The following is a 57671-nucleotide window of genomic DNA, read 5'->3' as shown; positions in this document are numbered from 1 at the left end:
AGGGGTCAGACGCAAGAAATGTTGAGCCAGGTCCCACGGCTTTTTGGTAACATGCGGCAAACGTTTGACACCCCCGAGGAAGCCGTAATGACGACCCCCCCAATGATCGGCCTGGTAATGGGCTCTGACTCCGATTGGCCCGTGATGCAAGCGGCAGCCCGCATCCTCAAGGAGCACGGCGTGCCCTATGAAGCGCGCGTCGTCTCCGCCCATCGCACCCCGGATCTGCTGTTCGAATATGCCGCCAGTGCCCGCGAACGCGGCCTGCGCGCCATCATCGCCGGGGCCGGCGGGGCCGCCCACCTGCCGGGCATGCTGGCCGCCAAGACCACGGTGCCTGTGCTGGGTGTGCCCATCCCGACCCGTCAGCTCAAGGGGATGGACTCCCTGCTCTCCATAGTGCAGATGCCCAAGGGGGTGCCGGTCGCCACCTTCGCCATCGGCGAGGCGGGGGCCGCCAACGCCGGTCTGTTTGCCGTCTCCCTGCTGTCGGTTGCCCAAGATGGCGACGCCCCTCGCTATCACCAGCAGCTCGACAGCTTCCGCGCCAACGAGCGCGATCGGGTGCTGGCCCTGCAACTGGAGGACCCGGCATGATACTGCCCCCCGCTACCCTCGGCATGCTGGGGGGCGGCCAGCTCGGCCGCTATTTCGTGATGTCGGCCCATCGCCTCGGTTATCAGGTGATAGTGCTGGATCCGGATCCCGCCAGCATCGCCGGCGCCGCGGCCGACGCCCAGATAGTGGCGGCCTATGACGACGCCGAGGCGCTGCGCGATCTGGCCCGTCGCTGCGATGCCGTCACCTGCGAGTTCGAGAACGTGCCGGCCGCCTCCCTGGCCCTGCTGGAGCAATACCTGCCGGTGCGCCCTGCGGCCAGCGCCGTGCGCGTCTGCCAGGATCGCCGGGAAGAGAAAGCCTTCCTGACCCGCGCCGGCGTGCCAGTCGCCCCGAACCTGACCCTGCTGCCGGGCGAGCCGCTGCCGGCCCTGCCCAGCGACCTCTTCCCCGCCATTCTCAAGACGGCCCGCGAAGGCTATGACGGCAAGGGACAGTGGACCATACACCAGGCCGACGAGCTGACAGCGGCCCTGGCCACCAGCGGCGTGCCCTGCGTGCTGGAGAAGCGCCTGCCGCTGGAGGGGGAGTTTGCCCTCACCCTGGCCCGCAGCCCGAGCGGTGCCATCAGCGCCCTGCCCCTGGTGCAGAACTGGCACAGCGGCGGCATCCTGGATCAGACCCGCTCCCCGGCCAATGTGCCCACCCTGGAGGCGGAAGCCCAGCGTATCGCCGAGCACATCATCGCCGCCCTCGACTATGTGGGGGTGCTGACGGTGGAGTTCTTCCTGGTCGGCGGCGCGCTGCTGGTCAACGAGATGGCGCCCCGCCCCCACAACTCGGGACACCCCAGCATCGACAACGCCAGCTGCAGCCAGTTCGAGCTGCAGGTGCGCGCCCTGTGCGATCTACCCCTGCCGGCGCAGGCTGAGGTTCAGCCCGCCATCCTGCTGAACCTGCTCGGGGATCTGTGGCAGGACGGCACGCCGGACTGGGCCGGCGCCCTGGCCCTGCCCGGGGTGCACCTGCACCTCTATGGCAAGGGCGACGCCCGCCCCGGCCGCAAGATGGGCCATGTGACCGTCACCGGCCGCGACTGGCCGACGGTCGAGGCCACCGCCAGCCAACTGCGCACCCTGCTGGGACTGCCGCCGCGTTAAGCGTCGCTGGTACCAACGAAAAGACCCGGGCCAAGGCCCGGGTCTTCTTTTTTACCGCAGTGGGGACCAGGTCAGCCCCGATCCGCCGCCACCGCAACGGGGGCCGGCAGCCGTATGGTGAGGGAGAGCACCAGGGCCACCACCAGCAACACCAGAATCAGGTTGAAGGTAGCCATGAAGCCGCCAAACAGGGAGGCCACGATGGAGCCTATGATGCTGCCCAGACCAAAGCCCAGATAGATGACGCCGTAGTTCTTGGTCAGGTTGTTGAGCCCGAAGAAGTCGCTCACCAGCGAAGGGTAGACGGTGATGGTGCCGCCGAAGCTGAAGGCCACACAGGCCACCGCCACGAAGAAGAGGTTGGCATTGAGCGGCACAAAGAGCAGCAATCCCATACCACCGAGCGTGATCAACTGGGCTATGGTGATGACCCGGATGCGGGACATCTTGTCAGACAGTATGCCCAGCACCAGACGGCCACCCAGGTTCGCCATGGCGATGATGGCGACGGCATTGGCGGCGACCACGGCTGGCAGACCCACCATCTTCTCGCCGATGTCCTTGGCCACGCCGATGACATAGAGGCCGCTCATGCAGGCGGTGAGGAACATCAGTGCCAGCATCCAGTACTGGGGCTTGCGCATCGCCTCGGCCAGGGTGAAATCGCGGCTCTCGGTCTGCTGCACGGAAGCGGCCTGCTGGGGCGCATCCTTCATCAGCATGCCGCCCACCAGCACCATGGACATGGCGATCAGCCCCCACAGCTGGAAGGTCGCCTCCAGCCCGTTGTTCGACAGCAGTAGCAGGTTGATGTACTTGAAGCCGAGACTGCCGAGGCCATAGGCACCGATGGAGCAGGCGGAGATCAGCCCCTTGCGCTCCGGGAACCACTTCACGCAGTTGGAGAGGGTCATCAGGTAGCCGGTTCCGTCGGCGAAGCCCACCAGAATACCGGCGCAGAGGTAGAGCATGGCCAGATTGCTGGCGTGGGCGGTGAGGAAGAAGCCGATGCCGAGCAGCACGCCGGCCCCCAGGGTGACGTTGCGCACCCCGAACCGCTCCTGCAGCTTGCCCGCCAGGGAGGAGGCCACCGCCAAGGAGAGGCTGAGCAGGCCGAAGGCGAAGGCCACCTGGCTCACCGGCTCGTCCAGCTTGTCGGAGAGCTGGGCGTTGAACAGGCTCCAGGTGTAGACGGAACCCAGTGCGAACTGGGTGATGATGGTACCGATCAGTGTGAGGTAGCGGGTGCGATTCATCTCTTTGGTCATGATGCGTCTCGGTCGATGGCCTTAAGGAAATTGAGGCCACTATAGGCAAGACGCAGCTCGCGCCGATCGATTAAGGCATGAAATGCAGATCGGCGGGAATGAATGACAATCAGAGCCGCATCAGCTGACGGAACGCCTTGATGTTGCTGCGACTGACCGGCACCTCGAACGGCAGATCATGGAGCCGGATGAGATAAGTGCTGTTGAACCAGGGGACGATTTCGCGGATCTTGTTGATGTTGACGCAGTAGGATCTGTGGCAGCGAAAGAAGCCCTCCGCCGGCAAGCGGCTGACAAACTCGCTGAGGGCCATGGTCATCACGTAGCGATCGGTGCGGGTGTAGACATGGGTGAGCTTCTCGTCCGCTTCCGCGTAGTAAATCTGTTCGCAGGGAGTGACTATGATGCGCTCCCCCTTCACCAGATTGACGGTGCGATTGTGCGGGATGCTCACCTCCCCCTGCCCCGGCTGCGACTTGCCCGCATGCTCGAGCTTTTGCAGCAGATTGATGATGCGCGGCTCGTTGTAGGGCTTGAGGATGTAGTCGAACGCCTCCAACTCGAACGCCTCCACCGCAAACTCCTTGTAGGCGGTGACGAAGACGATATGGGGCGGATGGCTGGACTTGTGCAGGTTCTTGGCCAGCAGCAGGCCGTCGATGGAGGGGATCTGGATATCCAGAAACACCACGTCCACCTCGTGATCCTGCAGGTACTTGAACGCCTCCAGCCCATCCTCGAAGCTCGCCACTATCTCTATGGTGCTGTGCTGGTTCACCAGATAGATCAGCTCCTCGCGAGCCAGATATTCGTCTTCCACTATGATGGCTTTCAGCATGGCATTGCCCCCTGAAGATGCGCAGGAGAGGCCAGCGCCTCCCGCATCAAACATTCATCTTCGACAATAATGGCTTTCAGCATGACAACCCCTCTCGCAGCACACACTTATCTTCAACCATGATGGCCCTCAGCATGGCATCGCCTCCTGATCCGGCAGATAGAAACAGACTTCGGTTCCCGGCTCCAGCCGCTTGAGGTGCAGGCCGTCCCCGTACAGCAGCTTGACCCGCTGATGCACGTTCATCAGGCCTATGCTGCGACTCTCCACCCGGCCGGCGGCCACCCCGTCGATCACCGCCTGGCTGATGCCGTAGCCGGTGTCGCGCACCGCCACCCGAATCCCCCCCGCCAGCTGCTTCACCTCGATAGTGACCCGACCCGGCGCGCTGCGGGGCTGGATGCCGTGCAGGATGGCGTTTTCCACCAGGGGCTGCAACAGCAGGCAGGGCACCTGGATGTGGACGTCGTCCACCTCGAACACCACCTCCAGCTTGTCCCCGAAGCGGGCCTGCTCGATGGCCACGTAGTCGCGCACCTGCTGCAGCTCCTCCTGGATGTCGATGAGCTCGTCCCCCTTGTTGAGGTTGTAGCGCAGATAGTCCGCCAGATTGGCGATGAGCTGGCGCGCCTGCTGGGGGCGAATGCGGATCAGCGACGAGATGGCGTTGAGGGCATTGAACAGGAAGTGCGGGTTGATCTTGCTCTGCAGGGCGGTGAACTCCGCCTTGCGGGTCATCTCCTTGAGCTGTTCAATGCGCGACACTTCCATCTGGGTGGAGATGAGCTGGGAGAGGCCCACCGCCATCTCCCGCAGGGAGCTGGTGATACTGTGGGTGCGGCGGTAGTAGATCTTGAGGGTGCCGCTGACGGCGCCGTTTTCCCGCAGCGGAATGATGATGACCGAGTGGAAGTCCGACAGATGATACTGGCGCAGATCGTTGTTGATGATGATCTGGTCGAGCAGCACCGCCCGCTGGGTCATGTCGCTGATGGCGTGGTGCTCGTCCAGCTCGTAGTAATCCTTGCCCACCCCCACGTAGGCCAGCACATCCCGGGTATCGGTGATGGCCACCGCATCGGCGTCGATCTCGCGCCGGATCACGGCGCACACCTGGCCGAGGGAGTGGCGGTCGATGTTCTGGAAGAAGGGCAGAGTCTGGTTCGCTATGTCCAGCGCCAGCTTGGCCTGCTTGGCGGCAATCAGCTCCTTCTCGTCATCCAGATCCTGCACCAGCTTGATGATGAGGCCGATGCAGAGAGTCCCGGCGATCATGGGATAGGCGATGTGGCTGACGATCTCCACCCCCACTGCATGGGGCTCGGTCAGCAGCCAGATCAGCAGCATGGTCAGCCCCTCGCAGGCCATGCCCGCCAGTATGCCGTAGAGCCAGAGCCGCGACTTGCGGCATCTCAGGTGCAGCCAGGTGGCGAGCAGGCCGGCGATGATGCTGGCGATGAGGCAAGGGATGGAGGTGTGACCATCCATGTCGATGAGGTAGCGGTGCAGCCCCGAGATGACCCCTGCCGGAATGCCGACCCAGGGGCCGAACAGTATGCCGCCCGAGATGATGGCGATGATCCGCACGTTGATGAGGGCCCCCTCCACCGGAATGCCGGTGTAGGTGCTGAACACCGCGAACAGGCCGAAGATGGCCGCCACCAGCAGCAGCTCCGCCGGGGTGTGATCCCGCTTCTGGAACAGTCGCTGGAACGGCCGGGTGCGGGTCAGGAGAAAGAGCGTCATCAGCATCAGCGCCGCCCGTTCAAACACCGCCAACAACATCATCTGATTTTCGAGCATGGGGCCCTCCGGCCTATGGCCACAAGGGGCGCACTATAGAAGGAATCTGGCCATGGACGGCTGACCCCGATCAAATCAGGGGCATGAGACCACGGCGGCAGGATTGAAAAGAGAGGGGCCCTCTCATCGGGCCCCAGTGTACCGCAGGCAGGCACCGGGGAGGCATAGCACTGCCATATTCAGCCCGATGGAGAAGGGAGGGACGGCATCAGGACGACAGGGTCGCCAATCTGGCGGCGAAGCCCATGAAGAACAGACCTATCAGGCCATTGCCCAGCCGGGCAAGCCCCTGTTTACGACGAAAGAAGCTAGCCACCAGAGTGCCACCGAAGATCAGCAGGGTGAGATAGACGAAGCTCATGGCCTCCAGCATGCCGGCCAGCACCAGGTAGGAGATCCAGGTGTGGGCATAGCTGAAGTCGATGAACTGCACGAAGAAGGAGACGTAGAACAGGATCGCCTTGGGGTTGGTGAGGCTCAGGGTGAGGGCCTTGGAGAAATAGCGCTCCCCCAGTTCCACCGCAGACTCCTGCCCTTCGCGCCTGGCAATGAAGTTGGCATGGAGGATCTTCACCCCCAGATAGAGCAGGTAGATGGCGCCCAGATAACGCACCAGGGTAAACAGCAGGGGGGTGGTGCGAATGAGGGAGGCGATCCCCAGATAGGCGCAGAAGATGAGGATGGCATCACCGACGAAGACCCCGAGGGCGGCGCGATAGCCAGGCCCAATGCCCCGCACCGCGGCGGTGCGCAACACATAAATGGAGTTGGGACCCGGCGCTATGATGATGAAGAAGAGCCCCACCAGATAGGTCCAGACGTTGATGACTCCCAGGCTTTCGAACATGTTCCCTCCATGGCGGGCGATGGGCCGGATAGCGGCGGCAGGCTTTCTATACTAATCCGCCACGCGCCAAGCACAAGATCTGACCTGCCATCCCCACACTTTCAGCATGAACGGCTTGCACGCCGATCGGGAGCAGCCCCGGCGTTCGCCCACTTTGGTTATGTCCAGATGCACCGGGATAGGGCATGGTAGAGGGAGTGTGAAACCGCAGATACCTCATCCATGGACAAGACCCTGAGTACCGACACGCCGATCGCCGCCCCGCCCTCGGCCGACCCCCTGAACACCACCACTTACCCGGTGATTGCCGCCATCAGCTTCTCGCACCTGTTGAACGACATGATGCAGTCGGTGCTGCTGGCCATCTATCCGCTGCTGAAGCTGGGGCTCGATCTGTCGTTCACCCAGATAGGGCTCATCACCCTCACCTACCAGTTCACGGGCTCGTTGTTGCAGCCGCTGATCGGCCTCTACACGGACCGCAGGCCCATGCCGTATTCGCTTCCCCTCGGCATGGGCTTCACCCTTATAGGCTTGCTCTCCCTGTCACAGGCGGGCAGCTTTGGCGCCGTGCTGCTGTCGGCCATGCTGATCGGCATGGGCTCCTCCGTCTTCCACCCGGAATCCTCCCGGGTCGCCCGCATGGCGGCCGGCAACCAGCCGGGCCTGGCCCAGTCCCTGTTCCAGATCGGCGGCAACCTCGGCTCGGCCATAGGTCCGCTGCTCGCCGCGCTCATCATAGTGCCGCAGGGACAGGGCAGCGCCGCCTGGTTCTCGCTGTTCGCCCTGGTGGGCGTCATGGTGCTCTGCCTGGTCGGGCGCTGGTCCAGCCATCACGGGGCCAACTTCCACAAGCGGATGAAGGCCCATGCCGGCAGCGGCCTGAGCCGCCGCCAGATCGGCTGGTCGCTGGCCATCCTGGGCCTGCTGATGTTCTCCAAGTTCTTCTACATGACCAGCCTGAGCAGCTATTACACCTTCTATCTGATGGACAAGTTCAGCCTGTCCCTGGATAGCGCCCAGTTCCATCTGTTTGCCTTCCTGTTCGCCGTCGCGGCGGGCACAGTGCTCGGCGGGCCGGTCGGTGACCGCATCGGCCGCAAGAGGGTGATCTGGATCTCCATCCTGGGGGTCGCACCCTTCACCCTGCTGCTGCCCCACGTCGACCTGTTCTGGACCTCGGTGCTCTCGGTGATCATCGGCCTCGTCCTGGCGTCGGCCTTCTCCGCCATCCTGGTCTACGCCCAGGAGCTGGTGCCCGGCAAGGTCGGCACCATCTCCGGCCTCTTCTTCGGCTTCGCCTTCGGCATGGGGGGCATAGGCGCCGCCCTGCTGGGTCAGCTGGCCGATGCCACCAGCATAGAGACCGTGTACCAGCTCTGCGCCTACCTGCCGCTCATCGGCTTGCTGACCGCCTTCTTGCCGACGATCCGCAAGGGCTAGCGGGTCGCCCCGCGAGGGATAGCACCCATAAAAAACGCGGCCTGAGAGGCCGCGTCTGAAGTTGATGAGAACGAAAGTTGGTCAGCAGTACTGACCGGCGACCCAGCCCGATGACCAGGCCCACTGGAAGTTGTAGCCACCGAGCCAGCCGGTCACGTCCACCACCTCGCCGACGAAGTAGAGACCGGCCACCTTGCGCGCCTCCATGGTCTTGGAGGAGAGCTCGTTGGTATCCACGCCCCCCAGGGTCACCTCGGCGGTGCGATAGCCTTCGGTGCCGTTCGGCAGTATCTGCCAGTCCCCCAGCAAAGTGGCCACCGCCTCCAGCTCCCGCTCGTTGTACTGACGCATGGGCTTGCTGTGGAGCTGCCCCAGCTCCACCAGCTTGTCGACGAAGCGCTTGGGCAGCTCGCGCCCCAGCACGGTTTTCAGCTCCTGGGCCGGATGGGCCTGGGCCCAGGCCTTGAGGGCCGCAGGGATATCCAGCTCGGGCAGCAGGTTGATGTGGATCTTCTCCCCCGCCAGCCAGAAGGAGGAGATCTGCAGGATGGCGGGGCCCGAGAGGCCGCGGTGGGTGAACAGCATGGCCTCCTTGAAGCGGGTGCCGTCCTCGGCGGTCACCGCCACCGGCAGGCTGACCCCGGCGAGATCGGCGAACGCCTCTTTCTCGGCCTGATGCAGGGTGAAGGGCACCAGACCGGCGCGGGTGGGCAACACAGTGAGGCCGAACTGCTCCGCCAGCTTGAAGCCGTAGGGAGTGGCGCCGAGTTTCGGCATGGAGAGGCCGCCGGTGGCGACCACCAGGGAGTGGCAGCTGATCTCCCCCTGACTGGTGTCGAGCAGGAAGCCGTCATCCGTCTTGTTGACGGAGAGGATCTCGGTCTGGCACTGCAGGGTCACCCCGGCCCAGTCACACTCGGTGAGCAGCACCTCGACTATCTCCTTGGCGCTCTCGTCACAGAACAGCTGGCCCAGGGTCTTCTCGTGATAATTCACCCCGTGCCTGTCCACCAGATCGATGAAGTCCTGCTGGGTGTAGCGCGCCAGCGCCGACTTGCAGAAGTGCGGATTGCCCGAGAGGAAGGCGTGGGGACCGGCCTGATGGTTGGTGAAGTTGCAGCGACCGCCGCCGCTGATGAGGATCTTGCGCCCCGGTTTCTTGGCGTTGTCCAGCAGCAGCACGGATCGCCCCCGATAACCGGCCTGGGCCGCACACATCAAGCCGGCCGCCCCGGCTCCGATCACCACCACATCCACCTGCTTCATCATCACTCACCCATCAAAAGAAAAACGGCCCCTGCCAAGGGACCGTCATCGCATCCGGCAGAAACCACAGCGGCGGTTTCATGGCTGCATCAATCGAAAACGGCCCACGAGGGGGCCGTATTGTACTGGCTGAACACTAAGTGTCCACGACTATCAGGCGTTGCCGTCCATGATGCTGGCAGGGGCACCCTTGGCCAGCTCGGCCAGCTCCTTGTCGATGAAGTAGAGACCCTTGCCATCTTCGCCCACCAGCGACAGGCGATCGACGATGCTCTTGAACAGCTTCTCCTCTTCGTGCTGCTCAGCCACGTACCACTGCAGGAAGTTGAAGGTGGAGTAGTCCTGGGTGGTGAATGCCACATGGGCCAGGCCGTTGATGCACTTGGTGATGTGGTACTCGTGCTCCAGGGTGGTGCGGAAGATGTCCCCCAGAGAGTTGAACTCGTGGGGAGGCGCATCTATGGCCCCCAGCAGCGGCATGCCACCGGTTTCGCTCACGTAGGTGAACAGGCGCTCCATGTGCTGGCGCTCCTCGGCGGCGTGCTTGCGCAGGAAGGTGGCAGCCCCTTCGAAGCCCTTGTCCTCGCACCAGGCGCTCATCTGCAGGTAGAGATTGGAGGAATAGAATTCAAGATTAATCTGCTCGTTCAACTTCTCGATCATGGCTTTGGCCAACATGATGATTCTCCACTGTGATTTGGTCACGATTGTCGCCACTGTTGCAGCCTGACGCAACCAGATACGACGGTCAGCGCTCGCAGTTGTGACCCGGCTTCACCTCATCCTGTCACCCATACGGTTATAGAGAAGCAAAGAAACATGGTGTAGGTAGCGTCAGCCATTATGATGGCGCCAGTGGTCGGGGAAAGGATTCAATGAGATTCATTATGGCACTGGCGCTGCTCTGGATAACCCAGTTGCAGGCCACTCCCTCCTTGCTGGAAGAGGCTGAATTACAGGCGGCGCGGGATCCCGTCGGCTATCTGCAGCGCCTCGACGCCAGCCCGCAGCAGGACATGGAGCTGTTCCATGCCAGAGCCCTTGCCCAGGCCGCCCTGGGACGCTACCAGCAGGCCCTGCTGGACAACGCCCGCGCCCGCGGGCTGGCCAGTGCCCAGCAGGAGAGCCGGCGCCTGCTCGACTTCAGATTGCAGCAGATTGCCCTGACCCTGGATACCGAGGCCCCCGAGCAAGCCCTCCAGCTGCTGACCCAGCTCAGGCCGGCCATCCTGGGCCATCTCCAGCAGGAGTCCGAGTGGCATGCCCTCAATGGCCTCGCCCTCTACCGTACCCAGCAGATGAAGGAGGCGATCGCCGAGCTCAAGACCGCCTTCCAGCTCAAGCAGAAAGGGCCAAGAAGCGCCCTCTCCACCCTGCAGTGTGCCCGCCTGATGATGACCCTTGGCAACCTCTATGCCGATCTCAGCCTCCACCGGGAGGCCGAGAGCTACTATCAGGATGCCCTCGGGCAGATGGTGCGACTGAACGAACCCAACAGTCAGGCCATCATCCAGGCCAACATGGCACGACTCTACATCGACATGGGGCGCCCCGATCGGGCGAGCGAGCTGCTCGAGGCCCTGCTGGCCACCCCCGGGCTCTCGCCCCACTATCGCGCCATCGTCCTCGGCTACAGGGCCATGGTGTTCAATGCGCAGCGAGACTGGCACTCCGCCTGGCAGAGCCTGGAGGAAGCGCAGGCCATCTATGAGGAGCTGGGTTATCCCCAGGCCGCCTCCCGGCTGACCGAGATCCGGGCCAGAACCCTGCAGGGACGGGGGGAAACCCAGCTGGCCTTGCAACTGCTGACGGCCCAACCAGGCCCGGTCAGCATAGAGGGCAAGGCGATGCAGGCCAGGCTGCTGGCAGACCTGGGACGCTACCCCGAGGCCTATGGTGTAATGACCCGCTACATGCAGCACTACAGGCAGCACTTCAACCAGACCCTGAGCCAGCATGCCGCCGCCTTCCAGGTCGAGATGGACCTGGCCCGCAGCGAGGCCAGCAACCTGGCGTTGCAGCAGGAGAACGAGAACAAGCGCCAGCAACTGCTGTATCAGCAGAGTGCCCGCTACTACCAGCTGATGCTGGTCGTCCTGCTGATCGGCGCCCTGATCCTGCTCGGACTCACCACCCACAGGCTGCACCGCAGCTCGCGCCACCTCTACAAGCTCGCCACCTTCGATCAGCTGACCGGGCTGCCGAACCGGCGCGCCCTGCTGGAGCAGCTGGAGCAGCAGTGGCAGCTGGATGCGCCACTGACCCTGCTCATCATCGACATCGACCATTTCAAGCAGATCAACGACAGGCACGGCCACCAGACAGGTGACCAGGCCATACGGCAACTGGCCCGGGAGCTGAAGAGCTGGGCGCCGGACCTGCAACAGGTCGGGCGCTGGGGAGGGGAGGAGTTTCTGGTGGCCATGACGCAGGACGGCACCACCTGCTGGCGGCTGGCCGAACAGCTGAGAAACCGGATCGCCTACCTGGCCGCTCCCCACATGACCATCAGCATAGGGGTGGCGGAGCGCTCACCGGACGATGACAGCCTCAGCCAGCTGATCCACAGGGCCGACATGGCCATGTACCAGGCCAAGCGTCAGGGGCGCAACCAGACCATACTGGCTCCCGCCCCCAACCAGCCTGCCTGCAACGTCGCCTGAGGCTGAAGGCCTGAAGCCATAACGCCTCGAACATCAGACACCAGGGACGCAACCAGACCATACTGGCTCCGGCCCCCAATCAACCAAGCTGCAACGTCGCCTGAGGCTGAAAGCCTGAAGTCATAACGCCTCGAACATCAGACACCAGGGGCGCAACCAGACTATATTGGCTGGCTCCGGCCCCCAACCAGCCTGCCTGCAACGTCGCCTGACACAGGCACCTGACTCAGGGCAGCAGCTCGGTCAGGGAGGCGACATCCACCGGCGCCCCATAGTCCACGCCGGGCAGCTCGAAGCCGTTGAGCTGCATGAAGTCCTGGCGCAGCCCGGCGAAGTCCCCCAGGGCGTGGAAGTTGTCCGGTGTCACCTTGGACCAGAGCGCCGAGACGGCGGCCTGCACCGCCGGATCCAGCTCGTGGTCATCCATCCGGATCAGGCGGTTGCCGTCGGCCACCACCCCATGGGGCCCGTACATCTTGGCGGCAAACAGCCGCTGCATCTGCTCGATGCAGCCCTCGTGCACGCCCCGCTCCTTCATCACCCCCATCAGCAGGCCGAGGTAGACAGGCAACACGGGAATATAGGCGCTCGCCTTGGTCACCAGCGCCTTGCACACCGACACCCAGGCGTGACCGCCGAGCTCGGCCAGCTGCAGGTTGATGGTCTCTGCGGTGGCGTGCAGGTGCTCCTTGGCGTAGCCGATGGTGCCGTCCCGATAAAGGGGATAGGTGGATTCAGGGCCAATGTAGGAGTAGGCAACTGTCTGCACCCCTGGGGCCAGACAATCGGCCTGCTGCAACGCCTGCAGCCAGAGCTGCCAGTCTTCGCCCCCCATCACGGTGACGGTATCGCGGATCTCCTCCGGGGTCGCGGGTGCCAGGGATTGTTGCACCAGGGCGTCCTGTTCCAGATCCAGCCCCCAGCCGCTGAAGGGCTGGCCCGTGGTCTTGAGCACCGAGCGCACCTGGCGACCATCCGGCAGCACCCGAAGGCCGCTCGCCAGGGAGTAGACCACCAGATCCACCTGCCCCAGCTGCTGACGGATGGCGTCGATGGCCTGCTGGCGCAGGGCGTCCGAGAAGGCATCGCCGATCAGGTTGATGGCGATGCGACCCTCCTGCTCCGCCGCCTGGCGAAACCAGATGTTGTTGTACCAGCCCGCGCTGCCGAGCCCCTTGTCGGAAGGCCCGCGCTCGAACGATATGCCCAGGGTATCGGCGCCGGCACCGAAGGTCAGCGCGATGCGCGATGCCAGCCCGAAGCCGGAGGAAGCCCCCAGCACCAGCACCCGTTTCGGCCCGTTGAAGGGGCCCGCCCCCTTGACGCTGGCGATCTGCTGCTGCACGGCGGCGCGGCAGCCGATGGGATGGCAGTTGCGGGCAACACAGCCCTGGATCTGGGGATGAATGATCATGAATGAATCTCCAAGGGATCGATGGAATACGGGGAGCGGCCGCAGCGAGCGTCGGCGGCATCGCCACGGGAATTGGCTAGAGCATAACCAAGAAGCCGGGGATTACCTTGATGTCGGGTGGCATAGGGGCAAGAAAAGGGGGCAGAAAAACAAGAGGGAGCACAAGGCTCCCCAAAGCGTTATTCAGATGCTTTTTGTTGTGTTGTGTTCATTGCGAAGCACGGGCACATCCTATTCCCCTCACTCAGTCAGGGCAATAGAACGGCTGTGATCGGCTTCAAACTCCTGTTCAAAATATGTGCGATCCTTTATCCACAATGGCAACCAGGGAGTAGGGGCTTGCCATGCAAATCCTGAAACTGTGGTGACATCGCCGTTTTAGTTTCAGCGGACATTGGTATAGTGAACCCAGGATCAGTGAGGAGAATTCCCATGAGTGGAACCTATTACAAGCACATACTGGCGGCGATCGACCTGTCGGAAGACAACCGCAAGGTGATCGACAAGGCGGTCGACCGGGCCCGTTCCAATGGCGCCAAACTGTCGGTGATCCATGTGGACGTGGACCTCAAGGATCTCTACACCGAGATGATCGATATCGACATCGACAACGTGCAGGATCAGGTGATCGCCGAAGCGAAAGAGAAGCTGGAGGCCTTCCTCGCCTCGGTGGACTACCCCATAGAGAAGAAGCTGGTGATCTGCGGCGATCTGAGCGAGCGGGTCAATCAGGCGGTCAAGGATTACCAGATAGATCTGCTGGTATGCGGCCACCGCCAGAGCTTCTGGAGCCTGCTCACCTCCAGCGCCCGCCAGCTGATGAATACGGTACCCTGCGATCTGCTGGTCGTGCCCTTGCAGAAGTGATCAAACAGGCGTAGCTTGATTTGCCATGAACATGACCATCGTCAATCACAACTACTGGTGGTGCTGCTTATAAACAGGCGGCACTGCTTTTCTATGTAATTTTTCCCAAAGAAAACACCGTGACCGCCGAGAGGCGGTCATTGTTTTCATCCCTTTGTCGCCTCCCGGCCCACCCCACTGGAGAGAGTGACATGCACAACCCCGTTATCCTGACCGGCGACCGTCCCACCGGCAAACTGCACATAGGCCACTACGTCGGATCCCTGCGCCAGCGCGTCGAGGCCCAGCACCATTACCGCCAGTTCGTGATGATCGCCGATCTGCAGGCGCTGACCGACAACGGCCACAACCCGGCCAAGGTGACAGATCACGTGCTGGAGGTGATGGCCGACTACCTGGCCGCCGGTCTGGATCCGGCCAAGACCACCTTCTGCCTGCAGAGCGCCCTGCCCGCCCTCGCCGAGCTCACCACCTATTACCTCAATCTGGTCAGCGTCGCCCGGCTGGAGCGCAACCCTACGGTGAAGGCCGAGATCCAGCAGAAAGGGTTCGAGCGCAGCCTGCCGGCCGGTTTTCTGGTCTATCCCGTCAGCCAGGCCGCCGACATCACCGCCTTTCGCGCCACCCATGTGCCGGTGGGCGAGGATCAGCTGCCCATGCTGGAGCAGACCAACGAGATAGTGCGCCGCTTCAACGCCCTGGTAGGAAAGGAGGTGCTGACCGAATGTCAGCCCATCCTGAGCGACACCGGCCGCCTGCCCGGCATCGACGGCAAGGCCAAGATGTCCAAGTCCCTCGGCAACACCATAGAGCTCGGCATGTCGGCGGAAGAGATCAAGCAGGCGGTGTTTGCCATGTATACCGACCCCAACCACCTCAGGGTGAGCGATCCGGGCCAGGTGGAGGGCAATACGGTGTTCGCCTATCTGGATGCCTTCCACCCGGACAAGGCGCTGGTGGCCGAGATGAAGGCCCACTACCAGCGCGGCGGGCTGGGAGACATGCGCTGCAAGCAGGTGCTGAACGACTGCCTGCAGACCCTGCTCGCCCCCATGCGGGAGCGACGTCAGGCGGCCATCGCCGACAAGGAGAAGCTGCTGCGCCTGTTGCAGCAGGGCACCTTGCAGGCCCGCGCCCTCACCGACGAGGTGCTGGCAGAGGTCAAGAGCGCCATGGGACTGGACTACTTCGCCGGGTTGCGCTGAGTCGGCGCCCCCAGCGCGTCTGCACCGTAACGCTCGAAGGCGAGCCGGTGCAGCAGCCCCTTGAACCAGCCGATCGCCTCGTCGTGGGCGCTGAGCGGGTGGCCCGCCATCAGGTAGACGATGGGAATGGCGGGCTCCAGCTGATGAAGCCGCAGCGGGTAGTAGCGGCAGAAGTGGCGCCCTATCATCTCGGGCACCACCACCAGATAGCGGCCGGTCGCCATCAGCTGCGGCACCGCCATGAAGCTCGGCAACCGCACCCCCAGCTCCCGCGCCACCCCGAAGCGGGCCAGCCAGAGATCCACCATGGCCTGGCTGTGCCCCCAGCTGGAGGTGTGGATGTGGGGGCGGCTGACCAGCTCGTCCGGCCCCAGCTCATCGGGCAGCGCGCTGCCGAGGGGCGACAGGCAGACCAGGGGATTGCTGAACCACTCCTCGCGCCACAAGCGAGGGGAGAGGTGATTGGCGCCCGCAAAGCCGATCACCAGATCCAGCTCCCCCTTCTCCAGCTCCCGCTCGTAGTCGCTGTCCGCCAGCTCGCACACCTCCAGCCGGCAATGGGGCGCCTGCTGGACCATGCGCTCCACCAGGGTCGGCACCAGGCCGTGCTCCACCGAGCCCGGGGTGGCGATGCGAAACACCCGCTGGGCGCTGGCGGGCTCGAATCCCTTGGCCTGGCGCAAGCCCTGCTCCAGCATGGCCAGCGCCTGGCGCACCGGCCCGGCCAGCGCCTTGGCGCGCTCGGTGGGCATCATCTCCCGCCGGCTCATCACGAACAGGGGGTCGTCCAGCGCCTGGCGCAATCTACCCAGGGCGTGGCTGACGGTGGACTGGGAGAGGTGGAGCCGTTCCGCTGCACGGGTGACGTTGCGCTCCTGCATCAACATGTCGAACACATTGAGCAGGTTGAGGTCGAGGCGGGAAAGGGGGAGTTCCATCGATATTGGCCATAGTTGAATGACGACAATTCATTTTTGGCATAGTAGCAGATTGCATAGAATGCGCGGGCGAATTACACGGAGATTAACATGCGTAGCTATCTGTTATTGCTGGCGATAGGCCTGTTGTGGGGCTCCCAGTTCATTTTCATGCATCAGGCCGTGACCGAACTGCCCCCCATCATGGTGGCGGCCGGTCGCGCCCTGTGCGGCAGCCTGACCCTGGGTCTGCTCTGCCTGTTCATGCGCCTCAAGAGCGAGCACACCCCCTGGCGCACCTATATGCTGATCGCCCTGCTCGATGCCACCATCCCCTTCATCATGGTGGCCTGGGGTCAGCAGTATGTGGACAGCGCCATCGCCGCCGTGGTCATGGGTTGTATTCCCTTTGTGACCATTCTGGCTGCGCCCCTGTTTATTTCTGGTGAAAGAATCACCAAGGGCGGTCTGCTCTCCGTGGTCATCGGCTTCGTCGGCGTGCTGGTGCTGTTCTGGCCGAAACTGGCCAACGGCATGAACGCCGGTCTGCTCGGTGCCATGGCCATACTGTTCGGCGCAAGCTGCTTCGCCATCGGCCTGCTGATGATCAAGCGCTTCGCCAAGGACCACCCTGTGGTGGTGGCCCGCAACATACTGATCTCGTCAGCCATCCAGCTGCTGCTGGCCGCGCCCTTCGTCACCGATCTGAGCGCCCTCACCCTGCCGAGCCAGCAGGCCATCGGTGCCGTGACAGTGCTGGGTGTCTTCTGTACCGGTCTGGTCTACTTCCTCTACATGGCGTTGATCCAGAAGGCGGGCCCGACCTTCGCCTCCTTCAGCAACTACTTGGTGCCGCTGTTCGGCGTCATGCTGGGTGCCCTCTTCCTCGGCGAGCAGGTGCACTCCACCACGGCCGTGGCACTGGCGCTGATCCTGGGCTCGGTCGCCCTGAACCAGTGGGCACAGCAGCGTCGTGCCCGTCGGGAGGCCAGCCTATGTCAGGCATCCTGACCACACTCTGCGGCGGTCTGGTGCTGATAGCCGGCTGGCAATATCGCCACCGGCTGGCCGGACTGCTCGGCCTGCTGATGCTGACCCTGCCCTGGTTCTTCGACAGCAAGCTGCAGGCCATGCTGAGCTATGCCCTGAATGCCTGAATGCCATCTCTGAATGTGTGACGAGAGTGTATCTCTCCTGTTTTTGGGACCGTTTTAAAAAAACCTCCGATTTGTCCCCGCTACCGGCGCTCTGCGCCGGTTTTTTTTATGCCGGTTTCCCGCCCTCCGAGCAGTAGCGGTAGCTGAGCCGCTCGTTCTTGCGCGGCCCCGTGATCTGCCAGGCGAGCAGAAAGCCGTCCTCGGTCGGCGTCAGTTCCGCGCTGTAGTGATCCTGACCGCACAGGTGCGCCTCGGCGGTGAGCCAGCGCCCGTCTCCCTGGGGCAGCAGCTCGAACAGCAGCACCGGCGCCTGGTGGCGAAGGTGGGAGAGGCGGATCCCCCGCTCGCCACGCTGCCACCAGAAGCTGTTGTGCATGGTGAGCATCCGCCCATGGGGCGTGGTGTAGCGCCCCTGCTCCGTAAACAGCCAGCCCCCCTGATGATCGGTCACCCGCACCTCTCCCTCCCCACGGCCGTTCCAGTCGGTCGCGGAGCCCGCCCCGTTGCTCGCCTCGAAGGCAAATACACCGATCTGTGGCAACTGCCCCCATAAACGCTGGATCGCGCTTTCCAACTCGGCCATCATAGCGCCCTCCAAATTGACAACTGACGACAATTCAATCACATGAACTACTTGATAGGGGTTACCCTGCTCTGGTCCTTCTCCTTCAGCCTGATCGGGGTCTACCTCGCCGGCCAGGTGGACGCCTACTTCTCGGTGCTGACCCGCATCGTCCTCGCCAGCCTGGTGTTCCTGCCCTTCCTGCGCCGCCGCTGGCTGCGCCCCGATCTGGTGGCCAAGCTGATGGCTCTCGGCGCCATCCAGCTCGGCATCATGTATCTGTTCTATTACCACTCCTTCCTGCTGCTGACGGTGCCGGAAGTGCTGGTGTTCACCATCTTCACCCCCATCTACGTCACCCTGATCCACGATCTGCTGGAGGGGCGTTTCAAGCCGACCTACCTGTGGGGAGCGCTGCTGGCGGTGCTGGGGGCGGCAGTCATCCGCTTCGACGGCCTGACCGAGAGCTATGTGATGGGATTCCTGGTGGTGCAGGGAGCCAACCTCTGCTTCGCCCTGGGCCAGGTGGGCTACAAGGTGCTGCTGGCGCGAGAGGCGCAGCAACCGCCCCAGCTGGCGGTGTTCGGCTGCTTCTATCTGGGGGCCCTGGTGATCGCCCTGCCCGCCTGGTGGCTGCTGGGCCAACCGCAATACCCGACGAGTGGATTGCAGTGGGGCATACTGCTCTGGCTGGGGGTGGGGGCATCCGGGCTCGGCTACTTCCTGTGGAACAAGGGGGCCACCCTGGTGAGCAGCGGGGTGCTGGCCATCATGAACAATGCCCTGATCCCGGCCGGTCTGCTGGTCAATCTGGTGCTCTGGGGCAAGGATACGGATCTGTTCAGGCTCAGCCTCGGCGCCCTGCTGATGCTGGCCTCCCTCTGGGTCTGCCAGCGTCAGCCGGCGCGTAGCGCGGGCTGACGAAGCACCAGGCCTGCCTATGCAGGCCTCCTTTGAACCACAGGTATCAGCGGGTGAGTGAGCGCTGACTAGAAATCAGCCAACCACTGTGTTGCGTTCCCGCCTGGCCTGGCCGTGGCAGGAGGCCAGCCGGGCCAGCAGGTGATCGAGCTGCTCGGCGCTCTGGCTCTGCACCAGGCCTATGCTGACGGTCACCGGCCGCTCGGGTAACAGGCTCGCATCGGCGATCTCGAGACGCAGCCGTTCGGCAATCTCGAGGCCGCTCAGCCGATCTGTCTGGGAGAGCATCAGGATGAAACCGTCCTCGTCCCAGCGGGCGAAGGGATCTTCCCGCCGCAATTCGCGGCGCACTATGCGGGCCAGCTTGGCCAGCATGGCGTCGCAGGCGGCCTCGCCAAACAGCTGTAATATCTTGCTGCGGTGATCCACGGTGAACTGCAGCAGACAGAAGCTGCCGCTCTCGCTGGTCAGCCGCTCGTCCAGCAGCGACTCGAAGTGACTGCGGCTCTCGAGCCCGGTGAGGGGGTCGGTGTCGTGGCGATCGTCCAGCTGGGGCATGACCGCGTCCAGATGGCGCACCACCCCCAGCAGCTGGCCTCGTTCGTCGCGGCGCACCCGCTCTTCCAGCCGAATGTAGTGGCCCTGATGGTGCAGGATGCGGTACTCGAGCCGCAACCCGCTGCTGCGCCCCTCCCGACAGGCATCGATGGCCTCCCCCAGGCGGGGCCCGTCATCCGGGTGCACCCGGGCCAGCCAGCCGAGATCATCCAGCTCGTTCCCCACCAGCCCCAGCAGTTGCAGGCAGGAGGGATCGCGCCTCAGGCCCTGTTCGGCCGACCAGGTCCAGATCCCGGCCTCCAGCATCGCCATGGCTTCTGCCTTCAGCGTCACCTCAAGCGGGGTAATGACCTCAACCCCGGGAGTCTCATACCTTTCCATCACGCGCCTCGAAACCGGATCTGACTGTCTGCCCAGACAGCAACACTCAATAAGTAACATTGGCGATTGCGCCGAGCAACAGCGTCAACTCGCTTTTCCCTGGTGCCCTTTTATCCGCACCAGCCGCTCCATCAGCGCCTGCCAACCCCCAGACACTAAGTGGAGGCCGAACTCAGCCCGTCTTGCCTTGATAGCCCGCCATCAGCGCCTGCCAGTTCTCCGGCACGAAGTGGAAACTGGTGTGCAGCTGCGACTCCTTGTTGAAGGAGCGCAGCAACCGCTCCAGATTGGCCTGCTGCCAGCTGCCGGGGGAGCGGATAGCCCCCTTGTCAAAATCGATCACCCACACCTTGCCCTCCTTGTCGAGCAGCAGGTTGTGGCTGTTGAGGTCGGCGTGACAGACCCCGGCATCATGCAGCCGGCGCACCGTCTGACCCACCTTGTGCCACACCTCGTCGGGGAGCGCCCCCTGCTTGAGCAGGGCCACCAGATCCTTGGCGCCACGGATGCGCTCGATCAGGATGTCGGCGCGATAGAAGGGCCCCTGCTTGACCATGCGCGCCGCGAACGGCCGTGGCACCGGCAACCCCTGCTCGCTCAGCTGGGCCAGCAGACGGTATTCGGCCATGGCGCGGCTCGATTCGACCCCTTCGAACCAGAAGCGATCCCGTACCAACTTGCCCACCATGCCGCCGCGATAATAGTGGCGCAGCACCAGGTGGCGCGACTCATCCTTCACGAACCAGGTCACCCCGCGGCCTATGGCGGAGCCCACCACCTGCCGATGGGTCTGCCACCAGGCCGGATCGAACAACGCGGGGGAAGGGTCGCGGAAGGCGCCTTCGGCATACCAGCAGATCTGGTTGTGGGCGGTCTGTGTCAGCATCATGAGTATTCCGGTCGATAGTGGGGCGCAATGCATCCCGTCATGGGGACTGTGCCGGTCGGGCAGCTGGCGCAATTTTACAATCCACAAGGGAGTTTGCATAATGCCATCCATCCATTTTGCCACCATTGCGCCACATCATGCCGCTGTTCCAAACGCCGCCCTCCTCTATCTGCATCCTGCGGCTCTCCGCCATCGGGGATTGCTGCCATGCGCTGGCGCTGGTGCGCGTCATCCAGCGGGCCTGGCCAGAGACTCGCATCACCTGGGTAACCGGCAAGATTGAGGCGACCCTGTTTGCCGATCTGCCCGGGGTGGAGGTGATCCCCTTCGACAAGAGCAAGGGCTGGCGTGGCTACCGTGATCTCTGGCGCACCCTCAGGGGCCGCAGGTTCGATGCCCTGCTGCACCTGCAGGCGGCCCTGCGGGCCAGCATCGCCACCCTGGGCATCAGGGCCAAAATCAAGCTCGGGTTCGACAAGGCGCGGGCCAACGACGGTCAGTGGCTGTTCACCAACCATCAAGTGCCTTCCCCCGCCTCCCCCCATGTGCTGGATGGCTTTCTCGCCTTCGCCAGGGAGCTCGGCATCCAGGATCTGACCCCGGACTGGCAACTGCCCATCAGCGCCGAGCACCAGGCCTGGGCCCGGGAGAAGATAGACGGCAAGCCGACCCTGCTCATCTGCGCCGCCGCCAGCAAGGTGTTCAAGAACTGGACCGCCGAAGGCTATGCCGCCCTGGCGGATCACGCCGCCAGCAAGGGGTTTCAGGTCTATCTCTGCGGCGGGCCGGCCAGGCTGGAGCGGGATCTGGCCGCCGACATCCAGCGCCTGAGCCAGAGCAAGCCGGTGGATCTGGTGGGGCAGACCAACCTCAAGCAACTGCTGGCACTCATCAAGGAAGCCAGCCTGGTGCTCGCCCCCGATACCGGCCCCACCCACATGGCGACCCTGGCGGGCACGCCGGTGATCGGCCTCTACGCCCATCACAACCCGGATCGCACCGGCCCCTATCTGTGCCGCAAACACGCGGTCAGCGTCTATCAGGAGTTGATCGAGCAGGAGACCGGCAAGCCGCTGGCGGCGCTCGACTGGCGTACCCGCCTCAAGGATCCGGACGCCATGCGCAAGATCACCAGCGAGCGGGTCATCGCCGCCTTCGATCGGCTCTGTGCCGAGCGCCAGCTGCCGGGCTGAGGGGCAACTCGGAAATTCCGAGCCCTGAGGCAGGGATAATCTGATGGCCCGAACCGGGTGCCGGGGGCAGAATAGCGGCCGATGTGGGTAACGCTCCCGCAGCAAGCAACGAATACTTTGATCGGCTGGAATATGATTCCGGCCGTTTTTTTATCCGCCCCCATCTGCTAACATTCGCCGCCTTTACAACCTCCTGACTCTGATTCTTCCGCGTTTTGCGAGCGACTGTCTCCCTTTCGGGCACATGACGGCAGCCTCTGCTACAACCAAAACACGGGTCATCGCTTAAAGGTACAGACATGGCGCAACAAGGCACTCTCTATATCATCTCCTCCCCGAGCGGGGCCGGTAAGTCCAGCCTGCTCAATGCCTTGCTGACCCAGCACAACGACGCCGGCAAGATGCAGCTCTCCGTCTCCCACACCACCCGCGCCACCCGCCCCGGCGAAGAGCACGGGGTGCACTACCACTTCGTGCAGGTGGAAGAGTTCAAGGCGCTGATCGAGCGCGGTGATTTTCTGGAGTGGGCAGAGGTGTTCGGCAACTACTACGGCACCTCCCGCGCCGCCATCGAGGCCTGTCTGGCCCAAGGCATCGACGTCTTCCTCGACATCGACTGGCAGGGCGCCCGCCAGATCCGCGAGCAGATGCCGACCAAGTCCATCTTCATCCTGCCCCCGAGCCGGGAAGAGCTGGAGCGCCGCCTGATCGGCCGCGGCCAGGACAGCAGCGAAGTGATCGCCGGCCGGATGGCGAAAGCCATTGCCGAAATGGTGCACTACGACGAGTATGACTATGTCATTATCAATGAAGACTTTGAGCAGGCGCTGTTCCAGCTCAGGGCCATCATAGAGTGCCAGCGGCTGGAATTGCGCCAGCAGCAGCAGGCCCAACAAAACTTGCTGCAACAGCTACTGGCAGAATAGGCCAAAAACAAGTAAACTTTTGCGTCATTTTTAAACACTGCTTTTTCAAACACAGAAAGCCCAAACACTGGAGTCCTGCATGGCACGCGTTACTGTAGAAGATGCTGTAAAACAGGTAGGTAACCGTTTTGACCTGGTGCTGGTCGCCGCACGCCGCGCCCGTCAAATCGCGGTACAAGGCAAAGATCCCCTGGTCGACGAAGAGAACGACAAGCCGACCGTGATCGCCCTGCGCGAGATCGAACTGGGTCTGGTCAACAACCAGGTGATGGATACCCAGGACCGCTACGAGCAGCAAGAGCAGGAAGCCGCCGAGCTGGCTGCCGTTGCTGCCATCGCCGAAGGCCGCGGTTAAGTTATTCCTCATGGTCGGCGCCCGCCCGGGTGCCGACTGTTCTTCCCATTTACAACCGCTCGAAAACCTCGCAAACTCGAGGGCATACCCTCAATTCCACGGATTGTCGTTTCACCGCTGCGGGGACTGTCTTGTATTTATTTGAAAATCTTAAAGAAATAGCCAGTTCCTACCTGCCTCCAGAGCAGGTTGAGAAGCTCAGGCAAGCCTATGTGGTGGCCCGTGACGCTCACCAGGGACAGATGCGTTCCAGTGGCGAGCCCTATATCACCCACCCGGTTGCCGTTGCCCGCATTCTCGGCGACATGCGACTCGATCACGAAACCCTGATGGCCGCCGTGCTGCACGACGTCATCGAAGATACCCCGGTCACCAAGGACGATCTCGCCGAGCTGTTCGGCAACGCCGTCGCCGAGCTGGTATCCGGCGTCTCCAAGCTCGACAAGCTGAAGTTCCGCGATCGCAAGGAAGCCCAGGCCGAAAACTTCCGCAAGATGATGATGGCCATGACCCAGGACATCCGGGTCATTCTGATCAAGCTCGCCGACCGCACCCACAACATGCGCACCCTGGGCTCACTGCGGCCTGACAAGCGTCGCCGCATCGCCCGGGAAACCCTCGAGATCTTCGCCCCCATCGCCAACCGCCTCGGCATTCACACCATGAAGAACGAGCTGGAAGAGCTGGGCTTCGAGGCGCTCTACCCCATGCGCTCGCGGGTGCTGCGGGAATCGGTGCGCCGCGCCCGCGGCAATCGCCGCGAGATCATCGACTCCATCGAGAGCGAGATTGAGGGTCGCCTGCGCGAGGCCGGCATAGATGCCCAGGTCAGCGGTCGCGAGAAGAACCTGTTCTCCATCTACAACAAGATGGAGAAGAAAGAGCTGCAGTTCCATGAGGTGATGGATATCTACGCCTTCCGCGTCAGGGTGAAGGACATAGACACCTGCTACCGGGTGCTTGGTCAGATGCACAGCCTCTACAAGCCCCGTCCCGGCCGCTTCAAGGACTACATCGCCATTCCCAAGACCAACGGCTACCAGTCCCTGCACACCTCATTGGTGGGGCCGCACGGAGTACCGGTGGAGGTGCAGATCCGCACCGAGTTCATGGATCAGATGGCCGACAAGGGGGTCGCCGCCCACTGGGCCTACAAGCAGGATGGCGACAGCTCGGGCACCACGGCCCAGATCCGCGCCCAGCGCTGGATGCAGAGCCTGCTGGAATTGCAGCAGAGCGCCGGCAGCTCCTTTGAGTTCATCGAGGGGGTCAAGACCGACCTCTTCCCGGACGAGATCTACGTCTTCACCCCGGAGGGCCGCATCATGGAGCTGCCCGCCGGCGCCACCCCGGTGGACTTCGCCTACACGGTGCACACCGACATCGGCCACGCCTGCGTCGGCTCCCGGGTCGACCGCCACCCCTACCCCCTGAGCAGTCCGCTGCACTCGGGCCAGACGGTGGAGATCATCACGGCGCCGGGCGCCCGCCCGAACGCGGCCTGGCTCAACTTCGTGGTGACCACCAAGGCGCGCTCCAAGATCCGCCAGTTCCTCAAGAACCTGCGCACCGAAGAGTCGGTGGTGCTGGGTCGCCGCCTGCTCAACCATGCCCTCGGCGCCAAGAACATCGAAGACATCCCCGAGCCGCGCATCAAGCAGGTGCTGGCCGACACCAAGCACGAGAACCTGCAGGGGCTGCTGGCCGATGTAGGGCTGGGCAACGCCATGAGCGTCATGGTGGCGCGCCGCATGCTGGGGGACGAGCTACCGCCGGAAGAGCAGCCGAAGTCCAGCAGCAAGAAGATGCCCATCAAGGGTGCCGACGGCATGCTGGTCACCTTCGCGAACTGCTGTCGCCCGATCCCGGGGGATGCCATCATCGCCCACATCAGCCCGGGCAAGGGACTGGTCATTCACCAGGAGTCCTGCCGCAACATCAAGGGCTACAGCCGCGAGCCGGACAAGTACCTGCCGGTGCAGTGGGAAGTGGACAAGGAGCAGGAACAGGAGTTCCGCACCGGCATCAGCATCGAGATCGTCAACCACCAGGGTGCCCTGGCGGAGCTGGCCAACGTGATTGCCGCCACCGGCGCCAACATCCACGCCATCAGCACAGAAGAGAAGGATGGCCGGGTCTATCTGGTCACCCTGCTCATCACCACCAAGGGCCGCATCCACCTTGCCAACATCATGCGCAAGATCCGGGTGATGCCCAACGTGCTCAGGGTGAGCCGACAGAAGAACTGATCACACAGGCGGCGCGAGCCGCCTGCTGCTTTTCAAGAGACACTCATGGCCCCATGCAGCAGCCCACCTGCCTTGTTGCGTGCACCAGCCTCACGACATAGAAACCGATATGACTCCTGAACGCTTTAAACGGATCTCCGACATGCTGGCCCAGCGCCAGCTCGATCTCACTGTCTGTATGCCTGGAAAGACGCCCACAAGCCTCACTCGATAGAAACTGACATGACACCTGAACGCTTTAAACGGATCTCCGACATGCTGGCTCAGCGCCAGCTCGATCTCACTGTCTGCATGCCTGGAAAGACGTCCACAAGCCTCACTCGATAGAAACTGACATGACACCTGAACGCTTTAAACGGATCTCCGACATGCTGGCCCAGCGCCAGCTCGATCTCACTGTCTGCATGGAAGAGGTCCACAAGCCTCACAATCTGGCCGCCATAGTGCGCACCGCCGATGCCATCGGCATTCACCGGGTCCACGCCGTCTGGCCCAAGACCTGGATCCACAAGCGCAAGGGCACCGCCCGCGGCAGCCAGAACTGGGTCGACGTCAAGCTGCACCCGGATATCGGCAGTGCCGTGGCCGAACTGAAAGCCTCCGGCATGCAGATCCTGGCGACCCATCTCTCGGAGAGCTCGGTGGACTTTCGCGCCATCGACTACACCAAGCCGACCGCCATACTGGTGGGCCAGGAGAAGCACGGCATAGGGGAAGAGGCGCTGGCCCTGGCCGATCACCATATCGTCATTCCCATGGTGGGCATGGTGCAGTCCCTCAACGTCTCGGTGGCCGCCGCCGCCATACTGTACGAAGCCCAGCGCCAGCGCGAGCTGGCCGGCTGCTATCAGCGCGGCTGCCCGCTCGACCTGGAGGAGCAGAACAGCATACTGTTCGAGGGGGGCTACCCCATCTATGCCCAGCTCTGCAAAGAGAAAGAGATGCCCTATCCCCAGCTCGGCCCGGCCGGCGAGATCCTGGCGGACGAAGCCTGGTGGCAACGGATGCAGCTGACCCGCAAGGGCTGGGCCGCACAACAGGACGATCCCCTGGATATGGAGTATCCAACCGATGAAATTTAACGCTCTGCCCCTGCTGGCCCTGACCCTGTTTTCTGCCGGAGCCCTTGCCGTGACCAATCCCTATCAGCTGACCACGGAAGCCGACGTCCCCGCCCTCCATCAACAGACCCTGCCGGATTTCTGGCGCCAGCACGCCGTCGAGAGCGCCTTCAAGGCCAAGGACGGGGTGACCATCCGCTATGCCGCCCTGCGCCAGGCCAAGGTGGACAGAGCCATACTCCTGGTCAATGGCCGGGTCGAGAGCTACCTCAAGTATCAGGAGCTGGCCTGGGATCTGTGGCGTCAGGGCTACAGCCTCTACCTCATCGATCACCGCGGCCAGGGGCTGTCGGATCGCCTGCTGGCCGACAAGGAGAAGGGCTATGTCGCCGACTTCGACGACTATGTGCTGGATCTGAAGCAGTTCCATGACGAGGTCATACTGGCGGACAAACCCGCCAAGCTGTTCCTGCTGGCCCACTCCATGGGCGGCGCCATCTCGGCCCGCTATCTGGAGCGCTGGCCGGATGATGTCGAGGCAGCCGTGCTCTCCTCCCCCATGATGGGCATCAACCTCGGCGGCCTGCCCAAGTGGCTGGCCCAGGGGCTGGCGGCCACCATGGATACGGTCGGCAGCTGGTGGGGCGAGCCCCCCTATGGCCCGGGCCAGACCGGCTATGTCTCCCATGAATTTGCCGACAACGGCCTGAGCCACAGCGAGCCCCGCTACCAGGCATTCCGCCAGCTCTATGAGCAGCATCCGCATATCAAGCTGGGCGGGGTGACGGCCCACTGGATCCGCGAGGGCATCAAGGCCGGGGATGCCGCCATCGCGGAGGCAGACAGGATCAAGACGCCACTGCTGCTGATCCAGGCCGGGGAAGACGGCATTGTCGATAACCAGGCCCAGGACAGCTTCTGTGCCCGGCTCCAGTGTGAAGGGGGCAAGCCGCTGCGGATCGAGGGGGCCTGGCACGAGCTGTTCATCGAGGCCGATGCCCAGCGCCTGCCTGCCCTGACCGCGACCCTGGACTTCTTCGCCCGCTTCTAGTGGCCGGTTGCGTGACGTGCCGGGGGAGTGGCCAGCGTCCCGTGTCCTGCATGGCGTCACTTGCCACCCAGGCGCGGTCTGCACCGGCACGACAACAGACCCAGGGACTGGTTATTTTTTGGATCCCTAAATAAATGGGGTCACACCGGACGCTGGGGTACACTGCCACGGCGTTCCACTGATGCCGAGGTAATGATGTTCAAGGTAGTTGTGTCCGATCTCGATGGTACCCTGCTCAACGGGCAGCACCAGATCTCCTCCCGCACCCGGGATACCCTGCACCGTCTGGTGGATCAGGGGATCAAGTTCGTGGTGGCCACCGGCCGTCACCATGTGGATGTGCGCAGCATCCGCGATGCCCTGGGGCTGGATATCTACCTCATCACCTCCAACGGCGCCGTGGTGCACGACAAGCAGGATACCCTCGTCTTCAACCAGGCTCTGCCGAGCACGGTGGCAGCCGAGCTGATCGCGCTGGAGCGCGACCCCTCCATCCACATCAACGTCTACTACGGCGACGAGTGGCTGGTGGAAGAGGAGATGCCCTGGCTGCTGCAGTTCCATCACGACTCCGGCTTCAGCTATCGCCTGACCGATCTCGCCAGCCACCCGCTGGACAAGATCAACAAGGTCTTCTACATCGGCGAACACGAAAAACTGCTGCAGATAGAGGCAGAGCTCAACCAGCGTTATGGTGATCGGATCAACGTCACCTTCTCCCTGCCGGATTGCCTCGAGGTGATGCACGCCGGGGTCCACAAGGGCAATGCCGTGCGCGCCGTGCTGGAACAGCATGGGCTTGAGATGTCCCAGGCGGTCGCCTTCGGTGATGGCATGAACGACTTCGAGATGCTGAGCATGGTGGGTCGGGGTGTGGTGATGGGCAACGCCCATGATCGCCTCAAGCTGGCCCTGAGCGAACACGACAGAACCCTGAGTTCGGATGAGGATGGCGTCGCCGTCTATCTGGAGCAGCTGTTCGCCATCGATCAGACAGGCGCGGCCTGATCTCCGCCTTCATGGCGATCTCCCCCGGGATCGCCATGGCACTATAGGCGCGCGAGCGCCTCATCGCTTGAAACTGTGGTTGCACTCCTTGCACCAGTACTGCCGGGAGATCTGCCGATCCAGGGTGCGACCGAGCCATAGCCCGACCCCACCACCGGTTGCACCACCGACCAGGGCGCCGCTCAGGGCACCCGCGATGGCGCCTATGGATATCCCCACGCCACCCAGAGTGGCCCCCAGCCCGGCCCCGATCTTGGCAAAGGTCGCCGCACAGGCATAGCCCCCCGCCGCGCCACAACCCAGGGCACAGGCCCGACCGACCCGTTCATCCAATGCTTTTTCGACCCCTTCTTTCAGACACCTTGGACATCTCATGATGCACCTCTTGGCTGACAGAACAGAACTTACTGCTCACTACCCGAACAAGTTTCGCTCCTATCGACACCGACTGCACACTTATGTGCCGGTAATAACTCAAATTTTTATGGCTCCTACCCAACAGCGAGACACCGTATGAGCCCTTTTAAAACATGAAGTCCGACAATGGCACGGTATTTACCTCCCCTTGCGAGACTCACCGCCATGACACTTCTCAATCGCTTGTCCCTCACAACCAAAACCCGCTTACCCGTGTTGATTGTGCTGATCATCATGTCCAGCGTAGTTGCCGTTGCCTACACCAGTTTTAGCGAGCAGCAGCGGGTTAATCGCACCGTTGTCGAGCAGATACTGCCGGTACAAAACTCTCTGGAAGATGCCTATCGCGACCTCTATCAGGTCATTGCCGCAGGCCAGGGGCTAAGCGTGGGTGGCCTCACCACCGAAAATGTGACGCATCAGCTAGCGGAGTTTCAGGATAATGGCCACAAGGCGAGAAACAGGCTTGTCCAGGTGCAAACCCTGATCGATGCAGGCCTCCTCGGCAAGCAGTACCAGAGCAATCTTGATCTCATGCTGGCGGAGTTTGATCGCTGGCTCGCACACTATCAGGCCGTGTTTGCCACTCCCCATGAGAGCAGCCATCTGCTTGCCAGTCATTTCCAAACATCACAGCAACAGTTCACCACCATCCGCAAGCAACTCAATGTGCTCAAGGATGCGATCGCGCTATCCCAGCAGGCCCTCAGACTGGAGGTTCAGGCATCGAGCCAGCATGCGCAGCAGGTTTTGAGCTTGGGCACACTCATCGCCATACTGCTGGCCCTGGTACTTACCTGGTCAGTCACCCGGCTCACGCTCAGACCCCTCAACCAGATGCAGCAGGCGCTTGAGGATATCGCCCAGGGCGAGGGCGACCTCACCCGACGCCTCACCATCACCTCGCGCGACGAGATTGGTACCCTCGGCTCCACATTTAACCGCTTCATCGATCAGGTACACAGGATCGTCAGCGATGTCAGCCAGACCGCCAGCACTGTGCAATCGGCATCACGGCAGCTGCACTCCCTCATGGAACAGATGCTCGGCAATGCCGAAGATCAGCAGCGCCAAAGCGATCAAATTGCCGCAGCGGTGGAGGAGCAGAACGCCACCAGCGCCCTCATGGTGACGCACGCCAGCCGGACCGAGCACGCTTCGGCCGAGGCGGCCGGCCAGGTAAAGAGCGCCACGACGGACCTGATGAATACGGTCACGGCGATGGAGTCACTGGCGCGGGACATTCACAGCTCGGAACAGGGCATTCAGCGGCTGAAGCAAGATGTCGGGCACATCTCTTCAGTGCTGGAGGTGATCCGCGGCATTGCCGAACAGACCAATCTGCTGGCACTCAATGCGGCCATCGAAGCGGCCCGGGCCGGGGAGCAGGGGCGCGGCTTTGCCGTAGTAGCCGACGAGGTCCGCACCCTGGCCAGCAAGACCCAGCACAGCACGGGTGAAATACAGCAGATGATCGAGCGGCTGCAACAGGGCAGCCAATTGGCCGTGCAGAAGATGGAGGCCAGCAGCCAGAGCGGCACCCAGGCTGTCGCTCAGGCACACCAGACCAGGGAGAGCCTGAGCCAGATGACCCAGGCGATCACCATCATCAACGAGATGAACGGCCAGATCCGGGATGCAGCCCATGAACAGAGCTGCGTCAGCACCGAGATCAACCACAATCTGAGCGTCGTCGCAGGCAATGGTCGTGCCATGCTGGAGAACCTGGAGATCATTCGCCAGACCTGTGGCCAGCTGGAAGACCAGAGCCAGCAACTGGCCACCACGGTGCAACAGTTCAAGATCTGACACCTCAGCCGCGAGGCTTGAACTGCTCCTTCTCGAGATTGTGCTTTTTCATGCGCAGGTAGAGCTTCTTGCGCGGGATGCCGAGGTAGCTGGCGGCCTCGCTCACCCGCCCGGAGAAGAGGAACAGGGTGTCCTCTATCACTCGCTTCTCGTACTCCTCCACCAGGTCGTCGAGGGGCTCCCTGGCGCTGGCGGCCGGGATGGCACGCTCGACCCCCGCCAGCTTGATGATGCCCACCGCATAGAGCTCGGCCACGTTGCGCAGCTCCCGGATGTTGCCCGGCCACCGATGGCGCTTGAGCGTCTCCAGGTAGGCGCGATCCACCTGGGGGGCGGGCAGGCCGATGCGCTTGCAACCCTGATGGAGGAAGGCGCGAAACAGCGGGATGATGTCGCAGCTGCGCTCCGCCAGCCGGGGCAGCTTGAGCCGCACCTGGGAGAGGTAGTAATAGAGCTCCGGCATCAGCTGGTGGCTCTCCACCAGTTGCTCTGGCGCCTCGTCAAACAGGGCGAGGGTGCGTTGCTCCTTGTCCCCCTTGCGCTCCTGCTCCAGCAGATGGCCCCCCAGCCAGCGCTGGCACTCAGGCGTCAGCCTGGCGGGCGCATTCAGCACCAGGGTGCCGCCACGGCTGAGCGCCAGGCTCTCTTTCAAGGCTGCAAGCTCGGGGGCCGCGGCGCAGTCGTGCAGTTGCAGCCTCTGCTCCTTGCGGGCGCTGATGCGGTGCAGCAACTCGGCCAGGGTATGGCGGCCGGTGCCCGGCTCCCCCTCCAGCATGAGATCCTTGTCGGTCTGGGCCAGCTGGTTGAGCTGATGACGCAGGGCGACGATCTGGGGGCTGGTGCCGATCAGCTGATGCTCCACGGCCGTCTGGATCTCGCCACGCCTGGCCAGTACCTCCCGCCTGTGCGCCATGGCGCGCGTCAGCAGATCCAGCAGGGCCTCGGGGTGCAGCGGCTTCTCCAGAAAATCGAAGGCCCCCTGCTTGACCGCCCTGACCGCCAGGGGGATGTCCCCATGCCCGGTGATCAGGATCACCGGGATCTCGGCATCTATCCGCTGCACCTGGGCCAGCAGATCCAGGCCATTCATCGCCGGCATGTAGATGTCTGACACCAGCACGCCGGGCCACTGGTCGTCGAGCAGGGCCAGTGCCTGCTCAGGATCGGCGAGCCCCCTGGGCCTGTAGCCCGACAGGTTCAGCAGATGGCAATAGGATTCCAGTACATCTTCGTCATCATCCACCAGCAGCACATCGGTGGGGCGACTACGGGTCAACAGCATGGTTCTCACTCCCGCGCGTCATCATAGGCAGACGTCATCGGCAGCGCCGATGGGTCGACGGTAAACTCCAGCACCACCATGGCACCGCCCTCCAGGGCAGAGGCCAGCCCTATTTCACCGGCGCAGCGCGCCAGCAGGGAGCGGCAGATGGTCAGCCCCAGTCCCAGCCCCACCTCCTTGGAGCTGGTGAAGGGGGTAAACAGACTGGGCAATATGGCCTCGGCGAAACCGGGGCCACTGTCACACAGGGCGATGCGCACCCGCGCACTCCCCCGCTCGAGCAGTATCAGCCGCAGCTGGCGCGACTCCCTCCCGGCGATGGCATCGAGGCCGTTCACCAGCAGGTTGACCAGCACCTGTTCCACCAGACCGGGGTCGCCCTGGATCCAGAGCCCGGGGGGCAGCTCGTTGTGCAGCTGGCAAGCCTCGCGCCTGGCGCGGTTCTCCACCAGCAGCAGGGACTGTTCCGCCAGCTCGTGCAGGTCCAGCCGGCAGAGGGCGTCGAGCTGTGGCGACTTGCGGGCAAAGTTGCGCAGCGCCGTGATGATGCGGTTCATCCGCTGAGCGAGCCGCTCTATCTTGTCCAGCTCCTGGCCGAGCCGCTGGCTCTCCCCGGTCGCCAGCGCCATCCGGCTGGTGTAGAGGTAGGTCATCATGGCCGACAGCGGCTGGTTGAGCTCATGGGCCAGGCTGGTCATGGCCTGGCCGACCACCGCCATCTTGGCCGCCTGGATCAGCTCGTCCTGGGTCTGCAGCAGGTTGCGCTGGGCCTGCTCCCGCTGGGCCACCTCCTCGGCCAACCGCCGGTTATTCTCGGTCAGCTCCCGGGTACGCTCCGCCACCAGCAGCCCCAGCTCCCGGGCGGTCAGCTCCTGGCGGGTCACATCCGTGATGGTGATGATGAACTTGGATCGTCTGGCCTGCTCGAAGCGGCGGAAGTTGAAGTGCAGGTAGCGTATCTGCCCCGCCAGCTCGACGGCCAGGGTGCATTCGCTGCTGCCGAATCGCTGCAACGGCTGATCGGGCTGGAACTGGGCCGCCAGCACGGCGCAGCCCTCGCCGGGGAACAGCTGCCACAGCGGCTGCTCCGGCGCGATGGCGCTCTGCTGGAACAGGGTCAGGGCACTCGGGTTGACGGACTCTATGGTCCCGTCCTGATGACAGGTGATGAGGGAGGCCTGGGTGTTGTTGATGAGGTTGAGGGCATTGCTCTTCTCCATCTGCTGCAACTGCTCGCAGAAGCTGCGCAGGCTCTCCCCCAGGCGGCCAATCTCGTCCCGCCCCAGGGTGCGGATCGGTTGATCCAGCTGCCCGGCGGCGACCCTGGCCAGATCCTGACCCAGGATGTCCAGGCGCCGGATCAGCCGGCGCCCGATCAGCACCACCAGCACCAGGCCCCCGATCAGCACAGAGAGGCTCAGCCCCACCAGGATCACCGTCTTGCCGGTGGCCACCATGCGATGGCTGTCATGGCTCAGGGTGCGCAGCGCCTGGTTGGCCTCGGTCACCACCCGGCTCACCCTGGCATGGTAGCGGGAGACGGATTCATCCAGCTGGGGGCGCAGTGCCTCCAGCCGTTGATGGGTCCGCACGTCGGCGGCCAGCAGCTGTTGCAGCTGGCCGCCGGGTTTGACCAGGGTGACTATCTCTTCGAGGATCTGGCGATAGCTCACCGTCGAGGGGTAATCGGCGAGACGGGCCGTCAGGCCGTCGATCTCGTCGATCTTGTAGCCGATAAACAGGAAGGCGCTCTCCAGATCCTGCTGATACCGCTGGGCTATCACCTCCTCCACCAGGCCCTGCAGCTCGTTCTCCTTGAAGGTCAGATCCTGCAGGGCGGAGAACTCCTTGATCACCTCAGCCAGGGTCTCCCGCTGCTCCTGGTTCGCCACCATGCCGGTCAGGTGCCACTCCACCTCCTGCAGCAGGGGGGCTACCTCCTCGACCAGATCCTGGTGCAGCCAGGCACTGCGCTTTCGCATCTGGCTCAGCATCTCCTGATGATCCAGCTGCTGGCGCAGGTAGCCGGCGTGGCGCTCGACCCGCTCGCCGAGCTCGGCGAAGGCCTGGCGCTGGCTGGGGGTTTCCCGGTTGTCCGGGCTGCTGGAGAGGGCGGATTGGCGCATCTGCCGCAGGGTCACCGATACCTGGCGGGAGAGCCGCTGGTAATCCCCCAGGGTGGGGGCGTCCCTGAGCTGGGCCAGTTGCAGCAGCAGGCGGGAGCTGGCCCGCTCCAGCCGGTAGGCATCATCGATGGCCGGCAGACTCTCCTCGACGATCAGCCCCACCTGGCGGCCCAGCCTGTCCCACATCACATAGGCCGTGCCCCCCATGGCCAGGGCCAGGACAAGGATGGCCACGAAGGAGAGCCTGAGCCGCCGCCCCAGGGTACCGGGCCAGCGCAGCCGCCAGCGCCTCACGGTTTGGCCGCCTGTTCCACCAGCACCATGGCGGCCGCTAGCTTGTCCCGGGTGAGCTGGCGCCACCGATGTTGCAGACGCTCGGCCTGGGGATTGGGCCTGTCCTGCTCGTAGATGGCATCAAACAGCGCCAGGGTGGCCGGCTCCCGCGCCTCCGCCTCGCTCAGGGGGGGCGTGCTGGCCAGGGCCCTCGCCTTGGCCAGCAGGGCGGCCCGCTCGACATCCCCTCCGGCATCCGCCTCGGCGAGGCCCTGCCAGGTGAGCCGCAACTTGGGCAACTGCTGGGTGATGGTCTGATCGAACAGCGCCTTCAACAGGTTGGCGCGACCATAGAGCAGCGCCTTGTCGATCACGAACTCGGTCTGCTGCGCCAGCTTCGGCTCGGTGAGCGTCACCTTGGCCATCTCCGAGGTGCCGACTATGGCCTGCCCCTCGGCGGAGAGCAGGTAATCGATGAAGTGACCGGCCAGCGCCGATTGCCGGCTGCTGCGGGTCACCGCCAGGTAGGTCGGCAATATAGCCGCCTGTGGCAGGGGGGTGAAGCCGATGTAATCGAAGCGGGCCTTGCTGGTGCGGGCGTAGCTCTCGATCACCAGGCCAGCCCCCGCCAGCCCGCGGCTGATGCCGTCGCTGACCCCGAAGCTGCGGGCCGTGATGGCGGACAGGTTGCCGCCGATCTGCATCAGCATGGCCCAGCCCTGCTGCCAGCCATATTGCTGCAGTATGCTCTCCACCATCATGTGCGTGGTGCCGGACTGGGAGGGGGAGCTCATCATCACATGACCCATGAAGGCGGGATCGGCCAGGCTCTGCCAGCTGGTCGGCACCGGCAGCCGGTATTTTTCCAGATAGCGCCTGTTGTACATGATGCCGATGCCGGAATAGCCGACCACGGCCACCTTCTCCCCCAGCCCCATGGTATGCGGGCTCAACCAGGCGGGGGCCCGGCTCTTGATCGGCAATTCGGTCAGCAGGCCCGCCCTGTCCAGCGAGTGGAAGAAGGTGGGGGACGAGGAGAGCACCACATCCACCGGGGCCCCGTCGGCCTGGGTCAGCAGCCGCAGGGCGGGCAAGGTGCGCCTGTAGATCACCTCGACCCTGACCCCGGGGTTGGCCTCGGTGAATCCCGCCACCATGGCCCTGACCGGGCTCTCGGAGAAGGAGGTCAGCACCGTCAGCGAGGCGGCACCGGCACCGTTGCCGAGTCCGCCACAGATCAGCATCAAGATGGATAGCAGTCGGCAATGGGTACGCATAACGGCTGGCTGACTCCCCGTGGTCATCGAATGTGTGCGAACGATCAAAGATTCGAGATCCGGTCAAAAACACCCGGTCGGGGCCATGGGCCGGATCTGACTCATTCCCCCTCCTCCTCCTGGCTTATTGTCTTTGATCCCGCATGGGCGGGCCAGGCGAAAGCTGCCATTTCTGACTCAGGAAAGCGGCCCCTTGAGTCACAACTGACCCGAAAAGCGCGTTTTGTAAGGGTCCGAACAGGCTCCCTAAGATGGCGGCGACAGTCAGAGCCTCTCTGCACTTCCGCTACCCACCTTCACGGAGCACAACATGTTCAACTTCTTCAAGACGCGAGCCGACCTGCCGGTCATGGACGCCTCGCCGGACAAGATAAGATCCATCTATCGCAAGTATCAGTGGCAGGTCTTTCTGGGTCTGGTACTAGGCTACGCCATGTTCTACGTGGTTCGCATGAGCCTTAACGTGGTCAAGAAGCCCCTGCTGGATGCCGGCATAGTCACCCTGGACGAGCTGGGGGTGATAGGTTCCGCCTTCCTGTTCACCTATGCGGTCGGCAAGTTTTCCAACGGCTTCCTGTCGGATTACGCCAACATAGGCCGCTTCATGTCGGTCGCCCTGGGCGCCTCCGCGGTCTGCACCATCTTGATGGGCATGAACACAGCCACCTTCTTCCTGGTGCTGATGTGGGGCCTGAACGGCTGGTTCCAGTCCATCGGCTCGGCCCCCTCCTGCGTCTCCATCTTCCAGTGGTTCTCCCCCAAGCAGCGCGGCTCCGTCTATTCCATCTGGGGCGGTTCGCGCAACATAGGTGAAGGCATCTCCTGGATCCTGACCGCCACCGTCGTCAGCTACTTCGGCTGGCAGGCCGGCTTCATCGGCGCCGGTATCGCCTCCGGTATCGCCGCCATCCTGATGTACCTGGTCCTGAAGGATCGCCCGCAGACCTATGCCCTGCCCGAGCCTGCCGTCGCCTTCGGCGAAGAGCCCGAGATCGCCAAAAAGGTCGAGCCGGCCGAGATCCGCCGCGCCCAGCTGTTCATTCTCAAGCAGCCGGTGGTCTGGCTCATCGCCGCCGCCTGCGCCTGCATGTACATGTCCCGCTATGCCATGAGCTCCTGGGCCGTGCTCTATCTGCAGGAGCAGAAGGGTTACAGCCTGATCGATGCCGGCTTCGCCATGTCCGCCTACCCCATCGCCGGTTTCATCGGCGCCATCCTGGCCGGGGTCATCTCTGACAAGCTGTTCAACGCCAACCGCCACATTCCGACCCTGCTGTACGGCCTGGCCAACATCGCCGGCATGTGCCTGATGTTCTGGGGCCCCCAGAGCCGCATGATGGATGCCGTCGCCCTCTCCCTGATCGGCTACTCCATCGGGGGTCTGGTGGTGTTCCTGGCCGGTCTGACCGCCTGCGACCTGATGCCCAAGACGGCAGTGGGGGCGGTGAAGGGCTTCATCGGCCTGTGCTCCTACATCGCCGCCTCCGGCCAGGAGCTGGTCTCCGCCGCCCTGATCGAGACCAGCGTGGTCGACGGAGTCACCCACTATGACTTCAGCAGTGCCCAGTACTTCTGGCTCGGGGCCTCTGTGGTCTCCATGCTGCTCGCCATGACGGTGTGGAATGCCAAGAAAGTCGTCAACTACTGATGCCTGCTCGCAAAAAAGGTGGTCGCTTGACCACCTTTTTTGTTTCCTGCACTACCCAAGAGAGTCACCCCATGCGTAAAACCAAGATTATCGCCACCCTGGGCCCGGCCAGCTCCTCCTGCGAGATGGTGGAGAAGTTGCTGCTCGCGGGCGCCAATGTCTTTCGCCTCAACTTCTCCCACGGCAGCCACGAGCAGCACAGGCAAGTCGCAGGGCGGATCCGCGAGGTCGCCAGCCGGCTCGGGCTGCACATCGGCATACTGGCCGACCTGCAGGGCCCCAAGATCCGGATCGCCAGCCTGGCGGCGGGCAGCATTCAGCTGAAGCCGGGAGACGGCTTCATCCTGGACGCAGATCTGGATCCCGCACAGGGCAACCAGGAGAGAGTCGGGCTCGACTATCCGGCACTGGTGGCGGAGGTCGGGGTCGGCAACATACTGCTGCTCGATGACGGTCGCCTGCAGTTCAGGGTGGAGCGGATTGCGGGGACCGAGGTGCACACCCGGGTGCTGGTCGGCGGCACCCTGTCCAGTCGCAAGGGGATCAATGTGCTCGGCGGTGGCCTGAGCGCACCGGCCCTGACCGACAAGGACAGGGCCGACATTCTCCTTGCCCGGCAGATTGACGCCGATTTCGTAGCCGTCTCCTTCCCTCGCAGCGCGGCGGACTTGCAGGAGGCTCGCCAGCTGATCCGCGCCACCGGCAGCAGGGCGGCCATCATCGCCAAGGTGGAGCGGGCCGAGGTGGTCGCCTCCATCGAGGCCATGGACGAGATCATTCATGCCGCCGACATCATCATGGTGGCCAGGGGAGATCTCGGGGTCGAAATTGGGGATGCCAGGCTGCCCGGCGTGCAGAAGACGCTGATCCAGCGTTGCCGCTTGCTCGGTCGGCCGGTGATCACGGCGACCCAGATGATGGAGTCCATGCTCGCCAGCCCCATGCCGACCCGGGCCGAGGTGCTGGATGTGGCCAACGCCGTGCTGGACGGGACCGATGCCGTCATGCTCTCGGCCGAGTCGGCCGCCGGCCACTTTCCCGTCGAGGCGGTGGAGGCCATGGCCCGCATCACTCTGGGGGCCGAGCAGGACGGGGGCGGCGGGCAGCCACTCTGGCTTCAGGGCAGCACACCCCCGATGCAAGCCGGTCATCACATGGCGCTGACCCCCCTGACATCCAGCCCCGGCCTGGACAACACCTGCGGCATCGCCATCCTGACCAAGGGGGGCCAGGCCGTCACCGCCATCTCCCGCGGCACGCACCAGGGGCCCATCTGGGCGCTCTCCGATGATCAGCCGCTGCTCAACCAGATGACCATACTGCGGGGGGTCAGGCCGCTCCACTATCTGGACGAGTCACCCCGGCACCTCCACTGCCCGCTGGTCGAGACGCTGCAACGGGCGGATCAGCTGCACGGCATCCAGACCCTGCTCATCAGCCGGCTGGATGCACTGGAAGGGGCGGGTCCCGAGGATGTCTGGCGTCTGGTGCCCCTGCCCGGTGTCCAGCGCGGATCCCGTCAGGAGTCGAGGGACAGCCTCATCCGCTGAGGCCAGGCAGCCCAAGGCGCTCCAGCAGGCTGCCGGTCGGCGTCCAGGTGAAGCTCTGATTGGCGCCACCGTAGCACTCGGCCAGCCGCAGCGGCACCGCGGCTCTGTGGCGGCGACCAGCCACATCCAGGCAGAGTGAAACCTGCCGGTTGAACAGTCTATCCCCCTGCCACTGCCATTGACGGCTGTCGTCCTGGCACTCTCCCACGGCGAGGCCGTCCTCTCCCCTGGCGATCAGGCAACCCTGCGCCAGCTGCAAGGCCCCCGCATCCCAGCTGAACAGCTGGCGGGGGCTCTGATCGCAAGGCTGGGTAAGCAGGCTGCCCTGCTCGCCCAGGGCCACGCAGAAGCCGCCGTCGGTCACCAGGGTGGCCGGGGGCTCCGCCGTTGACCTGGGGGCGGCCCCCAGCAGAAGGTTCTCTGGTCTCGGCTGCAAGGCACAGCCGCCGAGCAGCAGTGCCATCAGGGCGAACAATCGGATGTGAAGGGGCATGATGGTGCATAGGCCTGTGTCTGAATGGGTCGCGGGTGTCCACTCTTCGGGTGGCTCCCGGCCAAGCATAACGAACTCGCGGCGAACAGGCGCCAGCAGAAATGTAAGAAGAGGTGACAGAGGCGCGACAGATACGCAGAAAAGCAAAAACCCCGCCGAAGCGGGGTTTTCAGAATGTGGTCGGTGATAAAGGATTCGAACCTTTGACCCTCTGGTCCCAAACCAGATGCGCTACCGGGCTGCGCTAATCACCGATGGGGTATTTCCAAAATACAAAGATGACCATGTGGTCATCCTCGTCATACAGCAAGTATGGTGCGAAGAGAGGGACTCGAACCCTCACACCCGGGGGGCACTAACACCTGAAGCTAGCGCGTCTACCAATTCCGCCACCTTCGCATACCTGACAAGCTGTAAAATGGGGTGGCTGATGGGGCTCGAACCCACGACAACCGGAATCACAATCCGGGACTCTACCAACTGAGCTACAGCCACCACAGCTGTTTTGTTCCACAACAACGCCCGCTTAACTGGCGCACTTTGATGGTGCGCCCGACAGGATTCGAACCTGTGACCTCTGCCTCCGGAGGGCAGCGCTCTATCCAGCTGAGCTACGGGCGCTACGCTGTCGAACGGGGCGCATTATTGATGATGGCGCCCACCTTGTCTACTCTTTTTTTATCCCCATGACTCAAGTGTCTGTTTTTCAATCTTTTCGTACACTTTTATGCCTCTTCTTCAGACGTTCGGCCAAAAACGTCCTCACTCGGCCCACTTTTGGATCCTCTTCTGACAGTAAAGTGGCCGGCATCCCTTGACTTGCTTTCTTCTCCACCTAGAATGAATGAACGTTCATTCACTCGCCAAAGCCTGATCATCATGGATAAGAAAGAGCGGATTTTCGAGGCAGCGCACGAAATCCTCGGCGAGCAGGGTTTCTACGGCCTTTCCATTGCCGCGGTTGCCAAGAAAGCCAAGGTAGCGGCAGGCACCATCTATCGCTACTTCAGCGACAAGGATGATCTTGTCCGCCAGCTTTATCAGCACACCATTCTCAAGTGTCATCCCTTGGTCATGGAAGATGTGCAGATAGAAGAGGTGTCCTATCGGCAGTATCGACGCCTCTGGCTCAATATCGACGCCCTCTTTGCCAGCCACCCCAATGTACTTAAATGCAAATTGCAGTACGAAAGTTCTCCATTGGGGGCTGAATTGGAGAGGGATCCGGTCATAATGGCGACATGGGCCCCACTTGAGCGTTTCTTCGAACAGGGACGCCAGCAGGGCCTGTTCATCGATTTGCCCGTTCTGGTGCTGGAGGCCCTGAGTCTGAGCAGCGTGGTCAACCTGGTACAACAACGCCAGGCTCACGAATTTGAGTTGACACAAGAACAGTTGGAAACGGTCATCCGGGCCAGCTGGAATGCCATTTTAAACCCTAATTATTCCATCACAGGAGCCTGTTCATGAAAAAGTGGATGGCCATCATGTTGCTGATAGCACTCGCCCTGTTCGGCAGTGTCATCGGCTTCAATATGTTCAAGCAGAAGAAGATTGCAGAGTTCATGGCCAATCGACCCGAGCCCGAGTTCCCGGTGACCGCCATGGTGACCAAGGCGCAGGACTGGGTCCCCACCATAGAGGCGATCGGCTTCATCGAGCCCAACCAGGGGGTCACCCTTTCCAGTGAACTGGCTGGCACCATAGACAACATCAGTTTCGAATCCGGGGCTCAGGTCAAGGCGGATCAACTGCTGCTGAGCCTGGACTCCAGCGTGGAGAAGGCCAACCTGAACTCCTCCCGGGCCAGGCTGCCTGCGGCTCGTGCCAAGTTCGAGCGCTACCAGAACCTGTACCAGAAGAACTCCATCTCCCGGGATCAGCTGGATGATGCCGAAGCGAGCTACCGTTCACTGGAAGCGGACATCGAGAGCCTGAAGGGCACCATAGCCCGCCGCGAAGTCCGCGCCCCCTTCGGTGGCGTCGTGGGTCTGCGCAACGTCTTCCTCGGCCAGTATCTGGAACCCGGTACCGAGATAGTGCGACTGGAAGACACCAGCGTGATGCGCCTGCGCTTCACCGTGCCCCAGACCGACATCTCCAAGATTTCCCTCGGCCAGACCGTCAAGATCAACGTGGATGCCTATCCCCAGACCCAGTTTGACGGTCAGATCACCGCCATCGAGCCGGCGGTCAACTACCAGAGCGGCCTGATCCAGGTGCAAGCCAACATCCCGAACAACGGCGGCCAGCTGCGCTCCGGCATGTTCGCCCGCGCCAGCATCATACTGCCCACAGTGAAAGACCAGATAGTGATCCCGCAGTCTGCCATCTCCTTCACCCTCTATGGCGAGAACGTCTACGTCATTCACGAGGCAGACGGCGTGAAACGCGCCAAGCAGGTGGTGGTCAAGGCGGGTGAGCGTCGCGGCAATGATGTCCATGTGTTGTCCGGCATCAAGGCTGGCGATCAAATCGTGCTGTCGGGTCAGGTTCGCCTGAGCAACGATACCAAGGTGCACGTGGTCGAGAATGATGCCCTTGCCGTTCCGGCACAAACCCCGATGCTGTAAGCGCGGAGATCTGCGATGCGATTTACTGACATATTCATAAAACGGCCGGTGCTGGCGATCTCGCTCAGCTTCCTGATAGCCCTGCTGGGCTTCCAGGCCATCTTCAAGATGCAGGTGCGGGAATATCCCGAGGTGATCAACACCGTCATCACGGTCAACACCAGCTACTACGGCGCCAGCTCGGATCTGATCCAGGGCTTCATCACCCAGCCGCTGGAGCAGGCGGTCGCGCAAGCCGACAACATCGACTTCATGACCTCCTCCAGCCAGCTGGGCAGCTCCACGGTGACGGCCTACATGAAGCTGAACACCGATCCGAACGCCGCGCTGTCCGACATCCTGGCCAAGGTCAACTCGGTGCGCTCCCAGTTGCCCAAAGAGGCGGAAGACCCCTCGGTCACCTCCTCCACGGGCTCCACCACAGCGGTGCTCTACATGGGCTTCACCAGCCCCGAGCTGAACTCCAGCCAGATCACCGACTACCTGGAGCGGGTCATCAAGCCCCAGCTGTTCACCGTGGGCGGGGTATCCAAGGTTGACCTCTACGGCGGGGTCGAGTTTGCCCTGCGGGTGTGGCTGGATCCGGCCAAGATGGCCGCCTTCGACCTGACCTCCAGCGACGTGATGACTGTGCTCAACAGCAACAACTATCAGTCGGCCACCGGTCAGGCCACCGGCTATTTCACCCTGTTCAACGGCAATGCCGAGACCCAGGTCAGCAATACCGATGAGCTCAAGCGTCTGGTGGTGGCGACCCGGGATGGCAAGGTGATCCGTCTCTCCGACATTGCCAAGGTGTCGCTGGAGAAGAGCCACGACATCTATCGCGCCAGCGCCAACGGCCGCGAGGCCGTGGTACTTGCCATCAATGCCGCGCCGACCGCCAACCCCATCAACATCGCCCACGATGTGCTGGAGCTGCTGCCGAGCCTGAAGAGCAACATGCCGAGCACCATGCAGGTCAACATCCTGTATGACTCCACCATCGCCATCAACGAGTCCATCAACGAGGTCATCAAGACCATACTGGAAGCGGCCGCCATCGTACTGGTGGTCATCACCCTGTTCCTCGGCTCCTTCCGGGCGGTCATCATCCCGATCATCACAATCCCGCTGAGTCTCATCGGCGTGGTGATGATGATGGACATGTTCGGTTTCTCGATAAACCTGATGACACTGCTCGCCATGGTGCTCGCCATCGGTCTGGTGGTGGATGACGCCATCGTGGTGCTGGAGAACGTCGACCGACACATCAAGGAGGGGGAAGAACCGTTCAGGGCCGCCATCATAGGGACCCGGGAGATCGCCGTGCCCGTCATCGCCATGACGGTGACCCTGGCTGCGGTGTACGCGCCTATCGCCCTGATGGGAGGCATCACAGGCTCCCTGTTCAAGGAGTTCGCCCTGACCCTGGCGGGGGCCGTGTTCGTCTCCGGCATCATAGCGCTGACCCTGTCGCCCATGATGTGCTCCAAGATGCTCAAGGCCAACGAACAGCCAGGCAAGTTCGAGAGCACAGTGCATCACCTGCTGGATAGGATGACGGCTCGCTACGACAGCATGCTGCATGCGGTCATGCAGCGCCGCATCGTGGTCATACTGTTCGCCGTCATCGTGTTCGGCAGCCTGCCGCTGCTGTTCAAGTTCATCCCGAGCGAACTGGCCCCGTCCGAGGACAAGGGGGTCATGGCCGTGCTGGGGACGGCACCGTCCAATGCCAACCTGGACTACATCGAGAACACCATGGCGGACGTGAACAAGGTGCTGGATGACCAGCCCGAGATCGCCTACTCCCAGGTCTTCTCCGGGGTGTTCAACGCCAACCAGGCCTTCGGCATCGCCTCCATGGTGCCCTGGAGCCAGCGTGAGGCGAGCCAGAAAGAGGTGCTGGATCGAGTGGCCGGTCTGGTGAAGGACATCCCCGGGATGGCCATCACCACCTTCCAGTTCCCCGAACTGCCAGGTGCCTCCAGCGGTCTGCCCATCCAGTTCGTCATCACCACCCCGAACAGCTTCGAGAGCCTGTTCCTGATCGCGGGTGAGATGCTGGCGGCAACCCAGGCCAACGGCCAGTTCGTCTATTCGGATCTCGATCTGAACTACGACTCGGCCACCATGAAGATCAGCATCGACAAGGACAAGGCGGGTGCCTACGGCATCACCATGCAGGACATCGGCATCACCATGGGCACCATGATGGCGGACGGCTACGTCAACCGGATCGATCTGGATGGCCGCTCCTACGAGGTGATCCCCCAGGTGGAGCGCAAATTCCGTCTCAACCCGGAGTCCATCAAGGGTTATTACGTGCGCGCCGCCGACGGCAAGTCGATCCCGCTCGGCAGCCTGATCAAGATTGAAGTGGTTGGCGAGCCCCGTGCCCTGCCCCACTTCAACCAGCTGAACTCCGCCACCATAGGCGCCGTACCGGCACCCGGCGTGGCCATGGGGGATGCGATCAACTGGTTCAAGGCCACCGCCGAAGAGAAGCTGCCGCAAGGCTATCGCTACGACTTCATGGGTGAAGCCCGCCAGTTCGTGACCGAGGGCAATGCGCTCTATGCCACCTTCGCCCTGGCCCTGGCCATCATCTTCCTGGTCCTGGCGATCCAGTTCGAGTCGGTGCGTGATCCCCTGGTGATCATGGTGTCGGTCCCCCTTGCCATCAGCGGGGCCCTGATAGCCCTGGCATGGGGCCTGGCCACCATGAACATCTACTCCCAGGTGGGCCTCATCACCCTGGTCGGTCTGATTACCAAGCACGGTATTCTGATCTGCGAGGTGGCGAAGGAGGAGCAGCTGCTGCACGGCATGAACCGGATGCAGGCCGTGATGCAGGCTGCCAAGGTGCGTCTGCGCCCCATCCTGATGACCACGGCGGCCATGATCGCCGGCCTGATCCCGCTGCTCTATGCGGCGGGGGCGGGAGCGGCCCAGCGCTTCAGCATCGGCATCGTCATCGTGGCGGGTCTGGCCATCGGCACCCTGTTCACCCTGTTCGTGCTGCCGGTGATCTACACCTTCCTGGCCTCGGAGCACAAACCGCTGCCGGAATTCGACGAGTCCATTCCGGCCAAGGCGAAAGGAAACCATTGATCCTCAGCCAACAGCAACAAGGCCCCGAAAGGGGCCTTATTTTTATCCATTTCATGACCCACGACATGAGTCCATGAAGCAGTTAAACTAGGCCGTTCGCAATCCAGACCGCAAGGATGCCATGTCAGGAATCTTCTCCAGGGCCATAGGCCTTAACGGACTCTCTTATCGTCTGCTTTCCTACATTCTGATCTGCAGTACTGTGCTGGCGCTGGTCATCACGGTGCTGCAGCTCGCCTGGGATTACAACAAGGACGTCACCGTCATCGAGGCCAGCATCGACCAGATCGAGGCCTCCTTCCTGCAGCCCATCTCCGCCAGTCTGTGGAACCTGGATGAAGAGCAGGTCAAGGTGCAGATCGAAGGCATCATGAACCTGCCCAACATGCAGTTCGTCATGGTCAAGGAGATGCTGGGCAACTCGGAAGTGCCGCTGCTGACCCAGGGGGTGGAGCAGGCGCGATACGACATCTCCCGCGAATTCAGCCTCACCTATCAGGGAGAGGTGGTCGGCAAGCTGTTCGTCGCCGCCACCCTGGATCAGGTTTACCAGCGGCTGATCGAGAAGTCGGTGCTGATCCTGGTCAGCCAGACCATCAAGACCCTGGTCGTCTCCCTCTGCATCCTGGTCATCATCTATTACCTGGTGATCCGCCATATCAACCGCATCGTCAGCTACGCCCAGAAACTGAGCCTGGATCGGCTGGCGGTGGAGCTGACGCTGGAAGGGCGTCCCCTGCCCCGCAAGCACCCGGACGAGTTCGATGCGCTGGCCGCCACCCTCAACCAGATGCGCACCCGATTGAATGACGAGTTCAACGCCCGCCATCAGGCGGCGGATCAGCTCCAGCAGGAGCGGGACTTCTCCGCCACCCTGATCAACTCCGCCAACATGGTCATCTGCTGCATGGAGCCGGATCTCAACATCGCCAGCATCAACCCGGCCGCCATACTGCTCACCGGCTATCACCACGAGGAGCTGCTGCAGCACAACTGGCTGGATCTCTTCGTCAGCGAGGAGCAGCGGGCCGAGCTCGCGGCCACCCTGGCGGATCAGGGCTCCCTCGAGGACAGGGAGATCACCATGCATGACCAGCAGGGCAGCGAACTCGTCCTGCAGTGGACCTTCGCCCCCTTCTACGAGGGGCCGAATCTCAAGTATCTGATTGGCTTCGGTTACGACATCACCCCCCTCAAGAAGGTGGAGCGGGAGATCATACTGTTCAACGAACAGCTGGAAGGCAAGGTGGCGGAGCGTACCCGCAGCCTGAGCGATGCCAACGACCAGCTGGGCAAGGCCTATGACGATCTGAAACAGGCGCAGCAGACCCTGGTGGAGTCGGAGAAGATGGCCTCCCTGGGTTCGCTGGTGGCCGGCGTGGCCCACGAGATCAACACCCCCATCGGCATCAGCGTCACGGCCTCCTCCTATCTGCAGGAGCGGGTGGCCGACTTCAAGCAGCACCTCGAGGCCAAGCAGCTGTCGCGCACCTATCTCAACGAGTTCACCCAGAACCTCGACGAGTCGATGCAACTGCTGCAGGGCAACCTGAGGCGGGCCTCGGAGCTCATCGCCAGCTTCAAGCAGGTGGCTGTGGATCAGTCGTCCGAGGCGCGCTACAACTTCAGCCTCGCCGACAACCTGCATCAGGTGGTGGTCTCCCTCGGCTACAAGCTGAAGAAGGCCCAGTGCGAGGTCGACATTCAATGCGATCCCAAGCTGGCCATCTACTCCTTCCCCGGCAGCTTCACCCAGATCTATTCCAACCTGATCCTCAACTCCATCCATCACGGTTTCGACGGCTGGGACAGGCCCAAGAAGATCACCATCAGGGTGGAGCAGCAGGGTGACGAGCTGGTCATCGACTACAGTGACAACGGTCGCGGCATCCCCCCGGAGATACTGCCGCGCATCTTCGATCCCTTCGTCACCTCCAAACGGGGCCAGGGTGGCAGCGGGCTCGGCACCCACATAATCTACAACCTGGTGGTGCAACTGCTGCGCGGCCGCATCCATTGCGCCAGCGAACCTGGCCAGGGTGCCCAGTTCCATATCCGCCTGCCGATCCGGCAGAACTGAACGCCGGCTCTTGTGAGCCGGCCACTTTGTCCCCATCATGCTGTGATTGCATTCTTAACGAGCGGAGAACCTCGCAATGGCACAGCATTTTGACTATATCGCCATCGGCGGCGGCAGCGGCGGCATCGCCTCGGCCAACCGGGCTGCCATGTATGGCAAGAAAGTCGCCCTGATTGAAGCCAAAGAGCTGGGGGGTACCTGCGTCAACGTCGGTTGCGTGCCGAAGAAGGCCATGTGGTATGCCGGCCAGATCGCCGATGCCCTGAGATATGGGGCCGACTACGGCTTCGACACCACCCTCAATCACTTCAGCTGGGCCAGGCTGGTCGAGTCCCGCCAGGCCTACATCGGCCGCATTCATCAGTCCTACCAGAACGTGCTGGGCAAGAACCAGATCACCGTCATCAAGGGCTTCGCCCGTTTCGTCAGCAGCAACACCATCGAGGTTGATGGCGAGCAGTACAGCGCCGATCACATACTGATCGCCACCGGTGGCCGCCCCGAGGTCCCGACCATACCGGGCGCCGAACTCGGCATCGACTCCGACGGCTTCTTCGATCTGCAAAGCCAGCCCAAGCGGGTCGCCGTGGTCGGTGCCGGCTATATCGCGGTGGAGATCGCCGGCGTGATGCAGGCGCTCGGCTCCGAGACCCATCTGGTGGTGCGCAAGCATGCGCCGCTGCGCAACTTCGACCCCATGATCCACGAGACCCTGGTGGAGATCATGGCGCAGGAAGGGCCCAGGCTGCACACCCACGCCGTGCCCAAGGCCGTGGTCAAGAACGCCGACGACAGCCTGACCCTGCAACTGGAAGATGGTCGCCACCTCACGGTGGACTGCCTGATCTGGGCCATAGGCCGCGTGCCGGCCACCGACAACCTCAATCTGGCCGCCACCGGCATCACCCTGGACGAGAAGGGCTTCATCCCCACCGACAAGTTCCAGAACACCGCCGTCGCCAACCTCTATGCGGTGGGTGACAACACCGGCCGCATCCAGCTCACCCCGGTGGCCGTCGCGGCCGGTCGCCGCCTCTCCGAGCGGCTGTTCAACAACAAGCCGAGCGAGCACCTCAACTACGATCTGGTGCCGACCGTGGTGTTCAGCCACCCGCCCATCGGCACCATAGGTCTGACCGAGCCGGAAGCCATCGCCGAATACGGTGAAGATCAGGTCAAGGTCTACCGCAGCCAGTTCACCGCCATGTACTCCGCCCTGACCCAGCATCGCCAGCCCACCCGGATGAAGCTGGTCTGCGTCGGCCCCGAAGAGAAGGTGGTCGGCCTGCACGGCATCGGCTTTGCGATGGACGAGATACTGCAGGGCTTTGGCGTCGCCATGAAGATGGGTGCCACCAAGGCAGACTTCGACAACTGCGTCGCCATCCATCCGACCAGCGCGGAAGAGTTTGTCACCATGCGTTGAGTAAGGATCGCAAGGAGGGAAACGGGGGAGACAGAGGTCAAACCGACAACTGCGTTCCCCTTCCCATCCCACCAGCGCAGAAGAGTCTGTGACCATGTGTTGAGAGCCGCTGGCAACGGCATAAGCCTCGCTCTCCAAACCCGGCCCAGGCCGGGTTTTTTGATCCCTCCCCACCCGATTCCCTCTGAAACCGGCCTTCTTTACGCCGATTTTACGCTCCCCCAATGCCCCTTTATGGCGCCTTTACGCCCGTTTTACATACCCTTTCAGCGTCAATGACACCAACGGAGTCGATATGGATATGCATCGACTCTCGACGCTAATTATCTCAACGGAGTCGTTATGAATTGGCTATATCTGCTGCTGGTCCTCGCCCTGATGGGCTATCTGCTGCGCGCTCTTGCGCGCACCCATGAGTGAGGAACCGGATATGTGGCAAGAAATAATCTATCCGGTGGCCTTCGTGCTGCTGGTCCTGCTGCCAGCCCCCCTGCTCGGCAGCTATATGTATCGCGTGTTCGAGGGCAAGAGTCGCTGGCTCGCGCCGGTCGAGCGCGCCACCCTGGCCTGCTGCGGCACGGACGGACGGGAGCAGGACTGGAAGTCCTACGCCCTCAGCCTGCTGGCCTTCAACGGCGCCGGTTTCGGTCTGCTGTTCCTGATCCTGATGGCCCAGGGACTGCTGCCCCTCAACCCACAACAGTTGCCGGGCCTGAGCTGGCAACTCGCCTTCAACACCGCCGTCAGCTTCATGACCAACACCAACTGGCAGGCCTATTCCGGTGAGGCCAGCCTCTCCTACTTCAGCCAGATGGTGGGGCTCACCACCCAGAACTTCGTCTCCGCCGCCACCGGTGCCACCGTCGCCGTCGCGCTGTTCCGCGGTCTCTCCCGCCAGCAGACCATACACCTTGGCAACTTCTGGCAGGACCTGGTGCGCTTCTGCCTCTACGTGCTGCTGCCCATGGCGTTGATCATGGCGCTGCTGCTGGTGTGGCAGGGCGTGCCCCAGAGTCTGTCGGCCTATCTGCCGTTCCATGCCCTGGAAGGTCAGGAGCAACTGCTGCCGCTCGGCCCTGCCGCCTCGCAGATCGCCATCAAGCAACTCGGCTCCAACGGTGGCGGTTTCTTCGGCGTCAACTCGGCCCACCCGTTCGAGAACCCGACCGCCCTCTCCAACTGGCTGGAGATGGTCGCCCTGCTGACCATTCCCGCCGCCCTGGTCTGCACCCTGGGCCGTTACGTGAAGGATTCCGGCCATGGCCGCGCCATCCTCTCTGCCATGACGCTGCTGTTCGTGCTGGGGCTCGGCCTCTCCGTCTACCAGGAGCTACAACCGGATCCGGCGCTCGCCCAGCTCACCACTCACGCAAGCAATATGGCAGGCAACTGGGAAGGCAAGGAGAGCCGCTTCGGCCCCGTGCTCTCCAGCATCTGGGAAGTGGCGACCACATCGGCCTCCAACGGCTCCGTCAACGCCATGCACGACAGCTTCACCCCGCTGGGTGGCATGGTCGGCATGATCAACATGCTGCTCGGTGAGGTCATCTTCGGCGGCGTGGGTGCCGGTATCTACGGCATGATGCTGTTCGTGCTGCTGACCGTGTTCCTGTGCGGCCTGATGGTCGGGCGCACGCCGACCTATCTCGGCAAGCGCCTCGGGATCACCGAGATGAAATGGGTGGTCGCCAGCATGCTGGTGATGCCGGTCGGGGTTCTGGTGATCGGCGGGGTAACACTGCTGATGCCGGATGCCGCCACCATCATGGGTCACGATGGCCCCCACGGCCTGTCCAGGTTGATCTACAACTACGCCTCGGCCGCCGGCAACAACGGCTCGGCCTTCGGGGGCTTCGCCGCCGCGGACAACTGGCAGTGCGTCGCCATCGGTCTGGCCATGCTGCTCGGTCGCTTCGGCTACATCATTCCGGTACTGGCCATCGCCGGTCAGCTCTCGCGCGCCTCCCAACAGGATGCCGGCGAGGGTGACTTCCCCATCCGCGGTCCGCTGTTCATCACCTTGCTGATCATCACAGTGCTGCTGATAGGCGGTCTCTCCTTCCTGCCGGTACTGGCGCTGGGCCCCGTCGCCGAGCATCTCCTGATACTGGGAGCACTCTGATGACCCTGTTCATGTCAGTCACTTTACCGATGCCAATGACCGAACATCTGATGCTGGGAGCATTCAAATGAGCAAGTCCATCTCCATCCCTGCCCGCACCGAAAAGGTGAAGGGCAAGAAACAGACCTCACAAGTCGTGCAGGCCATGATCGAAGCCTTCTATCGCTTCAACCCCAAGGCGCTGTTTGGCAGCCCCATACTGTTCACCCTCTGGCTGGCCGCCGTGATGGCGACCCTGGAGTCCCTGCTGGGCCAGCCCCTGTCCGGGGTCACTCCCAGCCTGGCCTGGCAGCTGACGGCCTGGCTCTGGCTCACCCTCTGGTTTGCCAACTTCGCCGAAACCCTGGCAGAAGGCCGTGGCAAGGCGCGGGCCGACAGCCTGAAGGCGGGCATGAGCCAGCTCCAGGCGCGCAAGGTGCGGGCTCCGAAAGATGGCCAGGGCGAATGGGTCGCGGCCACCAGCCTGCAAAAAGGGGATCTGGTGCTGGTGCGCAGCGGCGAGATGATCCCGGCCGACGGTGAAGTCGTTGCCGGTATCGCCTCCGTCAACGAGGCCGCCATCACAGGGGAATCCGCCCCCGTCATCCGCGAGTCCGGCACCGACCGCAGCGGCGTGACCGGCAACACCACTGTGGTCTCCGACGAGATCTGGGTCCGTGTGACCAACAATCCCGGGGAGAGCACGCTCGACCGAATGATAGCGCTGGTCGAGGGGGCAAAGCGCCAGAAGACCCCGAACGAGATGGCACTCGATGCCCTGCTGGTGGGTCTGACCCTGATCTTCCTGCTGGTGGTCGCCACCCTGCCCTGGTTCCTCGACTACAACGGCACCCAGGTACCGCGCCTCTACCTGCTGGCGCTGTTCATCACCCTGATCCCGACCACCATAGGGGGCCTGCTCTCCGCCATCGGCATCGCCGGCATGGACCGGCTGGTGAAGCTGAACGTGATCGCCAAGTCAGGTCGTGCCGTGGAGGCCGCCGGTGACGTGCGCACCCTGCTGCTGGACAAGACAGGCACCATCACCTTCGGCAACCGCATGGCCGACGAGCTGATCCCTGCCCCCGGCGTCGATCCCTCCCTGCTGGCCCAGGCCGCCATGCTGGCCTCCCTCGGCGACAACACCCCCGAGGGCAAGTCCATCCTGACCCTGGCCGGCAAGAGCATGGCCAAGCCGAGCCAGCTCGAGAGCGACAAGGTGATTCCCTTCAGCGCCGAGACCCGGTTGAGCGGTCTGGATCGCAACGGTCATCAATATCGCAAGGGGGCCGTGGATGCGGTGCTCAACTACCTCTCCCTCGATCGCAAGGGAGTGCCCGAGCTTATCCTGAAGGCGGTCGACAACATCGCCCGTCAGGGCGGTACCCCGCTGCTGGTCTGCACCCACGAGCAGTTGCTGGGGGTGGTGTACCTCAAGGACATCATCAAGCCAGGCATCAAGGCCCGCTTCCAGATCCTGCGTCACATGGGGATCCGCACCGTGATGATCACCGGGGACAACCCGCTGACCGCCGCCGCCATCGCCGCCGAAGCCGGGGTGGATGACTTCATCGCCGAGGCAACCCCGGAGAAGAAGCTGGCCTATATCCGCCAGGAGCAGGCCGATGGCCGCATGGTCGCCATGTGCGGTGACGGTGCCAACGACGCACCGGCCCTGGCCCAGGCGGACGTGGGGCTGGCCATGAACGAAGGCACCCAGGCCGCCAAGGAGGCGGGCAACCTGGTGGATCTGGACTCCAACCCCACCAAGCTGCTGGACGTGGTGCTGGTGGGCAAGCAGTTGCTGGTCACCCGGGGTGCCCTGACCACCTTCTCCATCGCCAACGACGTGGCCAAGTACTTCGCCATACTGCCGGCCCTCTTCATCGCCGCCTACCCGCAGCTGGGGGCACTGAACCTGATGCAACTCGGCAGCCCAGAGAGCGCCATTCTGTCGGCCATCATCTTCAACGCCCTGATCATAGTGGCGTTGGTACCGCTGGCGCTGCGGGGGGTCAACGTGAAGGGCTCTGCCGCCAGCCTGCTGCGCCGCAACCTGTTGATCTATGGTCTCGGTGGCCTGGTCGTGCCCTTCATTGGAATCAAGTTGATCGATCTGGTCATCACAGGCCTGGGGCTGGTGTGATGAAAACGCCGCACGATGGTATCCACAGCCTGATCGTGCCCCCATGCATGGGCATCAAGTTGATCGATCTGGTCATCACAGGCCTGGGTCTGGTGTAACCACATAACGGGTGCAAGCCTGGCCTGCACCCCATCAATCTGTTTGGAGCAAGAAAATCATGATAGCAATCAGAACCCTGCTGACCCTGACCCTGCTGCTGGGTGTCGGCTACCCCCTGGCCGTCACCGGACTGGCCCAGCTGCTGTTCCCCTGGCAGGCCAACGGCAGCCAGCTGACCGATGCCAAGCAGCAGCTGATCGGCAGCGCCCTGCTGGCGCAAAAATTCGAGCGGGCGGAGTACTTCCACTCCCGTCCCTCCGCCAGCGACTTCACCACCATAGGCAGCGGCGCCAGCAACCTGGGGATGAGCTCCCCCCTGCGCAGCGAATTTGCCAAGGCACAGGGTAATTACCAGTCCCCCGCCATGCTGACCCGCTCAGGTTCGGGCCTGGATCCCCACCTGCCCCTGGATGCCGTGCTGGCCCAGGTGGAGCGCGTCGCCAAGCAACGCGGGCTGGATCCCGCTTCCCTGACGGAGCAGGTCAAGTCGTCGACACAAGCTGGTATCCTTGGCCCCCAGGTGGTCAACATCCTCCAGTTGAATCTGTTGCTCGATCAGCACAAGGACGCATGATGGCGCGCCTGGCTGGCCCGAGTTGGAGGGCGACCCAGATTTTCAAACCGAGCCGGCAGTTGCTCCATAAGGATGATGATGCGTGATGTAGTAAAAGCGGGTGCCTTGCTGGCAGGCATGAAGCAGGAGCACGGGAATGCGTGATGAGGTACAGGCGGGTGCCTTGCTGACAAGCATGAAGCAGGAGCACGGGAATGCGTGATGAGGTTCGGGCCGACGCCTTGCTGGCAAGCCTGGAAGAGGAACACAAGGGCAAGCTGAAGGTCTTCCTCGGCGCCGCCCCCGGCGTAGGCAAGACCTACGCCATGTTGCAGGCGGTGCGGGAACAGGCCAAGGAAGGGGTCGACATTCTCATCGGCGTGGTCGAGACCCACGGGCGCCAGGAGACCCTGGCGCTGCTCGACAAGCTCGCCATCCAGCCACGCAAGCTGCATCACCACCGCCAGCAACGACTGGAGGAGATGGACCTGGATGGCTTGCTCGAACGCAAGCCATCCATCGTAGTGGTGGATGAGCTGGCTCATACCAATGCTCCCGGCAGCCGCCACGAGAAACGCTGGCAGGATGTGGAGGAGCTGCTCGGCGCCGGCATAGACGTCTACTCCACCCTCAACGTACAACACCTGGAGAGCCTCAACGATCTGGTGTGGCAGCTGACCGGGGTCAGGGTCAAGGAGACCCTGCCCGATCAGGTGCTGCTGGAGGCGGACAGCATAGTCCTCATAGACCTGCCCCCCAAGGAGCTGCTCGGCCGGCTCAAGGAGGGCAAGGTCTATGTGCCCCATCAGGCCAAGGCCGCCCTGCAATCCTTCTTCTCCCTCAACAACCTGACCGCCCTGCGCGAGCTGGCGATGCAGACTGCCGCCAGCCACGTGGAGGGGGATCTGCAACTGCAATGGCAGGCGGCGGGCAAGACCACGCTGCCGCTGCGGGGCAAGCTGATGGTCTGCCTCGGGGATCAGCACGGCTCGGCCCTGGTGCGCTACGGCCACCGCTTCGCCCAGCGCCGCCAGCTACCCTGGCTGGTGGTGCACATCGACAGCAAGGGGCAGCGCTCCCCTGAGCTGGAGCAGGCGCTGGCGCTGGCCTCTCACCTCGGCGCCAAGGTGCTGACCCTCTCCAGCCCGGCGGTCGCCGATGCCCTGCTGGAGACGGCCGAACAGCAGCAGGTCTCGCAGCTGTTGCTCGGCAAGCCCCACAACCCGCCCTGGCGCCGCTCCCTGGTGCAGCATCTGCTGAAACAGGCACAGGGATTCGAGATCACGCTGGTGGACACGGAGAAGAACAAGCCAGGACTGAGGCTGCAACCACTCCACCCCAAGGACATTCGCCAGAGCCTGCTGGCCATCGCCATTATGGCGGTGACCTCAGCCAGCGCCTGGGGACTCTCCCACTGGCTGCCGCCCGCCTCCCTGCCGCTGCTGTTCGTGCTGGGGGTACTCGCCACAGCCCTCACCACCAGCCTGGTGCCCGCCATCCTGGCGGCCGTGCTGGGATTCGTCGCGCACAATCTGCTGTTCACCGCCCCCTACTTTTCCCTCAGCGTCGCCAGCCACAGCGACCTGCTCACCCTGTTCGTGCTGCTCATCGTCGGCATGACGGCGGGGCGGCTCGCCTCCCGCCAGCGCCAGCAGCTGGTAGGCTTGCGCGAGACCCAGCAGCTCGGCAACGCCCTGCTCTCTCTCAGCCAGGGGCTGGCCACCGCCAGCAGCCCGGTGGAGGTGCTCAGGCAGGGTACCCAGGCCATCTCCCTCGCCCTGGGGCAACCCGTGTTCGCCCTGGATGAGGAGTACCAGTACAGAGCCGGAGACGAGGTGCGGGCACCGGGCCAGACCGACAAGGCCGCCATCGACTGGTGCCTGGCCCAGAAGCAGAGCGCCGGGGCCCACACCGCCACCCTCAATGCGGCCGAGGCCCAGTACCACCACCTCACCGATGAACTGGTGCTGGGGATACGGCTGGCCAGCCCGCTCGCCTCCTCCGCCGAACATCAGTTGCAGGCGCTGCTCACCGACATCCGCGCCGCCCTGGCGCGGATCGATCTCAACGAGCGGCTGGCCGACAGCCAGCTGCAGGCGGAGACGGATCGGATGCGCGCCGCCCTGCTCTCCTCGGTCTCCCACGATCTGAAGACGCCGCTCGCCACCATCATGGGGGCCGGCAGCACACTGCTGGAATACGGTGACAGGATCAGTGCCGAGGATCGCAACGAGCTGCTCCACTCGGTGCAGGAGGAGGCGCGCCGCCTGCACAGCTATGTGCAGAACCTGCTGGACATGACCCGCATCGGCTCCCCGGACTTCCAGTTGAAGCGGGAGTGGGTCGACCTCGCCGACCTGGTGGAGAGTGCCCGCAAGCGGCTGGACTCCTCCTGGCGCCAGCACAAGCTGCTGATCCACTTCGATCAGCAGATCCCCCAGCTCTATGTGCACGGCGCCCTGATCGAGCAGGTGCTGGTCAACATCCTCGACAACGCCTCCCGCTATTCACCGGCAGGCACCCCCATAGAGTTCAAGGTGATGCTGGCGGATCCCGACCTCATCATCGACATCATCGACATCGGGGTCGGCATCGCAGAATCGGATCGGGACAAGATCTTCAATCTGTTCTATACCCAGCCGGTGGGGGATTGCGGCAGTCGCGGCACCGGACTTGGCCTCGCCATTTCCCGCGCTATGATAGAGGCCCACGGTGGTCGCATCTGGGCATTTGCCGGCCCCAACGGCAACGGCACCTGCATGCGTATCTCCCTGCCACTCTCTCTCAACTCACCTGAGGTATGATGCGTACATTTCGGGTTTCTGACCCTTCAACACTCGCCTCTGGAGGTTAGATGGCTCATATCCTGGTCATAGATGATGAAGCGGCCATTCGCCGCTTTCTGCGGATCAGCCTGGTCGCCGAGGGGCACCAGGTGAGCGAGGCGGTGGGCGTCAACGAAGGGCTGGCGCAGTACCGCCACCTCAACCCCGATCTGGTGATCCTGGATCTCGGCCTGCCGGACGGGGACGGCATCCAGATCTTGCAGGCCATCCGCGAGCACCACCCCAACCCGGTGCTGGTGCTGTCGGCACGGGATTCGGAGCAGGAGAAGGTGCGGCTGCTGGATGCCGGGGCCAACGACTACATGAGCAAGCCGTTCGGCATCGGCGAGATGATGGCCCGCATCCGGGTACTGCTGCGCCAGCGCGCCGGGGTCAGCAGCGGCGAATGCCGCCACTTTCCCCAATGCGGCCTGAGCCTGGATACCGGCAGTCACAAGGTCACCATGGGAGATGAGGAGATCCCCCTCTCCCGCAAGGAGTTCGCCCTGCTGCAGGCCCTGGTGTGCCACCCCGGCAAGCTGGTGCTGCAGACCCAGCTGCTCAACGACATCTGGGGGCCTAGCCACAAGGAGGATACCCATTACCTGCGCATCGTCATCGCCAGCCTGCGCAAGAAGCTGGGAGACAACCCCCAGAACCCCAGTCTGATCGAGACCGAATCCGGCATCGGCTACCGCTTCATCGGCAGTTGAAACAGTCACAGGCAGCCTACCCCGTTCGAAACACCATACCCGGTATCGGCAACTGACGTTTCACGTGGAACGGCGCCCGCAGCAAATCAGCGCCAGCAGACCGCAACCACAGAGCAACAGGCCGAGATCCTGCAATCCGGCCGCCACCGCCAGCCCCAGACTGAGCAGCAGGTAGTAGCCGAGCCCGAACAGGGCGCCAGCACTGCCTGCCACCTCGCGATAGGCCAGCAGCGCCTGGCTCAGCACATTGGGGATCGCCACCCCATAGGCCACCACTATCCCCATCATGGGCAGCAGGAACCAGAGCGAGGCCTGACTCGCCCAGACCAGCAGCCCGGCAACCAGTGCCAGACTGCAGGCCAGCCTGATCAGGGATGACGGCTGCCACCCCCTCCCCAGCAGATGCTTGTTGAACAGGCTGCCGAGCAGGGTCGCCAGCGCCAGCAAGATCCCCGAGTAACCAAACTCGCCGGTGCTCAATCCCAGCCCGGCAAACAGGAAGGGCGCCAGGCTGTAGTAGCCAAACAGCATGGTGTTGAACAGGGCGACCAGCAGGGCACTGCGCCAGAGCCCGCCATCTTTCATCATCCGGCACGCCAGCGGCCAGAGCGCAACCCGCTGAGT

46 protein-coding genes, 4 tRNA genes and 1 pseudogene (1 of these 51 only partly in view) are annotated in these 57671 nt (G+C 63.1%); 30 read left to right on the top strand and 21 right to left on the bottom strand.

Annotated elements, in window-relative coordinates; all coding sequences use genetic code 11:
• Positions 1-87 precede the first annotated feature (87 nt).
• Both purE and AC3WR3_RS17920 read left to right on the top strand, forming a co-directional pair.
• Positions 88-597 (top strand): 5-(carboxyamino)imidazole ribonucleotide mutase, encoded by a 510-nt coding sequence (gene purE, locus AC3WR3_RS17925; protein WP_025325239.1) that lies wholly within the window; start codon positions 88-90, stop codon positions 595-597.
• Entirely contained in the window at positions 594-1718 is a 1125-nt protein-coding gene (locus AC3WR3_RS17920; protein WP_492292645.1) for a 5-(carboxyamino)imidazole ribonucleotide synthase, read from the top strand. The genes purE and AC3WR3_RS17920 overlap by 4 nt, the downstream gene beginning before the upstream one ends.
• 71 nt (positions 1719-1789) lie before the next feature.
• Here AC3WR3_RS17920 and AC3WR3_RS17915 read toward each other — a convergent pair whose 3' ends face one another.
• The 4 genes from AC3WR3_RS17915 to leuE all read right to left on the bottom strand — a co-directional run bounded on the left by AC3WR3_RS17915 (position 1790) and on the right by leuE (position 6474).
• Complete coding sequence (locus AC3WR3_RS17915; protein WP_202047965.1) at positions 1790-2986, bottom strand: L-lactate MFS transporter; 1197 nt, start codon at positions 2984-2986, stop codon at positions 1790-1792.
• Between the two features lie 109 nt (positions 2987-3095).
• Complete coding sequence (locus AC3WR3_RS17910; RefSeq protein ID WP_202047966.1) at positions 3096-3824, bottom strand: LytR/AlgR family response regulator transcription factor; 729 nt, start codon at positions 3822-3824, stop codon at positions 3096-3098.
• 129 nt (positions 3825-3953) lie between these two features.
• A complete protein-coding gene (locus tag AC3WR3_RS17905; RefSeq protein WP_234570694.1) occupies positions 3954-5627 on the bottom strand; it encodes a sensor histidine kinase in 1674 nt (557 codons plus the stop codon).
• Between the two features lie 208 nt (positions 5628-5835).
• Positions 5836-6474, bottom strand: a complete 639-nt coding sequence (gene leuE / locus AC3WR3_RS17900) for a leucine efflux protein LeuE (RefSeq protein ID WP_139437046.1) — start codon at positions 6472-6474, stop codon at positions 5836-5838.
• A 222-nt stretch (positions 6475-6696) separates the two neighbouring features.
• On the opposite strand from leuE, the gene AC3WR3_RS17895 reads away from it, so the two are divergent.
• On the top strand, positions 6697-7917 hold the full coding sequence (locus AC3WR3_RS17895; protein WP_139437048.1) for an MFS transporter: 1221 nt from the start codon (positions 6697-6699) through the stop codon (positions 7915-7917).
• A gap of 81 nt (positions 7918-7998) precedes the next feature.
• Here AC3WR3_RS17895 and AC3WR3_RS17890 read toward each other — a convergent pair whose 3' ends face one another.
• Positions 7999-9183 carry a BaiN/RdsA family NAD(P)/FAD-dependent oxidoreductase gene (locus AC3WR3_RS17890; RefSeq protein ID WP_492292641.1) on the bottom strand — a complete coding sequence of 395 codons (1185 nt, stop codon included), beginning with the start codon at positions 9181-9183 and terminating at the stop codon, positions 7999-8001.
• A gap of 153 nt (positions 9184-9336) precedes the next feature.
• On the bottom strand, positions 9337-9861 hold the full coding sequence (gene ftnA / locus AC3WR3_RS17885) for a non-heme ferritin (protein ID WP_025325223.1): 525 nt from the start codon (positions 9859-9861) through the stop codon (positions 9337-9339).
• Between the two features lie 209 nt (positions 9862-10070).
• Here ftnA and AC3WR3_RS17880 point away from each other — a divergent pair, with 209 nt between their 5' ends.
• Positions 10071-11846, top strand: coding sequence for a GGDEF domain-containing protein (locus tag AC3WR3_RS17880; protein WP_492292659.1), 1776 nt, complete (start codon positions 10071-10073; stop codon positions 11844-11846).
• 226 nt (positions 11847-12072) lie between these two features.
• Here AC3WR3_RS17880 and fabV read toward each other — a convergent pair whose 3' ends face one another.
• On the bottom strand, positions 12073-13260 hold the full coding sequence (fabV, locus tag AC3WR3_RS17875; RefSeq protein ID WP_319916360.1) for an enoyl-ACP reductase FabV: 1188 nt from the start codon (positions 13258-13260) through the stop codon (positions 12073-12075).
• A 432-nt stretch (positions 13261-13692) separates the two neighbouring features.
• Between fabV and AC3WR3_RS17870 the strand changes: the two genes are divergently transcribed.
• Entirely contained in the window at positions 13693-14127 is a 435-nt protein-coding gene (locus AC3WR3_RS17870; RefSeq protein WP_025325220.1) for a universal stress protein, read from the top strand.
• A 191-nt stretch (positions 14128-14318) separates the two neighbouring features.
• Entirely contained in the window at positions 14319-15332 is a 1014-nt protein-coding gene (gene trpS / locus AC3WR3_RS17865; protein ID WP_202047970.1) for a tryptophan--tRNA ligase, read from the top strand.
• On the opposite strand, the gene AC3WR3_RS17860 is transcribed toward trpS, so the two are convergent.
• Entirely contained in the window at positions 15311-16270 is a 960-nt protein-coding gene (locus tag AC3WR3_RS17860; protein WP_139437056.1) for a LysR family transcriptional regulator, read from the bottom strand. The two genes, trpS and AC3WR3_RS17860, sit on opposite strands and share 22 nt — an antisense overlap.
• Before the next feature lie 90 nt (positions 16271-16360).
• Here AC3WR3_RS17860 and AC3WR3_RS17855 point away from each other — a divergent pair, with 90 nt between their 5' ends.
• Both AC3WR3_RS17855 and AC3WR3_RS17850 read left to right on the top strand, forming a co-directional pair.
• The gene (locus AC3WR3_RS17855; protein WP_139437058.1) at positions 16361-17260 is read left to right on the top strand and encodes a DMT family transporter; all 900 of its coding nucleotides are present in this window, start codon (positions 16361-16363) and stop codon (positions 17258-17260) included.
• Positions 17245-17406 carry a hypothetical protein gene (locus tag AC3WR3_RS17850; protein WP_005326376.1) on the top strand — a complete coding sequence of 54 codons (162 nt, stop codon included), beginning with the start codon at positions 17245-17247 and terminating at the stop codon, positions 17404-17406. The genes AC3WR3_RS17855 and AC3WR3_RS17850 overlap by 16 nt, the downstream gene beginning before the upstream one ends.
• Positions 17407-17512: 106 nt before the next feature.
• Here the strand turns inward: AC3WR3_RS17850 and AC3WR3_RS17845 are convergent, their stop codons facing one another.
• Complete coding sequence (locus AC3WR3_RS17845; protein WP_492292657.1) at positions 17513-17989, bottom strand: DUF6314 family protein; 477 nt, start codon at positions 17987-17989, stop codon at positions 17513-17515.
• A gap of 42 nt (positions 17990-18031) precedes the next feature.
• Between AC3WR3_RS17845 and AC3WR3_RS17840 the strand changes: the two genes are divergently transcribed.
• Positions 18032-18889, top strand: coding sequence for a carboxylate/amino acid/amine transporter (locus tag AC3WR3_RS17840; protein ID WP_492292637.1), 858 nt, complete (start codon positions 18032-18034; stop codon positions 18887-18889).
• A gap of 75 nt (positions 18890-18964) precedes the next feature.
• On the opposite strand, the gene AC3WR3_RS17835 is transcribed toward AC3WR3_RS17840, so the two are convergent.
• Positions 18965-19828 (bottom strand): GGDEF domain-containing protein, encoded by an 864-nt coding sequence (locus AC3WR3_RS17835; RefSeq protein ID WP_247627622.1) that lies wholly within the window; start codon positions 19826-19828, stop codon positions 18965-18967.
• A 172-nt stretch (positions 19829-20000) separates the two neighbouring features.
• Positions 20001-20714, bottom strand: coding sequence for a 3-deoxy-D-manno-octulosonic acid kinase (locus AC3WR3_RS17830; protein ID WP_404838572.1), 714 nt, complete (start codon positions 20712-20714; stop codon positions 20001-20003).
• Between the two features lie 128 nt (positions 20715-20842).
• Here AC3WR3_RS17830 and AC3WR3_RS17825 point away from each other — a divergent pair, with 128 nt between their 5' ends.
• The 8 genes and pseudogenes from AC3WR3_RS17825 to AC3WR3_RS17790 all read left to right on the top strand — a co-directional run bounded on the left by AC3WR3_RS17825 (position 20843) and on the right by AC3WR3_RS17790 (position 28560).
• Complete coding sequence (locus tag AC3WR3_RS17825) at positions 20843-21910, top strand: glycosyltransferase family 9 protein (RefSeq protein ID WP_492292655.1); 1068 nt, start codon at positions 20843-20845, stop codon at positions 21908-21910.
• Between the two features lie 299 nt (positions 21911-22209).
• Positions 22210-22836, top strand: a complete 627-nt coding sequence (gene gmk / locus AC3WR3_RS17820; protein WP_139437069.1) for a guanylate kinase — start codon at positions 22210-22212, stop codon at positions 22834-22836.
• Positions 22837-22915: 79 nt separating this feature from the next.
• Entirely contained in the window at positions 22916-23191 is a 276-nt protein-coding gene (gene rpoZ, locus AC3WR3_RS17815) for a DNA-directed RNA polymerase subunit omega (protein WP_005307060.1), read from the top strand.
• A 131-nt stretch (positions 23192-23322) separates the two neighbouring features.
• The gene (gene spoT, locus AC3WR3_RS17810; protein ID WP_139437071.1) at positions 23323-25440 is read left to right on the top strand and encodes a bifunctional GTP diphosphokinase/guanosine-3',5'-bis pyrophosphate 3'-pyrophosphohydrolase; all 2118 of its coding nucleotides are present in this window, start codon (positions 23323-23325) and stop codon (positions 25438-25440) included.
• Between the two features lie 109 nt (positions 25441-25549).
• Positions 25550-25621 (top strand): annotated as a pseudogene (locus tag AC3WR3_RS17805) (tRNA (guanosine(18)-2'-O)-methyltransferase TrmH); the annotation flags it as partial.
• 154 nt (positions 25622-25775) lie between these two features.
• Positions 25776-26522 (top strand): tRNA (guanosine(18)-2'-O)-methyltransferase TrmH, encoded by a 747-nt coding sequence (trmH, locus tag AC3WR3_RS17800; RefSeq protein ID WP_139437073.1) that lies wholly within the window; start codon positions 25776-25778, stop codon positions 26520-26522.
• Positions 26512-27552 (top strand): alpha/beta fold hydrolase, encoded by a 1041-nt coding sequence (locus AC3WR3_RS17795; RefSeq protein WP_492292633.1) that lies wholly within the window; start codon positions 26512-26514, stop codon positions 27550-27552. Before trmH ends, AC3WR3_RS17795 begins: the two co-directional genes overlap by 11 nt.
• Positions 27553-27747: 195 nt before the next feature.
• The gene (locus AC3WR3_RS17790) at positions 27748-28560 is read left to right on the top strand and encodes a Cof-type HAD-IIB family hydrolase (protein ID WP_139437077.1); all 813 of its coding nucleotides are present in this window, start codon (positions 27748-27750) and stop codon (positions 28558-28560) included.
• Positions 28561-28620: 60 nt separating this feature from the next.
• Here the strand turns inward: AC3WR3_RS17790 and AC3WR3_RS17785 are convergent, their stop codons facing one another.
• Positions 28621-28935, bottom strand: a complete 315-nt coding sequence (locus AC3WR3_RS17785) for a hypothetical protein (protein ID WP_492292630.1) — start codon at positions 28933-28935, stop codon at positions 28621-28623.
• Between the two features lie 276 nt (positions 28936-29211).
• Between AC3WR3_RS17785 and AC3WR3_RS17780 the strand changes: the two genes are divergently transcribed.
• Positions 29212-30786: a methyl-accepting chemotaxis protein gene (locus AC3WR3_RS17780; protein WP_492292629.1), complete on the top strand. Its 1575-nt coding sequence runs from the start codon at positions 29212-29214 to the stop codon at positions 30784-30786.
• A gap of 4 nt (positions 30787-30790) precedes the next feature.
• Here AC3WR3_RS17780 and AC3WR3_RS17775 read toward each other — a convergent pair whose 3' ends face one another.
• From AC3WR3_RS17775 to AC3WR3_RS17765, 3 genes are read right to left on the bottom strand one after another with little or no spacing between them, the layout of a single operon-like run.
• Positions 30791-32068: a sigma-54-dependent transcriptional regulator gene (locus tag AC3WR3_RS17775; protein ID WP_492292627.1), complete on the bottom strand. Its 1278-nt coding sequence runs from the start codon at positions 32066-32068 to the stop codon at positions 30791-30793.
• A gap of 5 nt (positions 32069-32073) precedes the next feature.
• Positions 32074-34488 (bottom strand): ATP-binding protein, encoded by a 2415-nt coding sequence (locus tag AC3WR3_RS17770; protein WP_492292625.1) that lies wholly within the window; start codon positions 34486-34488, stop codon positions 32074-32076.
• Positions 34485-35744 (bottom strand): ABC transporter substrate-binding protein, encoded by a 1260-nt coding sequence (locus AC3WR3_RS17765; protein ID WP_139437086.1) that lies wholly within the window; start codon positions 35742-35744, stop codon positions 34485-34487. The genes AC3WR3_RS17770 and AC3WR3_RS17765 overlap by 4 nt, the downstream gene beginning before the upstream one ends.
• A gap of 310 nt (positions 35745-36054) precedes the next feature.
• Between AC3WR3_RS17765 and AC3WR3_RS17760 the strand changes: the two genes are divergently transcribed.
• Together AC3WR3_RS17760 and pyk are read left to right on the top strand one after the other, a co-directional pair.
• A complete protein-coding gene (locus tag AC3WR3_RS17760) occupies positions 36055-37392 on the top strand; it encodes an MFS transporter (protein WP_139437088.1) in 1338 nt (445 codons plus the stop codon).
• Positions 37393-37463: 71 nt separating this feature from the next.
• Positions 37464-38942, top strand: coding sequence for a pyruvate kinase (gene pyk / locus AC3WR3_RS17755; RefSeq protein WP_492292622.1), 1479 nt, complete (start codon positions 37464-37466; stop codon positions 38940-38942).
• Here the strand turns inward: pyk and AC3WR3_RS17750 are convergent.
• The 5 genes from AC3WR3_RS17750 to AC3WR3_RS17730 all read right to left on the bottom strand — a co-directional run bounded on the left by AC3WR3_RS17750 (position 38932) and on the right by AC3WR3_RS17730 (position 40056).
• The gene (locus AC3WR3_RS17750; protein ID WP_492292620.1) at positions 38932-39435 is read right to left on the bottom strand and encodes an RICIN domain-containing protein; all 504 of its coding nucleotides are present in this window, start codon (positions 39433-39435) and stop codon (positions 38932-38934) included. The genes pyk and AC3WR3_RS17750 overlap by 11 nt on opposite strands.
• A 177-nt stretch (positions 39436-39612) precedes the next feature.
• Positions 39613-39689 (bottom strand) — tRNA-Pro (locus tag AC3WR3_RS17745).
• Between the two features lie 59 nt (positions 39690-39748).
• A tRNA-Leu gene (locus tag AC3WR3_RS17740) sits at positions 39749-39834 on the bottom strand.
• Positions 39835-39854: 20 nt separating this feature from the next.
• Positions 39855-39930 (bottom strand) — tRNA-His (locus AC3WR3_RS17735).
• 49 nt (positions 39931-39979) lie between these two features.
• Positions 39980-40056 (bottom strand) — tRNA-Arg (locus tag AC3WR3_RS17730).
• A gap of 258 nt (positions 40057-40314) precedes the next feature.
• Here AC3WR3_RS17730 and AC3WR3_RS17725 point away from each other — a divergent pair.
• The 10 genes from AC3WR3_RS17725 to AC3WR3_RS17680 all read left to right on the top strand — a co-directional run bounded on the left by AC3WR3_RS17725 (position 40315) and on the right by AC3WR3_RS17680 (position 57047).
• The gene (locus AC3WR3_RS17725) at positions 40315-40905 is read left to right on the top strand and encodes a TetR/AcrR family transcriptional regulator (protein ID WP_139437092.1); all 591 of its coding nucleotides are present in this window, start codon (positions 40315-40317) and stop codon (positions 40903-40905) included.
• Positions 40902-42008, top strand: a complete 1107-nt coding sequence (locus AC3WR3_RS17720; protein ID WP_139437094.1) for an efflux RND transporter periplasmic adaptor subunit — start codon at positions 40902-40904, stop codon at positions 42006-42008. The genes AC3WR3_RS17725 and AC3WR3_RS17720 overlap by 4 nt, the downstream gene beginning before the upstream one ends.
• Before the next feature lie 15 nt (positions 42009-42023).
• A complete protein-coding gene (locus tag AC3WR3_RS17715) occupies positions 42024-45104 on the top strand; it encodes a multidrug efflux RND transporter permease subunit (protein ID WP_202047983.1) in 3081 nt (1026 codons plus the stop codon).
• Positions 45105-45225: 121 nt separating this feature from the next.
• Complete coding sequence (locus AC3WR3_RS17710) at positions 45226-47184, top strand: ATP-binding protein (RefSeq protein WP_139437098.1); 1959 nt, start codon at positions 45226-45228, stop codon at positions 47182-47184.
• A 76-nt stretch (positions 47185-47260) separates the two neighbouring features.
• Positions 47261-48610, top strand: coding sequence for a glutathione-disulfide reductase (gene gorA, locus AC3WR3_RS17705; protein ID WP_492292617.1), 1350 nt, complete (start codon positions 47261-47263; stop codon positions 48608-48610).
• A 430-nt stretch (positions 48611-49040) separates the two neighbouring features.
• Positions 49041-50732, top strand: coding sequence for a potassium-transporting ATPase subunit KdpA (gene kdpA / locus AC3WR3_RS17700; protein WP_492292615.1), 1692 nt, complete (start codon positions 49041-49043; stop codon positions 50730-50732).
• Between the two features lie 67 nt (positions 50733-50799).
• The gene (gene kdpB / locus AC3WR3_RS17695; protein WP_492292613.1) at positions 50800-52857 is read left to right on the top strand and encodes a potassium-transporting ATPase subunit KdpB; all 2058 of its coding nucleotides are present in this window, start codon (positions 50800-50802) and stop codon (positions 52855-52857) included.
• A 157-nt stretch (positions 52858-53014) separates the two neighbouring features.
• Positions 53015-53530 (top strand): potassium-transporting ATPase subunit C, encoded by a 516-nt coding sequence (locus tag AC3WR3_RS17690; RefSeq protein WP_202047987.1) that lies wholly within the window; start codon positions 53015-53017, stop codon positions 53528-53530.
• A gap of 194 nt (positions 53531-53724) precedes the next feature.
• Positions 53725-56313: a DUF4118 domain-containing protein gene (locus tag AC3WR3_RS17685; RefSeq protein ID WP_139437107.1), complete on the top strand. Its 2589-nt coding sequence runs from the start codon at positions 53725-53727 to the stop codon at positions 56311-56313.
• A 50-nt stretch (positions 56314-56363) separates the two neighbouring features.
• Entirely contained in the window at positions 56364-57047 is a 684-nt protein-coding gene (locus tag AC3WR3_RS17680) for a response regulator (protein WP_139437109.1), read from the top strand.
• A 60-nt stretch (positions 57048-57107) separates the two neighbouring features.
• Here the strand turns inward: AC3WR3_RS17680 and AC3WR3_RS17675 are convergent, their stop codons facing one another.
• Positions 57108-57671, bottom strand: the end of a protein-coding gene (locus AC3WR3_RS17675) for a multidrug effflux MFS transporter (protein WP_492292610.1). It continues 564 nt past the right edge of the window; 564 of the gene's 1128 nt are visible here — the last part of the coding sequence; the start codon falls outside the window, past its right edge; the stop codon is at positions 57108-57110.

Source organism: Aeromonas sp. EU05-FHT14A05 (genome assembly GCF_058791175.1).
Note: the sequence above shows the minus strand (reverse complement) of the source record. Positions and strands in the feature narration are given on the sequence as shown.

What these genes read in the sequence shown, in the direction of transcription:
- ftnA (WP_025325223.1), bottom strand. Translation starts at nt 9,861, where the DNA reads ATGTTGGCCAAAGCCATGATCGAGAAGTTGAACGAGCAGATTAATCTT.
- AC3WR3_RS17835 (WP_247627622.1), bottom strand. Translation starts at nt 19,828, where the DNA reads ATGGAAAGGTATGAGACTCCCGGGGTTGAGGTCATTACCCCGCTTGAG.
- trpS (WP_202047970.1), top strand. Translation starts at nt 14,319, where the DNA reads ATGCACAACCCCGTTATCCTGACCGGCGACCGTCCCACCGGCAAACTG.
- leuE (WP_139437046.1), bottom strand. Translation starts at nt 6,474, where the DNA reads ATGTTCGAAAGCCTGGGAGTCATCAACGTCTGGACCTATCTGGTGGGG.
- AC3WR3_RS17795 (WP_492292633.1), top strand. Translation starts at nt 26,512, where the DNA reads ATGAAATTTAACGCTCTGCCCCTGCTGGCCCTGACCCTGTTTTCTGCC.
- AC3WR3_RS17860 (WP_139437056.1), bottom strand. Translation starts at nt 16,270, where the DNA reads ATGGAACTCCCCCTTTCCCGCCTCGACCTCAACCTGCTCAATGTGTTC.
- AC3WR3_RS17790 (WP_139437077.1), top strand. Translation starts at nt 27,748, where the DNA reads ATGTTCAAGGTAGTTGTGTCCGATCTCGATGGTACCCTGCTCAACGGG.
- AC3WR3_RS17905 (WP_234570694.1), bottom strand. Translation starts at nt 5,627, where the DNA reads ATGCTCGAAAATCAGATGATGTTGTTGGCGGTGTTTGAACGGGCGGCG.
- AC3WR3_RS17690 (WP_202047987.1), top strand. Translation starts at nt 53,015, where the DNA reads ATGATAGCAATCAGAACCCTGCTGACCCTGACCCTGCTGCTGGGTGTC.
- AC3WR3_RS17870 (WP_025325220.1), top strand. Translation starts at nt 13,693, where the DNA reads ATGAGTGGAACCTATTACAAGCACATACTGGCGGCGATCGACCTGTCG.
- kdpA (WP_492292615.1), top strand. Translation starts at nt 49,041, where the DNA reads ATGTGGCAAGAAATAATCTATCCGGTGGCCTTCGTGCTGCTGGTCCTG.
- fabV (WP_319916360.1), bottom strand. Translation starts at nt 13,260, where the DNA reads ATGATCATTCATCCCCAGATCCAGGGCTGTGTTGCCCGCAACTGCCAT.
- AC3WR3_RS17920 (WP_492292645.1), top strand. Translation starts at nt 594, where the DNA reads ATGATACTGCCCCCCGCTACCCTCGGCATGCTGGGGGGCGGCCAGCTC.
- AC3WR3_RS17685 (WP_139437107.1), top strand. Translation starts at nt 53,725, where the DNA reads ATGCGTGATGAGGTTCGGGCCGACGCCTTGCTGGCAAGCCTGGAAGAG.
- AC3WR3_RS17890 (WP_492292641.1), bottom strand. Translation starts at nt 9,183, where the DNA reads ATGAAGCAGGTGGATGTGGTGGTGATCGGAGCCGGGGCGGCCGGCTTG.
- AC3WR3_RS17850 (WP_005326376.1), top strand. Translation starts at nt 17,245, where the DNA reads ATGTCAGGCATCCTGACCACACTCTGCGGCGGTCTGGTGCTGATAGCC.
- AC3WR3_RS17750 (WP_492292620.1), bottom strand. Translation starts at nt 39,435, where the DNA reads ATGCCCCTTCACATCCGATTGTTCGCCCTGATGGCACTGCTGCTCGGC.
- AC3WR3_RS17725 (WP_139437092.1), top strand. Translation starts at nt 40,315, where the DNA reads ATGGATAAGAAAGAGCGGATTTTCGAGGCAGCGCACGAAATCCTCGGC.
- gorA (WP_492292617.1), top strand. Translation starts at nt 47,261, where the DNA reads ATGGCACAGCATTTTGACTATATCGCCATCGGCGGCGGCAGCGGCGGC.
- gmk (WP_139437069.1), top strand. Translation starts at nt 22,210, where the DNA reads ATGGCGCAACAAGGCACTCTCTATATCATCTCCTCCCCGAGCGGGGCC.
- AC3WR3_RS17680 (WP_139437109.1), top strand. Translation starts at nt 56,364, where the DNA reads ATGGCTCATATCCTGGTCATAGATGATGAAGCGGCCATTCGCCGCTTT.
- AC3WR3_RS17840 (WP_492292637.1), top strand. Translation starts at nt 18,032, where the DNA reads ATGAACTACTTGATAGGGGTTACCCTGCTCTGGTCCTTCTCCTTCAGC.
- AC3WR3_RS17785 (WP_492292630.1), bottom strand. Translation starts at nt 28,935, where the DNA reads ATGAGATGTCCAAGGTGTCTGAAAGAAGGGGTCGAAAAAGCATTGGAT.
- AC3WR3_RS17830 (WP_404838572.1), bottom strand. Translation starts at nt 20,714, where the DNA reads ATGCTGACACAGACCGCCCACAACCAGATCTGCTGGTATGCCGAAGGC.
- AC3WR3_RS17715 (WP_202047983.1), top strand. Translation starts at nt 42,024, where the DNA reads ATGCGATTTACTGACATATTCATAAAACGGCCGGTGCTGGCGATCTCG.
- trmH (WP_139437073.1), top strand. Translation starts at nt 25,776, where the DNA reads ATGACACCTGAACGCTTTAAACGGATCTCCGACATGCTGGCCCAGCGC.
- AC3WR3_RS17760 (WP_139437088.1), top strand. Translation starts at nt 36,055, where the DNA reads ATGTTCAACTTCTTCAAGACGCGAGCCGACCTGCCGGTCATGGACGCC.
- AC3WR3_RS17880 (WP_492292659.1), top strand. Translation starts at nt 10,071, where the DNA reads ATGGCACTGGCGCTGCTCTGGATAACCCAGTTGCAGGCCACTCCCTCC.
- pyk (WP_492292622.1), top strand. Translation starts at nt 37,464, where the DNA reads ATGCGTAAAACCAAGATTATCGCCACCCTGGGCCCGGCCAGCTCCTCC.
- purE (WP_025325239.1), top strand. Translation starts at nt 88, where the DNA reads ATGACGACCCCCCCAATGATCGGCCTGGTAATGGGCTCTGACTCCGAT.
- AC3WR3_RS17895 (WP_139437048.1), top strand. Translation starts at nt 6,697, where the DNA reads ATGGACAAGACCCTGAGTACCGACACGCCGATCGCCGCCCCGCCCTCG.
- rpoZ (WP_005307060.1), top strand. Translation starts at nt 22,916, where the DNA reads ATGGCACGCGTTACTGTAGAAGATGCTGTAAAACAGGTAGGTAACCGT.
- AC3WR3_RS17710 (WP_139437098.1), top strand. Translation starts at nt 45,226, where the DNA reads ATGTCAGGAATCTTCTCCAGGGCCATAGGCCTTAACGGACTCTCTTAT.
- kdpB (WP_492292613.1), top strand. Translation starts at nt 50,800, where the DNA reads ATGAGCAAGTCCATCTCCATCCCTGCCCGCACCGAAAAGGTGAAGGGC.
- AC3WR3_RS17775 (WP_492292627.1), bottom strand. Translation starts at nt 32,068, where the DNA reads ATGCTGTTGACCCGTAGTCGCCCCACCGATGTGCTGCTGGTGGATGAT.
- AC3WR3_RS17845 (WP_492292657.1), bottom strand. Translation starts at nt 17,989, where the DNA reads ATGGCCGAGTTGGAAAGCGCGATCCAGCGTTTATGGGGGCAGTTGCCA.
- AC3WR3_RS17765 (WP_139437086.1), bottom strand. Translation starts at nt 35,744, where the DNA reads ATGCGTACCCATTGCCGACTGCTATCCATCTTGATGCTGATCTGTGGC.
- AC3WR3_RS17915 (WP_202047965.1), bottom strand. Translation starts at nt 2,986, where the DNA reads ATGACCAAAGAGATGAATCGCACCCGCTACCTCACACTGATCGGTACC.
- AC3WR3_RS17855 (WP_139437058.1), top strand. Translation starts at nt 16,361, where the DNA reads ATGCGTAGCTATCTGTTATTGCTGGCGATAGGCCTGTTGTGGGGCTCC.
- AC3WR3_RS17780 (WP_492292629.1), top strand. Translation starts at nt 29,212, where the DNA reads ATGTCCAGCGTAGTTGCCGTTGCCTACACCAGTTTTAGCGAGCAGCAG.
- AC3WR3_RS17720 (WP_139437094.1), top strand. Translation starts at nt 40,902, where the DNA reads ATGAAAAAGTGGATGGCCATCATGTTGCTGATAGCACTCGCCCTGTTC.
- AC3WR3_RS17910 (WP_202047966.1), bottom strand. Translation starts at nt 3,824, where the DNA reads ATGCTGAAAGCCATCATAGTGGAAGACGAATATCTGGCTCGCGAGGAG.